Genomic DNA, 57671 nt, shown 5'->3' on the forward strand with positions numbered 1-57671 from the left:
CCTCCCACGTAGGCCGTCCGCGCAAATGGCCGCTGCGACGGATCGTTGAGGCGATCCTATATCTGCTGCGTGGGGGGCTGCCGTGGCGAATGCTGCCACCCTGCTTTCCGCCGGTCTCGACGGTTCGGCGCTGGTTTTACCTGTGGCGCGATAACAAACTGTGGCTCTCGCTCAATCATACCCTGCTATTGATGGCGCGTGAAGCGACGGGCCGAGAGGCTTCGCCCAGTGCTGGCGTGATCGATAGTCAGAGCGTGAAAACAACGGAAAGTGGCGGCCCGCGCGGCTTTGACGCAGGCAAGAAAATCAAGGGGCGCAAGCGCCACATCCTCACCGACACCGAGGGTCATTTGGTTCATGCGGTGATCCATACCGCCGACATTCAGGACCGCGACGGCGCGCCGCTGGTCCTGCGTGAAATCATCCACCGCTTTCCATGGCTGCGCCATGTCTTTGCCGATGGCGGCTACGCTGGCGACAAGCTCAGGCAAGCGCTCCGGCGTATCGGCAAATGGACTGTCGAGATCGTCAAGCGATCCGATGGTGCAAAAGGCTTTGTGGTTCTTCCGCGCCGCTGGGTCGTCGAGCGAACACTGGCTTGGCTGAACCGCAACCGTCGGCTCGCAAAGGACTTTGAACGGACCATCGCATCGGCAAATGCGTGGCTGTTCATAGCCTCCATACAGCTATTCGCGCGCCGCATCGCAAGGCTATGAAATTTCATCGGATAATTATGAATCAGGCTCTAAGTGACTAAGCTCGACTTTGTACGTTTTTCGTCAGGTCCAGATCCAGAAGATGCTGTTGCTGGCGATGTAGTCGAGGGCCTGATCGAGGGGCAAGATGCATCCCCCCATTTCGTCGATATCTTCCCATTTTCGGCGGTGTGACCAGTATAGGCCTGATTCGGCGCCTTTTCGTTCCAGCCCCGGCGCTTGAGATAGTCTGGGCTGGTCGGGCCATGCGGGCCACCAACCCCGGCGAGGCGTTCCTTGCCGCCATCGCGCCGGTCTTGGAGGCCGTTGGCTCCCTCCCCCATGCCCGTCTCGACACGGACGGAGAGTCGACCGCGCCCAAGAAGCAGAAAGCCCGGACGACGTGCGGTTATACCATCAGGACCGCGCGCAAATGGCTTGAGCAGGCCGGCGCGCCGATTTGCCCGATCGAGGATCACGGCCAGATGAGCCATGAGCCGCTGGACGACGACGACAGCGAGGATGAGGGCGAAGAAGGCGGATAAGCGCCACGATCAAATGTATATCGCTTGGCATTACAAACGATGCTATAGCGCAACCATATTGCCAGCGGAGCGAGAGCAGAATGATATTGGCAGTCGGAAACACCAAGGGCGGCGTCGGCAAGACGACGCTCGCCGTCAACCTCGCGGTGGCGCGCGCGCTTGCGGGCCGCGACCTCTTGCTGGTGGACGGCGACGAGCAGGGGACCGCCCTCACCTTCACCGAGCTGCGCGCCGATCGGCTTGGCGAGGCCGGCTATACCGCCGTTGCACTCACCGGCGCGGCGCTTCGCAGCCAGGTCCGCCAGCTTGCGGCCAAATATGACGATATCATCATTGACGTAGGCGGGCGCGACAACGGCTCGCTGCGCGCCGCGCTCACCGTCGCCGACACGCTGCTGGTGCCGGTGCAGCCGCGCAGCTTCGACGTGTGGGCGCTCGACCAGGTGGCGGCGCTGGTGGCCGAGGCGCGCGAGATCAACGAGAGCTTGCGCGCCGTCGCCGTGCTGAACGGCGCGGACGCGCAGGGGGCCGACAATGAGGCCGCCTTGGACATGATCGGCGATATCGAGGGGATCGAGGTGCTGCCCACGTCGATCGTGCGGCGCAAGGCGTTCCCGAACGCGGCGGCCGAAGGCAGGGCGGTAGTGGAGCAATCCCCGCGTGACGCCAAGGCAATCGACGAACTGTCCGCATTGGTCAGCGCGGTATTTGTATAGCATAATGATAGCGGAGTGAATTGCGATGGCTATCGCTCGTAAACCGAACAGCAAGCCCAAGCCGCCGATGGATGAGGCGGCGGCCGATGCCTTCATTGCCGGCGCGGCAAAGCCGGAGGCCGCGCCGATCGCGGCCGACGAGGCGGGGCAGGGGGCCGAGCCGCGTAAGTCGCCTGTCATGCTCCGTTTCGATCGTGCGTTGCTGGCGAAGGTCGATGCGGCCGCCAAGCGGCGCGGGATCAGTCGCAGCGCGTGGATTCAGTTCACGGTGAGCCGCGCGCTCGATGCTGGCGAGGGGTAGGGCCGGCTAGGGCTAGGCGACCCTAGCGCGCGAACGGTGAGTTTTGGGGTATGGCCTCACCGTTGGGCGGCGGGCAGGGTGAAATCCACCAGCACCGGCATTTCCGGTATGTCCCCGCGCAGCTTCGCGCGGCGGACGATGCTATGTTGGTCGATCAGGTTTTGCGCGTCGCGACGGCCGCTCATGGTTTTCGGGAGCCACATCATAGAAACCCGCTCGACCTTGCGGCCCTTCTTGATCGGCGTGAACTCGATCCAGAAAGGGCAGAGCTTGTTGATTTCATCCTGGGCGATCTTGAGGCAGTATTTGTTGAAATCTGCGAAGCGTTTCAACTTACCTTCCGGCACGTTGAGCAAGCCGCGCAGCTCCGCAATCGTGAACTCTTCGCTTTGCTTATATTCGAGGCCGATCCGGCGTTCGATCATTTCATAGAGGCACAGCGAATATTTCGATTCGAAACAATACATCACTTGCGTCTTGAGCCGCGCATAGACTTCGCTGTTACGCAAAATCTCAATCAGTTCTTCGGGGATGCGGTAATGCAGGAAGCCGTCTTTTTCGAGGCTTTCGTCGCTGGGGCCAAGAAGCTGGACGCGGCGCTTGTAGCTCTTGCCACCCTTGCGGATGGTGACGATCGCGATGGTGCCCATCAGGCGCAGCAGCGAGCTTTCTATGCGCTCATTGCCCTGGTGCGTGCCCTTGAGCGCGGTTTTGGCGATCCGGTGAATGACCGGCTCGCCGATCCGCTCCCAGGCATTCGCGATCAGCAGATTGTAGATTCGGCGATCGGCGAGGGTGAGGGGGGACAGCTCGACAATATCGACCAGCTCGCCGGGTTTTACGATTTCCCCGTAATTGGCGGGATCGAACGGGTTTCCGCGCCCCTTTTGCGCGAGGGTGAGGGCGGTATTGTCGCCCAGGGCAACCTTTGCCTTTCCGTTGTTTACAGGTGAGCTTGCACGATTCATGCCCTCACTTTAGCAGCAACGGTGAGCTAGGCAATTCCTAAAGCTCGCCGATCGGGATCGGGATATACCCCAAAACTCACCGTTGATTTGGCTGCTACCCCAAAGCTCACCGGACTCGACCCCAACACTCACTTTTACCGACCCTAACACTCACCGAAGGCCACCCCAAAACTCACGCGACTCGACCCCAACACTCACTTTTCGAGGCAATTTTTCTCGGTTTTCTGCGGGTTTGAGCCACCCTGAATCTTGAATCTAAGAAGAATCTTTGAATCAGAACGCGAACGGTGAGTTTTGGGGTAGCCCTGCCTGTGGATAACTCTGTGCCTGCCGAACCGTCAGGCCCGAAGAAAAAGAAAAGCACCGCCTCTTGGGGCTTCGCCCCGCCGGCTCGCGCCCTACGGGCGCCCCGGATGGCTAAAGCCATCCTCCCACCCGGCATCCCCATGAGATGAGCCGGCTACGCCAGCACGCTTTTGTTCAATTGGCACCCAGCTCCACCATTTCACCCAACCATCCAACCCACCACCAAGCCCAACCGTCCAATTGGCTTTCCAGAAAAGCCATGCGGATAGCGCAGCGATCCAGTCGAGAGGGCAGGGAAGGCGGAAACGTCCCCGCAAGCGCGATTTCCGGCCCGCCCAGCCCCTTTTCAGGCGTCAGGCAGGATGGGAGAGGTCGAACGTCCACGGCGCTCTACGGGCTTCTCAGGTAGCCATTTTTTGGAACCTAGATCGTCGTGGTTTCGTCCACCCACTCAATCGGCCGGGGCTGGCGTCGATTGCCAACACGGTGAGGATCTACCCCAAAACTCACCTTTCGCACGCCAAAGGCCGATTTCCCGCGCTGTTCCTTCCTCTCGGCTCCGTCATGCTGGCGGTCCCGCCCGCGATCCTCGACATGCTGCATTTGCGGGCCGGCGCGACGGTCGGCGTAGCGGTCGATGGCGGCCGTCTGGTGGTCGAGCCGAATCCGCGCCCGCGCTACACGCTGGACGAGTTGTTGGCGCAATGCGACGAGACGGCCGAGCTGAGAGTGCTTTTGCCGGAGCCAGGCCCGCCGGTAATGATATGGAAATCGGGCCAGTCAACCATTGCCCGCGCCTTCCGCTTCTGCATCGAACGCGCGTTTACCGCGCCACTTCCAGAGCGCCAGCACATCGCCGGCATTTTCATCGCGCGCTTTCGCCGCCAGTTCTAGCATCGCGCCGTAAAGGGTGGCGCGATCGTCGTCGGCGAGATCGACCAGGCCGGCTTTCTGGACGAGGCCGCCCAGCTCGATCAGGTGGCGGGTGCGTGTCCGTCGGGCCACGACCCAATCCCTCGTATCGGTGCGACGCGCAGCGGCTTCAACGCGGTGCCTCGCCTGCGCCAGTTTCGTTTCCGTCTTTGCCGTCATAGCGAGGGCGGAGCGTAGCTTTGCGGCCCTTGCGTTGAAAGAAGGCCGCGCCTTTCGAGCGCCATGCCTCCCTTTCTTCCGCGCTGGCGGATGCGACGGCGGCGAGCAGCGTGCCCGCCAGCACATCGAGATCGAGCGCGTCGGCCCCGGTGGAGGTGACGAGTTCGCCGAGCTGCTGGACCTTGCGCGCCTTGAGCGCCTTGGCCTTGTCGTTCAGGGCTTTCAGTTCCGCGTCATAGTCCCGAACCTTACGCATAGCCTCTCCTGAAAAGCCGATCATGTTGGCCCCGATAGTAGCACAGCGCGCGCGCGAGGAAACCGGAACCGGCAAAAATGCGGCGGAGTCAATCATGCGAACGGCAGAGAGTATGAGTGCGCGCTTATACGTCGTTGCCGACGTGCGCTCAGAAGTGCAATAAGCAGGGTGTCATGGCGATCTACCATTTCTCGGCCAAGGTTGTGAGTCGCGCCAACGGATCGAGCGCGGTTGCAAGCGCGGCCTATCGTGCAGCGGAACGGCTGCACGATGATCGACTCGGGCGCGACCATGATTTCTCGAATAAGGCAGGCGTCGTCCATTCGGAAATCATACTGCCCGAAGGCGCACCGGAGCGTTTAAACGACCGCGCTTGCCTGTGGAATGAAGTCGAGGCCGGCGAGAAGCGCAAGGACGCGCAGTTGGCGCGCGAAGTCGAGTTCGCGATCCCGCGCGAGATGAACACGGCTCAGGGCGTGAGCCTCGCCCGCGATTTCGTCGAAAAGCAGTTTGTCGATCGGGGCATGGTCGCGGACCTCAATGTGCATTGGGACAGGGCAAGGACGGCGAGCCCAAGCCGCACGCGCATGTCATGCTGTCGATGCGCGAGGTTGGCCCCGAGGGCTTCGGGCAGAAGGTGCGCGAGTGGAACAGCAATGCGCTCCTGAAGGAGTGGCGCGAGGCGTGGGCCGATCATGTCAACGAGCGGTTGGCCCAGCTGGATATTGATGCCCGCATAGATCATCGCACGTTGGAGGCGCAGGGCATTGACCTTGAGCCGCAACACAAGATCGGACCGGCTGCGTCGCGGATGCCCGAACAAGGGCTTGAGGCCGAGCGGGCCGAGGACCATGCCCGGATCGCGCGCGAGAATGGCGAGAAGATCATTGCGCGGCCCGAGATCGCGCTGGACGCGATCACCCGGCAGCAGGCGACGTTCACGCGGCGCGACCTGGCGCAGTTCGCGTTCCGGCACAGCGACGGCAAGGATCAGTTCGACCAGGTGATGAGCGCGGTGCGGACCTCGCCCGAGCTGGTGGGGCTGGGCAAGGACGGGCGCGGCGAGGACCGCTTTACCTCCCGCGATATGATCGACACCGAGCAGCGGTTGGAACACGCCGCCGATCGTCTTGCCGACAAGGCGAGGCATGGTCTCCCGGCAGCGTCGCTGCAAAGGGGGCTGGACGCCGCCGGGAGTGAGGGCCTGGTGCTCGGGGGAGAGCAGCAAGCTGCGCTGGCGCATATAACCGGCGAGAAGGATATTGCCATCGTGGTCGGCTACGCCGGCACCGGCAAATCCGCCATGCTGGGGGTCGCGCGCGACGAATGGGAGCGCGCTGGCTACCAGGTGCGCGGCGCGGCGCTGTCGGGGATCGCGGCGGAGAGCCTGGAAGGCGGATCGGGCATCGCCTCGCGCACGATCGCCAGTCTCGAATATCAGTGGGACCAGGGCCGGGAGCTGCTAGGTCCGCGCGACGTGCTGGTGATCGACGAGGCCGGCATGATCGGCACGCGCCAGATGGAGCGGGTGCTGTCGGCGGCCGAGCGGGCGGGCGCGAAGGTGGTGCTGGTCGGCGATCCTGAGCAGTTGCAGGCGATCGAGGCGGGCGCGGCGTTTCGCGCGCTGGCCGAGCGGCATGGGGCGGCCGAGATCAGCGAGGTTCGCCGGCAGCATGAGGACTGGCAGAAAGACGCCACGCGGGCGCTGGCGACGGGCAGGACCGGCAAGGCCGTCCATGCCTATGAGGCGCATGGCATGGTGCAGGCGGCGGACACGCGCGAGCAGGCCCGGGCCGAGCTGGTCGACCGATGGGACGCGCAGCGCAGCGCCGATCCGGACAAGACCCGGATCATCCTCACCCATACCAATGCGGAGGTGCGTGACCTGAACCTGGCCGCGCGCGATCGGCTGCGCGCGTCGGGCGAATTGGGCGACGACGTGCGCGTGTCGGCCGAGCGCGGCGCGCGGGAGTTCGCCAGCGGCGACCGCATCATGTTCCTCAAGAACGAGCGCGGGCTTGGCGTGAAGAACGGTTTGCTGGGCAAGGTCGAGCGGGTGTCGCCCGACAGCATGGCGGTGCGGCTCGACGATGGCCGATCGGTGGCGTTCGACCTCAAGGACTATGCCCATGTCGATCATGGCTATGCTGCCACCATCCACAAATCGCAGGGGGTGACTGTCGATCAGGCGCATGTGCTGGCGACGCCGGGGATGGACCGCCATTCGGCCTATGTGGCGCTGTCGCGGCATCGCGAGGGCGTGCAGCTCCATTATGGCCGCGACGACTTCGCCGACACCGGCAAGCTTGTCCGCACGCTGGGCCGCGAGCGGGCGAAGGATATGGCGTCCGACTATCCGATGTTCCGCGACCGCGACGCCGAGGCGCAATCGTTCGCCGATCGGCGCGGGCTGTCGGGTGAGATCCGCGTTGCGGATGCGCCCGAGCGGAAGGGCGTGGAGATCCTCGCGCCGAGCGCGGGAACTTCACGCCAGATGGGCGACGACCGCGGCGCTGGCGAGGCGAAGGCCGCGGGCGAGGGGCGGCCGCGGCGGGGTATGTTCGACAATTTCCGGCCCGCACCCGAGCGGCCAGCGCCGGCGACCAATCGCGGCCAGGGCGAGAGGCCCAAGCGCGGCATGTTCGACGGGTTGAAGCTGTCGGCCGAGCCGGCGAAGGGCGCGGAGCGCACGCCGGCGTTGCCGGATCGCGGCCAGGATCGGACATTCGCGCGCGCGGTCGAGCGGACCTCGCGTTCGGCCGAGGCGATGTTGCAGGCCCGCGCATCGGGCGGGCCGGTGTTGGAACATCAGAAAGTCGCGCTCGAGCGCGCGACCGAGGCGCTTGACCAGATCAGGCCAGGAGCTTCGCGCGACCTCGCATCGGCGATGCAGCGCGATCCGGCCTTGCTGCGCGACGCGGCGGCGGGACGCAGCGGCCCGATGATCGAAGCGATGGCGCAGGAAGCTCGCGTGCGCACCGATCCGAACTTGCGCGCCGATCGGTTTGTGGAACGCTGGCAACAGCTCTCCCAGGACCGAGACCGCCTCTATCGCGCCGGCGACATGACGGGCCGCGAGAAGGCGGGCAAGGAAATGGCGGGCATGGCGAAAAGCCTTGAGCGCGATCCACAGGTGGAATCGATCCTGCGTAATCGCACCCGCGAGCTGGGGCTTGAGATCGGCATGGAGCGCAGCCCGCAGATGGGCGGCGGCGAGCTGGGCCGCCAGTTGACGCATGAGCTGGGAATCGGCCGCGACCGTGGACTTAGCCGGTAGGGAGAGAAACAAACATGGACGAGGACGAGTATCGCGAACCCCATGCCGGCGACGATCCAGTGGCCGCGTTCGAGCGGTTGCGCGGCGAGGTGTCGTTGCTGCGTCATGCGGTCGAAGGGCTGACCGCCGCGCGCGAGTCCATCGACATTCCCGATTATCAGCCGACGCTTGAGCGTACCGAAAAGGTGCTGGGGGTTCTGGCCCAGCAGATCGCCGCGATGCGGAAAAGCCCTGCCCTGTCGATGGACCCGGCGCATATGGCGGGCGAGATCGCGACGGCGGCGATCGGCGCGCGCCGCGAGGACCAGCGTCTTATCACCGAGGCGCGCACGGCGCTGGACCAGGCCGCGCGTGAGATCGGGAGCCGGCTTGCTTCCGCGCGGCGCGGCGACGAGCAGAATCGCTGGCTATATCTGTTCGGCGGTGGCGGCCTGGTGCTGGGGCTGTTGTTCTATGCCGCGTTGGCGGGGCCGATCGCGCGTCTGACGCCCGATAGCTGGCTATGGCCTGAAGGCGTGGCGACGCGCGTTTTGGACGCGCCGACGCAATGGGAGGGGGGGCAGCGGTTGATGCGGGCCGCTGCGCCGGAGCGCTGGGAGGCGATCGTCGCGACCGACAAGCTGTTGCGCGACAATCGCGAGACGATCGAGACGTGCCGCAAGTCGGCGACGAAGGCAAAGAAGCCGGTGCGCTGCACGATCGAGGTCAAGCCGGCGACAGAATAAGGGTGGATCCCGAGCATGATCGGGGTTGCGCGGGGCGGTAATGTCACGGTACAGGGCCGACCCCGCAGCGCAGGCACTTCGATGCCGCTCATAGGTGCACTCCCGGCAGCCGGGCCGACGAGGGAAAAAGCGCCGTCAGGCGCCAGCGTAGGGGCATCAGCGTGGCAAAGGTGAGCCCCCATACCCAAGCTGCCAGCGCGAGCGGCAAGGGTGTCGTGCGCGATTGTCCTTTGATTTAGCGAGAGAAGGCGCGCTGCACAATTAAAATGCCCCGTATGTAGTGAGTCCCATCTCGTCAACTGCCAATGATTAGACCTCTGGTCGCGCATCGTCTGGCAGGCTTGGACGAATCCTATAAGGATCGGCGCACGGCTTTACGATGAAGCAATCATTTCTAAGCGTCGTTAACCATCCTCTAACGCATGCGATGCGATTATACAGCTATGCTAGAGGTCGCACCGGGGTGAACATGAGCAGCATCTTCAACGACGTCATGGCCGTGCGAAGCGCCATCCTCGACAGGAATGCGGCGCTTCGAAATGTAGCAAGCAGCGCGGGTTCTGTTGGTAGCCCCGGGGGTGCGGGAGCAAAATTCGAAGCAGCGATGGATACCGTGCTTGGAAAGGCGGACGGTGCAGACTCGCTTGCAGGGCCTGGCTCAAACCAAAGGATTTTGGGGACTGAACGTACGGAACCAGGCGGCTTTACCTCTACACTGCAAACACAGATTCAAAAGATTAATGAAATCAACGCTCGCGCCGGCCAGTTGACAGTCGCCTATGAGCGCGGCGAAGAGGTCGATATTGCAAAGGTCATGCTCGCGCGGCAGGAGTCGTCGATCGCGTTCGAGGCGACGCTGCAAGTTCGCAATAAGTTGCTTTCCGCGTATAAGGACATCATGAGCATGCCGGTCTAGCGCAATCTTGTCCACCGTATCATTGTGAGCAAGTCAAATAAGCACCGTATCAGCTATGATGGGTTCAGTTCGGCATCGAAGGGTATGTTATGAGAAGATCGAGGGCGATTATCGCGGCCATGTTTCTGTTACCCCTAGCCGTAACGGCTTGTGGCAGCAGCGAGAAAACGTCGGACATCTCCGAGGATCAGATGAACCATTATGCCGGCATAGCGGAGCACGATCACCCGACGAATTCGACCAGCGCGACACCGCAGTCGGCTACGTCGAATCCAGCGAAGAAGCAGTAGCGGCCATAGACCGATCAGGAGCCTTTCGGCTTGCGACCGCTATTGTGCATGCTGACGATTTTCCAGCTATTTCCCTCGCGCGTTAAGACGCTGGTCGCGACGCCAATACGCTCGGCTACGGCTCCGTTCTTGGGTTCGATTCGATAGCGGTAGGTCTCGGTAGCGAGTGCAACCGGTCCCTCAAAGCGAACGCTGACCTTGTAGTCGGAAAATGTGAACGACTTGAACGCCGCCAGCTCTGGCCCAAGATGATGGGCGAGGTATGTAGTGTAGGTTCCCTCGGAGCCACCCGTTTCGAATATCTGCGAGTCGGCCGCGAAGAATCGCTCTGTCCCCTTCGCATCGAGCTTCTCGATCGCGGCCTTGTACTGCGACAGCACCGTCTCCACGGCCCTTGTATCCGCGACGCGCGCAGGCTGCGCGGTGACTGCGATCGGCGTCGCCAGCGATGTGGCTACTGCCACCCTCAATGCCAAAATCATGTTTTCCCCTTGAGAACGCCAGATGGTTGAGGCCGCCATGTAGGCCCAGTCGGCCCCAAGCTGCGATTTTGGCCAAGTCGGAGAACGTTTTGGGAACGTGGCATTCGGTATTGACGATGGAAATCATAGAAGAGGACAGTTCGCTCCATCATAGGGAGTGGGTTGATGGATCGGAGTATTCCGGGCGGGGATTTGATCGGACGATGGAGCCTGAGCTTTGCCGATATTGATTTTGTAAATTCGAAGCCGGCCCTGACGCGCCTTGGCCTCGCCGCGCAGCTGAAATTCTTCGCTTCCCTGGGGTTTTTCGCGATCGATCCCGGCTCAATCCCTACCGATGGCCTCTCGTATCTGGCCGAGCAACTCGGTGTCGAGGCTGGCGAGATAGCCGGTTATGACTTTTCCAGTCGGACAGCACGACGGCATTGTGCGGAGATCCTGATCCATCTTGGATATCACCGCATGAAGCGGGTGGATCGCGCGCAATTGACGGAATGGATTGCTGGCGAGCTGTGCCCGGGCGGCCAGTCGATCAATGCCATGCTTGAGCATGTTTTCCTGTGGTGCCGGGACCGGCGTATTTATGGGCCGTCGCGCAAGGAGCTTGAACGTGTCGTTCGCTCACAACGGCAAGATTATCTGGACACCTGGCTGATCGGAGCCAGTGATCGGCTTTCGTCAGATGCGGTGGCGTTATTGGAAGCCTCGCTTGCCGATCCGGACAGCTCGACCGGATTCAACAGGATGAAGGGTGACGCCGGACAGGCAACGCTCGACAACATTCTCGACGTGACCGAGAAACTCGCCTTTATCCAGAGACTTGATCTTCCCCATGATCTCCTGACGGCTACGGGCAAGCCATGGGTCGATCAGATTGTTCGCCGCGTTGCCGGTGAAAAGGCCTCGGAGATGCGCCGGCATGCGCCGGCGCGACAGCTCGGCCTTTATGCGATTTATCTAATGTCGCGGGAGGCGCAACTCACTGACGCGATGATCGACCTGCTGATCGAAACCGTTCACAAGATCGGAACGCGCTCGAAACGCAAGGTGGTGGGCGATATCGCGAAAGACATCGAGCGGGTCTATGGAAAGGAGCGCCTGCTGGTCGAGATCGCCAGCGCCTCGATCAATGAACCATCGGGGCGCATCTGCGATGTCATTTTCCCGATCGCCGGTAAGGCCAAGCTGGCGGCGATCGTCAAGGAGAGCCATGCGAAGGGCGCTCTGGACCGGCGCATCTACAAGGTGATGCGTGGTTCCTGGGCCAATCATTACCGGCGCATGCTGCCAAGCCTGCTTTCCGTACTTGAGTTCCGGTCGAACAACGCGGTGTGGCGGCCGGTCCTGGCGGCCCTCGACTGGATCAGGAGCAAGGTGGATGGCGGATGCCGCTTCGTGCCATTGCAGGATGTTCCGATCGATGAGGTGATTCCAGCGCGATGGCGCAGTTCCGTCATTGATGACGATGGGCGGGTAAACCGGATCAGCTATGAGCTTTGCGTCCTGACGCAACTGCGCGACCGCATCCGCTCCAAAGAAATCTGGGTGGTCGGGGCGGATCGCTATCGCAATCCCGATGACGATCTTCCCAAGGACTTCGAGATCAGGCGAGATGCGTACTATTCCGGCCTCAGCCTGACGCCAGATGCGCAGGCGTTTTGCGCCTCGATCCGGGAGGAGCTTGAACGGGAACTGTTGCTCCTCAATGCCAATATTCCACAAAACGACAAGGTCCGGCTCCTGTGGCGCGGCGACAACCGGATATCGATTACACCGTTCAAGCCCTTGCCCGAACCGAAGGGTCTCGCTTCGATCAAAAGCGAGATCGGTCAGCGCTGGCCGATGACCGGACTGCTGGACGTGTTGAAAGAGGCTGCTCTGGACACGGGATTGATGGATGCTTTCGAAACGTCGGCCTCGCGGGTTACCCTGTCGAAAGCAGCCTTGGCTCAGCGTCTTTTGCTGTGTCTCTATGGCTTGGGCACGAACGCCGGGCTCAAGCGGGTCGCTGGCGCAACACCCGATGTCAGTTACGAGGAATTGCTGCATGTCCATCGCCGTTTCATCCACGCGCCAGCGCTGAGGGAGGCGTGCGCGCGGGTAGCAAACGCGACACTGGCAATCCGCAATGCCGCAGTATGGGGAGATGCGGGCACGGCATGCGCGTCCGATTCAACGAAGTTCGGCGCGTGGGACCGCAACCTGATGACGGAATGGCACGCCCGCTATGGCGGCCGTGGCGTCATGATCTACTGGCATGTGGAGAAGCGCGCGACCTGCGTTTATTCCCAGCTCAAGCGGTGCTCTTCCTCGGAGGTCGCCTCCATGATCGAAGGCGTGCTACGCCATTGCACCGACATGGAAATCCAGCGCCAGTACGTCGATAGCCACGGCCAGAGCGCAGTCGGCTTTGCGTTCTGCCGACTCCTTGGATTTGAGCTTGCCCCGCGGCTGAAAGCAGTGGCACGCCAGAAACTGGCCCTTCCCCAAGCCGGCATGCGCACGCGGCTTTCCAATTTACTGCCGATCCTCTCCAGCCCGATCGACTGGGACGAGATCGAGCAACAATATGACGAAATGGTCAAATATGCCGCTGCCATGCAATCGCGCACCGCCGATCCGGAAGCGATCCTGCTCCGGTTTGCCAGAGCCGAAGTGATGCACCCGACCTACAAGGCGCTGAGTGAACTCGGCCGCGCGGTCAAAACAATCTTCCTATGCCGGTATTTGCGTCAGGAGGCATTCCGCCGCGAGATCCACGAAGGGCTGAATGTGGTTGAGAACTGGAACGGCGCTAATGGTTTCGTGTTCTTCGGCAAGGGCGGCGAGATCGCCACCAACCGCATCCATGAGCAGGAAATCTCCGTTCTGGCGCTACACCTCCTGCAAGCGTCGCTGGTGTATGTGAACACCCGCATGCTTCAGACCGTACTGGTTGAGCCGAAGTGGGCGGGGCGGATGACGCCGGAAGATTATCGTGGTCTCACGCCGTTGATCTACAGTCATGTGAACCCTTATGGCCGCTTCGACCTCGACCTGAACGACCGGATTGATTTTGGACGGCTTGCAGCGTGAGGCGGCTGATCGGCCTATAACATTTGGGTACACCCCAGAGTGATAGGGCCGAGTGACACCATTCGTCTGTCACAAAAGGGTGGGTTTGCGCTCAATGTGACGATACACTGCAAGAGCCACCCTAATGTGACGGATTTTGCACTTGGCTCGTATCGGATATGCCCGCGTCAGCACCACGGACCAGGATCTGGATATCCAGATTGGCCGCCTCAAGAATGCAGGTTGCGAAATTATCCGTTCCGAGACCGGATCGGGGGCCTCGCGGAGCGGGCGCACGGAACTGGAAACGATCATGCAGTTTATGCACACCGGCGACGAGCTGGTCGTGCTGCGGCTCGACCGGCTCGGCCGCTCCACGCGCGATGTCCTGAACCTGGTGCATGAGCTTGATGAAAAGGGAGCTTCGCTGCGCATCCTTGAGCCAGAGGTGACGACGGCGGGCGACACGGGGCGAATGGTCATCACCATACTCGGCATGGTCGCCGATATGGAGCTGAAGTTCATCAAGGATCGTCAGCGCGCCGGGATCGAAGCGGCGCGCGCCGAAGGCGTTTACAAAGGCCGGAAGAAGAACGTCGATGACGATGAAATCCGCCGTCGCCTTGCCGCCGGCGCCAGCAAGGCCCGCGTTGCCCGCGACCTGAAGGTCTCACGAATGACCGTCTATCGGGCGCTCGACATTATTCCGTCACAGACCAAACTGCCGGAAAAGCCGCCCACTGCCAGCATCGCCCTGCATCTGATTATCGAGAACTTCAACAAGCGTGGAAGAGGTAGAAAACCCGCTCGGGAGCGGATTGAGGCGATGCTGGAACGCGACTACGCCATGGTAAAAAACGGCAATTGTGATTACAAACTGACCGTCGCCTATGACCCCGATCCGGATGGCATTTCCCTTGATGAGGAAATCCAAAGCCTCCTCTCCGAGATGTTCAACATCGCAGAGAGCTACAATTGCTCCATGGAAGCCGATATCTACGAGGTCGGTGGTCAGCAACGGTCCTGGTAGAATCAATCAAGCGTTCAGTGTTCGTTCTTCAACCTGGCCAAAATCGCAGCTTCGGGCCGACTGGGCCATTATGGACCTGCATCGATGTCAGTGAGCCGATGCCTTGCCAACTGGCCGCGACGGTTCCAGGCGAAGCCGGTTCCGATAGCCACTGCCATCAGGAGCTGCGCCAGCACGGATTGCCATGTAGGGAACAGGCCAAGCATTGAGAGCCTGGGCACATCGCGAAGCGGCGCTATGGCGATGATGCCCGCCTCTTGGAGAGCGGAAACCCCCTTGCCCGCGAGCACGACCGTCAGGATGGCCATCAGCCATGAGCTGTAGCGGAAGAACTGCGTAATCGGCAGCGTACGGCTGTAGCGGAGCATGGCCCAGGCGATCACCGAAAGCAGGAGAACGGCGGTCGCAGCACCCGCCAGCAGCACGGGGCCATTCCCCTGAGACCAGAGCGCGGCATAGAACAGGATCGTCTCAAAAACCTCCCGGTAGACCACGATAAACGCGAGCCCGAACAGGAACCAGCCCGACCCACCCGTAAGCGCCCGCGACATCTTCTCCCGGATATAGCGTTGCCACTGATCGGCTTGCGCCTTGCCATGCATCCATATTCCGACCGAGAGCAGCACGACCGCGGCGAATAGCGACCCAAACCCTTCCGTCAGCTCACGGCTCGCGCCGCTGACCCCGATGGCATAGGTGGCGACCGCCCAGGTGATCCCGCCAGCGACGAGCGCGCTGATCCACCCGGCATGAACATAGCGCAGCGCCTCTCCACGGCCCCTGTGCATTGTAGGGACACAGATTCACGGTAGCGGTTTGATGAGCAGCGGCATGAGGCCATTGGCATCGAGATCGAGGCGATCGGACCAGACGTAATCGCCGGTGAGATTGATGCGATCCCATCCCAACGGTGAGAGCCGGGACAGCATAGCCGGATCGATCTGGCTTCCTCGCTGGCGCATTTCGTCAATGGCGCGCCCGAGATAGCGGCAGTTGAACAGGATGATCGCAGCGGTGACGAGGTTGAGCGCGGCTGCTCGGGTCTGCTGGTTCTCCAGGCCACGGTCGCGAAAACGGCCGAGCCGATGGAAGGCGACTGCTCGGGCAAGGCTGTTGCGGGCCTCGCCCTTGTTCAACTCGGCAGTGACAGTACGGCGCAGAGCCGGATCCTCGAACCAGCGCAACGTGAACAGCGTGCGCTCGATCCGCCCGATCTCGCGCAGCGCCGCGGCGAGGCTGTTCTGCTGGCGGTAGGCGGATAGCTTCTTGAGGATCAGCGAGGGCGTAACGGTGCGGTTACGCATCGCGCCAATGACACGTTCGATATCCGGCCAGTGGCTGACGATCAGGTCGCGGTCGAGCCTGTGACCGAACAGTGGCGCAAGCCTGCCATAACGCTTCGAGGGTTCGAACGCGTAGAGGCGGCGGTCGGACAGGCGGGGAATGCGCGGCTCGAAATCGAGCCCGAGGAGATGCATGGTCGCGAACACGATGTCGGAAACGCCGCCTCCATCGACGTGCAGCGCGGTCAGATCGGCGTTGCTGTCATGGCCGAGAATGCCGTCGAGCGCATGGATGGCTTCTCCTGCCGTGCCGGCGATCACGGTCTGGTGCAGCGGCGCATAGCGGTCGGTGATGGTGGTGTAGATCTTGACCACCGGGTCGCGACCATAGTGGGCATTGACCGCTCCGCCGGCTTCGCCCGGCCCGCCCAGGTAGAAGGCCTGGCCATCTGCGGAAGCCCGGTGTCCTTGCCCAAACCAGGCCGCGATCGGCTCAGCGTGGATGGCGTCGGTCAGACAGGCGAGCGCCGCCCGAAAGGTTTCCTCGCGCATGTGCCATGTTTGCATGCGCAGCAGCGCGCGGCGTGACCCTGCGCCGCATACCTCGGCCATGCGCGACAACCCAAGATTGGTCGCTTCGGCAATCAGGGTAGCAAGAAAGGCCCGCTCGTCCGTAGGCGGCAGCCCGCTCGAGACATGCCCGAAGTGCCGGGTGAAGCCGGTCCAGCGTTCGACCTGCGAAAGTACGTCGGTGATACGCGTCGCAGGCAGCATGCCGTAGCAGGCAAGCGTCAGGTGCCGTCCTTCGTCGTGCCCGGCATCATCGTCCTTCAGTTCCTTGGGAAAGCGCAATCGCCCGCCAGCGAACAGGGCAGCATTACGTCCGGCTAGATTTTGGGCGACGTCGCGCAAGGTGTTGTCGAGTTGCGTGGCGCGCTGATCGAGCCATGCGTGTGGATCACCGAGCGAGAACGCCGGTTGCAACGCTGCACCGCTTGATGGCTCGAGCAGCACGTCCAGGGACCTGTGCAGCCGTGACCTTGGCACCCAGATATCACCGGATGCCAATGCATTGGCGAGCGCCCCGTAGGTGGCCATCTCCCAATGCGTCCGGTCAATCTTGCCGGCGACCATGACATGGCGGTGCCAGCGCCGCTCGACATGACCGAGCGGAACGTCGGCAGGGAGCGGCTTGCGCCAGTTGCCATCAAGATCCGACAGGACCGTCATCGCGTTGCGCAATGCCGCGGTGCCGGCTCGACCGTGGAAATCGAGCGTTTGCAGGAATAGAGGTCCTGCTCGCTTGAAGGTCCGGTACTCGGCTGCGATCTCGCTTAGCACATCGTCCCTGTGAGGTGCCGCGGTACGCCGGATGATCGCGGCATCGGCATCGAGCATGTCGAGAGGCACGATATCCCTGAGGGCCGCGCCGATATCTTCACCGGCACGTGCTGCCCGGCTAACTGTTTCCAGCACAGTGGCGATGCGCATCAGCCGGTCGCGGCCTTCGCGTCCCGAGATCGCGATCCCCTGTTCCAGGCGTTTGCGGGCACGAAGATGAGCGCGTCCCATCAAGGAGCCGAACATGGCGATCGCCGCGTCGGTAAGCGTGGCCTCCAGCTCGCGCAGCGTAGCAAGCAGGATGACCCGCCTGCGGGAGGCGCGCATCTGTTGGAAAGCTTGGGCGGTATAGCGCACGCCTTCGCGGGCGAACTGCGTCAGGCGTGGCTCGTGCAGGGGATCGACCGGAACACAGGCAATACCGGTCCTGTGAATCAGCGCGACCTTTTCGAGGATTTCAGCGAGCGAGGCTGACGCTACGCGGGGCTCCGGTTCGCGCAACCACGACAAGCGGCTCTGTCGGTGATGCACCTTCTCGTCGACCAGCGTATCGAGACGCTGACGCATATCCGCATCGAGTTTATCGTCGACTGCGGCGACCAGATCGGTTTCCGCCCGCAGCATCGCCTCGGCCGCCATCCGCTCGACTACGCTGATGCCGGGGATGACGATGCGCCGCGTGCGCAGCTCGTCGAGCAGTCGATCGAGCAGAATACGCCCGTCCACGATGGCCATGGCTTCGGTTTCCAGCCAGGTCATCATGATGCCGCGCGCTGGCCGGCTGAGATCGGTGAAGCCGAAGCGCGCCTTGATGGCGGCAAGCTGATCGTAGCGGGTCGGCGCTCGCCGCGCGAAGTCGGAGATGGCGCCTGCATCCACCCCGACCTGCTCGGCGATATGCTCGAGCATGATCGCAGGCAACAGCTCGCCTGCACGCAAATGCCGCCCCGGATAGCGCAGGCAGCAGAGTTGCAGGGCGTAGCTCAACCGGGTCGCCGGAGTGCGTGCGGTGCCAATCGCAGCAAGGTCCTCGGCATCGAGGCCATGGTGTCGCACCACCGCCGCCTCGCTGTCGGGCAAAGCAAGCAACGCGGCGCGCTGCCGCTCGGTCATCGGAATACGTGCGGGCATGTTTCATCCTCCAAAAACCTCTTGCCTTTTGTCCGCTTAATGAAAGAGGATTGTGAAAGGTGGAAGGCCGCAGAAATCCGCGCATGCTGTTTCCGCCTCCGGATACGGTCGTTTGTGAAAGATACTGGATGACGCGCGAACCCTATCTGATCGGCTATGCCCGCGTGTCGAAGGGCGACGAGCAGTCGAACGCCGCGCAGCGGCGCGCGCTCGATGCCGCCGGCTGCAAGCGCGTTTTCGAGGAGACCGCCAGCGGGGGGCGATGGGACCGACCCAAGCTCCTGGAGATGATCGGCCAGTTGCGCGAGGGAGATGTCGTCGTCGTCTGGAAGCTCGACCGGCTGTCGCGCAGCCTGAAGGACATGCTGCACATCATGGAGCGAATTGAGTTGGCGGGAGCGGGCTTCCGCTCGCTGACCGAGGCGATCGACACCACCACCGCGGCAGGGCGGATGATGATGCAAATGGTGGGAAGCTTCGCCGAGTTCGAGCGGGCCATGATCCGCGAACGCACCAGTGCCGGCCTTGCTCAGGCCCGCGCAGAAGGACGGATCGGCGGGCGCCGGCGCAAGCTCGGCGACAAGCAGCGCCGTGAAATCGCCGAGTCCGTCACGTCCGGCCGCAAGTCCGGTGCCGAGATGGCGCGGCTCTATGGCGTCAGCGAGCCCACCGTCTCGCGCATCGTCGCCGCGCACCGCCAGCAATTCAGCCAGCAGCAGAGGGAACAGGCATGAAGCGTGGTCACGATCTGTCCGGCGTCATGAAGTTCGCCACCTCGCCGGCCTGGGCCGATCATCTTCGCGATGCGCTCGGCGATCATCTCGGGCTGGCGATGGAGGAGTTCGACTTCGAAGCGGACGAGCTGGCGGACATCGTCGGCGATCATTGGGCCGGCGTGTTGTGGGGATGCGCGTTCGAGGATCTGCTCACGCGCACCATCGAACCCGAGGACCGGAACATTGTTGATGACTATATTCGACGCCGGGGCTGGAACGAGAGCGGCTCGACCAAAATCTACCTGCGTGCCCTTCGATCGTCGGTGATGAGCCTCCACGAGGTGAGCGAGGTCGAGCCCGGAAGCGGCTTCCTTGTGCGTGACCTGATCCAGGGCGGCGAGCCGCTTCGAGTATCCGAGCGCAGCGCCTCGCAGACGCTGAAGCAATGGGACAGGATCGGTGCTCGCGTCGTGCAGGTCGGAGGCAAGCACCTCCTGTCGGGCGGCGTGCTTTCGTTCACGATGGAGGCGGCCGAGGCGCTCGTCGCCGATCTGCGGCGCTCGAAAGGCAAGCGCAGCCCGAGCACCGCGTTAAACCTAGACGCCGACGATCTGGCCGCACTTCCGGCCCTCATCAGCACGGCATGGCTGTGCGATGTCGTTCCCAAGACCATGGGACCGGCGTCCATCCCCACGCTGCACAACAGTGATGGCGAGGAGGTGGTGTTCCACCGCGTGCGCTTTCCCTTCGCACGCGGCGTGACCCAGGCGCTGGTCGGCGAGCGGCTCGATAGTGTCTCTGCGTTTCAGCGGGAAACCACGCACTTTTGGAACTGGCTGGGCGAGAAACCGGACGGAAAAGCGAGAAGCACTGGGCGCATGGCGTGGGGTGTGACAATGGCGGACGGCACCCCGGTGCTCGGCAATGTCGAATTGAAAGGCCGCGCCCTGATTCTCGCCGTCACCTCGGCCGAGCGGGCGAAACGCGGCACGGCGCTCATGACCGATGCGCTCGCCGGGTTGGTCGGCTCGCCGCTGACCACGATCGAGACGGTCGAACAGGCCATGGCGGCGCGGGCCGAGGGACTGACAACGTCCGAACCGGCACCCGCCATTGCGCCAGAGGTGGCAACCCCGCTCATCCATGCCATGCTCGACCGTCAGTACCGCGCGACGCTCGATGAACCCGTCGGCATGCTTGGCGACATCACCCCGCGCGCGGCCGTTCGAACCGCTGCGGGCCGTGGCCGAGTGGCCGGATGGCTCAAGTATCTTGAAAACTGCAGCAGCAGCAGTCAGCTCGACCGGAACGACCCGATGGTCACCTACGACTTCACCTGGATGTGGAGCGAACTTGGCATCGAGAACCTGCGCAAATAGCTTGCTACCGCCGACGCCTACCGTGAATCCGTGTCCTGATAATGCACAGGGGCCTCCACGCTCCGCCTTGCGAAGGAACGCGATCATAGCGACGACGATGAGCAAGGCTTCGAGCCCCTCGCGCAGCAAGATCGTGAATGCGCCCAGGAAGGTGGAGGCCTCCGTGGCGGCATCAGGCGCCAGCGCGGCTTCAGCATCGTCGAACAGTCCGTCGAGCACTGACACCTTTTCCGCGAGCTCGTCGGGCGAGGTGCCGCGGTCGATCGCGGCTCGGAACTCGCCCATCGCGCCTTCGATCCGGCCCATCAGGGTCGCGTCGCGCGCGGTGAGCGTTGGTTCGACCGGCTCGAACCCGTCGAGATAAGCCGACAAGGCCAGCTCCCTCGCCCCGCGCGCATCGCCGCGCCGCGCTGCCGCTAGGCTTTGGGCGAGCTTGCCGCGCGCAACCGCAAGCGAGCCGGGCGCGTGTTGCATCACCTGATCGGGATGGCGGCGGAGATAGGCCATGACCGCACCGGCCTTCGCTTCGCCAATCGAGGAGGCGAGCGCGGCCGGGGTGAGCGCGACGAGGGTTTTCAGGTCTGGTATGCGCTGGTGAATCGCCGGGTCCGATTTCCACAACTGCTCGCCTTCACGCGCCTGCTCGTCGGTGAAGGCGAAACTGCCGGCGCGGAACGCTAACGCCCAGCGTCGATCATTGGACAGATCGGCGAAGCTCTGCATCGCGGTCCCGTCGATCCCTTGCGTCACCACCTGATACAGCGCGAACACGCTCCGCTGGCGGGCGCGCTCGGCATCAGTAAATGCGATCGGGGGCGGGTCGAGCTTGGCTGCGTCCGGGCCGCGACCGTCGCCCGTCAAGCCATGGCAGGATGCACAGGATTGTCGGAACACCCCATCGGCCGAGGCGAGGTCCGGAGCCTTGTTGGGCGCGAGCGGCACTGGATAGACGCGCAGCAGATCAGCTGCCAGCCCATGCGCGGTGGTCGCCACCTGTGCAGCCGGTGCTTTGCGCGCGATCATCCCTTGCAGGTTGTCGGCTCCCTGAACGAGCGCCTGCCGTTCCGGCTTCGCCGGCAGATCGCGCAGCCGCGTCGCAACGGACGCGGCGAACTCGTTCATCTCGGCATATTCAGCCGCGCTCTTGATCCGGCCATCCGCGACCGCTCCGCCATAATCGACGGCCATATAGTCGAGCAGCCGCCATGCGGTTTGTACGTCGCCGGGTGCGGCCATAGCCGCAGCCGGGACAAGTAGCGCGGCGAGCGTGATGGCAAGCTCCAGGAGGGCAAGTTTGGAACACTTCACTTCATATTATCTTTGTCTCGATGCGATGGAGCTTAGCCCGCAGGCCATCAACGATCCTGCGAAGGAATCGCATTAGCATACTGGGCCGTACCGAACAGTGGCGATGCCGCTCAAAGTTGTAGCCGCGGCCCACGGCTCCCCCCGTCACCCCAAAAAACTGCCTTGATGACGCTCGAATAAGCTTCGGTAGCTCGCATACACCATGCCGAGCCCTCCTCTCTGGAGGCAAGTAAGGCCTCAAATTACGTATTTGTCCCAGCTTGCATAATGCTCGGGGCTGCGCTTGCCGCGCGGCAGGCTGAGCCCGATGAGCGCGATTCCCACGACCACCGACACGATCGCCCCAAGGGGGCCGGCCCCTGTCAGCAGGAACGGGGCAGCGACGAGCCATGCCCCGAACGCGACATTGATGAAGCGGAGAGCGCGGGCCACCTCTGCGGTAGCGATGATCGCGACGGTGATGACCAGGGCGCCTACCACATGGTCGCTGTTCGCCATGGGGCCTTCATTGCCCAGTGTCACCCGGGTGAGCATCAGGAATGCGCCGAGCGCGATACTGACCGCCAGCGTCCACGGCAGCGTCAGCCCGCGCTTCGTGTCGGCCCAAAAGGCGGCAGGCGACGACATCACATCGGAGGCGTCCTCACTGCCGGCCTCGATCGCATCGCCCTTGAAGAAGGTGCGGATCAGCGGCTTGCCGCGGCACTTCGCCCAGACGAGGAACTGGCCCATGGCAATGACCTCATCGAGCGCGAACGGGATCATGATCAGCATGGCAAGGGCGGCGATCAGCGCCAGCGTGCTCCACGTGCCGATGACGATGGGCTGGCTGATGATGAAGTAGATGCTGACGACGCCGAGCGGGATGACCAGGATACCGAAGAAGGTCACCATCCACGGCATCGTCCGCCAGCGGTCGCGGGTTCCCATCACCGCCATCAGGATCTCGAGCACGTAGCTCACCGTGCCAAGCCCGCCGTCGGGAATCGGCCAGGCCTTGGACATGCCCGACGTGATAATCTCCTCCGTCCCGTTGCGGGGGTCGGTCAGCGATCCGACAAAGAAGGGCTCCCAGACGCTATCGATGTGCCCCAGCTGGTAGGCGGTCAGGATGCGCGAGGTGAGAAGGCCGATCAGGCCCATGGCGACGATCGGCAGCCGCTGAGCATCGGTGGACGGAGAATAGGTCCATCCAGGCGGGATGTTCTTGGAGTCCATCATGCCGGCCATGCTCATGCCCGGCATCATCGGCACGAGCACCGACAGCGCGATGACTGCGGACCCGACGAGCAGGTTGTTGTTGTACTGCGCGGCGCTCGGACTCCAGAAGATCAGCGGCGCGAAGAACAGCCAGATGCCGATGAACGCGACAGCCCACTGCGCCCATGTCTTGGTGCGCGGGACGAGCGAAAGTGCGCCGAACAGCGCGATAGCAAGCCCGCTGACGAGATCGCTTACGGCCAGCGCGCTCGCACGCCACTCGATCGACGGCAGTCCGCGATCGACCGTTACGAACCGCGCCGCTTCACCGACGCTCTGCGTGGTCATGGAGTCGTAGATGAGCGGGCTTGAGGCGAGCCACAGACCGAGGCCGATGTTGGCGTAAAGCGCCCAGCGCGCGCGGCGCTCGTCGCGGTCCATTATAGCCATGTGATCGCCATGTGCACCGTGGCTGGGCATCGCCATGTCCCCAGCCCCGGCCCCGTGCCCCATAGCGGCATCGTCCATGTTGCCATGGTCCTGAGCTCCGTGCTCCATGCCGGGCATCGCGGCAGCTGCCACTTCAGGCGGGTGACGGTCCAACTCGGCCGGCTTGGGATCGGACTTTTCGTTCCAGGCGACCAGGTTTTCGTTGAGCTTGTTGTTTCGGTACCAGGCGCGCGGGTGGCGCTTCAACGCCGCAACGATCGTCGGAAGTGTTTCGCGAAGACTGTGCTTCGGCTCCCATCCAAGCAGCGACCGTGCGCGCGAGATATCGAGAATATAGTGGTCGTTACTGCTGTCGATCATCCAGGGCTGGATGAAATCGTCGTCGCCGAGTGCCTCGTTCTGAAGAACGATACCGGCCTTCGCGAGCGGCTGCGGGATGCGGATTGTCTTCCAGCCCTCGCCGTGGAGCGCCTCGCCGACGATATCCTGGATTTCGGCGTAGCCGGGGGCATCGGGTTCGCCGATGAGCAGGGGCAGTTCAGACGGAAGATCGTGCCGCCGATCGACCAGGCGCACCACGGCTTCCGCCAGGTCATCGCGGTGCACCGATGATTGCGCCGCGCACAGCATGCCAGGATAGAAATGCGAGATCAGGCGGTGCTCGTAGATCTGCGATATCTGCTGCGCGAGAAACGCCGAGCGCCCGTCGTCGTCGTAAACTCCTGCGGCGCGGAGGAAGACGACGGGGATGTTCCCGTGGCGCTCATGCAGCAATGCCTCGGTGTCGACCTTGGACTGCGGATACGCCCAGGACGCACCGATTGGCGACTCCTCGCTGATGCGCTCCTCCGGAGTGGCGGTCGGCTTATGGACCAGCATCGTGCTGGCGAAGACGAATTGCTCGACCTCGAACGATTGCAGCCCGTCAATCAGCCGGCGGGTGCCCTGGACTGTCACCTTGTCATAGAGCGGGTTAGGCTTGCCGGTTATGTCGTAATAAGCGGCTAGGTGGATAACCGACGCGATGCGGGCGCCGTATCGTGCGCGCACCTCCTCGAGCGCGGCGCGGACCGCCTCGTCGGACCCGAGATCGATGGCGACCGCGGCCGCAGGAGGCGGCGGGTCCGGAGGACCGGCACGATCGAGTCCGACGACCGTGTAGCGTTCGCCGAGCCGGGCAATGAGCGCGGCGGCTATGAAACCGCTCGCACCCGTGATCAGAACGACGCCGCCGTCACCTTGGCCGCTGCCGGCATCACTGCGTTTGACATCGGCCATGATTTGCTACCCTCGTTCGTTCATCTCTCAATACATCAACAGACCCAGCAGAGGTAACCTCACCTACATGCCCGATGCGGGCGGTGCGAGGGTGCCAAGCCATGCCACAAGTGCCAGGATACCGATTACGCAGGCTGTCTCGACCGCCAGGCTGACTCGCAGCGCCATAAGCGCTCCGTCATGATCGTTCATGGCAATCGATCGTTCGAAGGCCGGCGTGAGGCGGAAGCGATTGAGCGAAGCGAGCCCCAGCATCGCTGCGAACAAGACCAGCTTGGCAAGCAGCAGCAAGCCGTAGAGCGTCGTGCCCAAGGACGTGAAATTGGCTGGGCCTATGAGCAGCCAACTATTGATCAAGCCGGTGATCACTAAAATGGCAACCACGAGCGTGCCCACCGCCCCGAAGCCGTGCAGCGCCCGATGGGTGAGCTGAAGGTGCGCGGTATCGATCGCCTCGGCGCGGCGCGTCATCAGGAGAAGCAATCCGAACAGTGCGCCAACCCATATACCGCCTGCGAGGAGATGGAGAATATCCGCGCCCAGGTGAAGCCATCCGGTGCTTCCCTCGTCCATGGCGCCGTGCCCGTTCCAAGCGAGTGTCGCCAACGCCGTAGCGGCGGCAATCATGGCGGTCGCCAGCCATGATGCTCTGCCTCGCGCCAGCAGGGTCGCGCCCCCGGCAATGACCAGCGCCATCATTCGCACCTTCCAGGCGGAGCCAACCGGTGGCCCTCCGAGCAGCGCAGCCACCGCGGCCTCGTCGACCGGCCAGAATGGGGATCCGGCCATCGACGAGGCCATGAGGGTTAGGCCAGCGGCTGAAAGCAGCAACCCGAGCACAGCACTTCCGGAAAGCCAAGGCCGCAGAGCGATTGCATCCTCGCGCTCGCCGAGCCTAAGGCCATAGAGGCTGAACGCCGACAGGCCGAACAGCACCGTCAGGACCAGGTACAACGCCAAGCGGATGGCGACGGTCGGCCAGTCGAGCATTCGCTCACTTCACCGTGAAGGTGTAGCTGCCGGTGATTTTGTGCGTGTCGCCGGAAACGACTTGCCAGTCGACGTTGTAACGCCCGCGCGGAAGACGCTGCTTGGGGATGATGGTTAGCGTACGCCCGTCGGAGCCGACCGCGGCGCTGCTGGGCATCTTCATGGCCGCCATGCCAGGCATCGCGGCCATGATCAGTTCGGCCTTGGAGAAAGCAGGTACGAGTTTCTCGCTGAACTGGAGGCTGATCTTCTCCGGGGTCGCGACGGCCGCGTTGGCGGCGGGGCTGGCGGACACCAGCTTCGGGTGCGCGTTTGCCACGCCGCCTGCGAAGAACAAGGCGGCGGCGGCAGTCGTGATGAACAAGCGACGCATGCGGGTAATCTCCATTTCCGTTGAGTTCACCTGTATTACGCAGCAGGACGGGTCATCCCTCACGATCTTTTTTCGTGCCGCCGCACCCTCTTGATGAGGGGGAAGCGGCATCGGCGCGTATTCACAAGGGAGTACAGAGCGCTTTCTACCTGCGCCTACCGTCCGAATGAGTAGGGCCGCGGGCCCGCCGGGCGCATGCGCGGGGTAATGATGAGGTTGCGGTTGACCAATCAAGGCTGGACTGGCGATCCCGAGGAGGTCATCGACTGTCTGATTGTGGGCGGCGGTCCCGCTGGCCTCACGACCGCGATCTATCTTTCCCGCTTTCTCAGGAGCTGCGTCGTTTACGACGCGGCGGCGGGGCGCGCCGCCTCCATCCCGCGCTCGCACAACCTCCCAGGATTTCCCGGCGGCATTTCCGGCGTCACGTTTCTTGCGCGCCTGCAGGCTCAGCTGCATGAATATGGCGGTACGGTCCAGAGCGGTGAGATCGACGCGATCGTCGCATCAGGCGATCACTTCTCGGCAAGTTGCGGACCGAACGTCCTGTACGCGCGGACCGTCGTGCTCGCGACGGGTGTCGTCAATCGACGTCCCGAGATGCCCGATGCGATGCATGACATCGGCGTCGCGCGTGGTCTTCTCCGCTACTGCCCGATTTGCGATGGTTATGAGGCTCGGCGGATGAGCGTGGCGGTGCTCGGCTGCGACGACCATGGCGCTGAAGAAGCCGAATTCCTGCGCGCTTATGGTGCCAAGGTCACGCTTCTCGCCGAACGGTCGCTCGACCTCGCACCGACCGAATTTGCCAAGCTGAACCAGCAGGGCGTCGATGTCGCCCCCTCGCCTGTCGAGCAGCTGCGTCTTGGCGATTGTGTCGAGGTTCGATTGGCCAATGGTCTGGAGCTACAATTCGACACGCTTTACCCTGCGCTCGGCTCGTCGCCTCGAACGCGGCTTGCCACTTTGCTGGGCGCGAAGCTCAGCGAATCAGGTTGTGTGCTGACCAACGCCCACCAACAATCCTCTGTTGCCGGCCTCTACGCGGTTGGCGACGTTGTGGAAGGGCTCGATCAGATCAGCGTCGCGACCGGACAAGCAGCGGTCGCTGCGACCGCAATCCATAACCTATTGCGCGACCGCGACAGCGGATTGGCATCCGCCATGGCCGGGCTGTGGCCGGCTCAGGGCCTACCGCCGACCTAGGGTGAGCCATTGGCAGTGCAACGAGTGAAAGCCCTAAACCGGAGCGCTGATTCGTACCACACGGCGATCGGCGACACGACCGTTCTCGGTTCGATGATCCCGCACCAAGATGGTGCGCGCGCAGGTGGCGTGGCCGTCGAAACTGTGCGCTACCCCCGGCGCCGGGGGTTAATCGATACGCCAAAGCGGCCGAACGGTCCGACGCAAAGGCCGGAACATTTCAGGTTCGTTACCTCTTACTTGGACAGGGGGTGAGCGCTACCTGAACAGGAGAGAACCATGCACCACATGCAAGAGATGATCGCCACGCATCCGGACGTGAAAGGAAACACGAACGACGCACTGATCCGCTGTATCGAGGAGTGCTACTCATGTGCTCAGATCTGCACGTCGTGCGCTGATGCCTGTCTGGCGGAAGAGATGGTCGCACAGCTTCGCCAGTGCATTCGTCTGAACCTCGACTGCGCCGACATCTGCCTGGCGGCAGGTTCGCTTGGCACCCGCCGCACCGGCAGCAATGAGCAAGCGCTGGTCGCGGCTCTTCAAGCCTGCGCCATCGCCTGCGGGTTGTGCGCGGAAGAATGCGAGAAGCATGCGAGCACGCACGAGCATTGCCGCATCTGCGCTGAACACTGCCGTCGCTGCGAGCAGGCTTGCAGCGAAGCAGTTCAGTCGATCCGCTGATCAGCCAAAGGGCGCGTCCTCGGTGAAGACGCGCCCTCGGCCGTCCCTGTTCAGGAAACGACCGCTTTATGCGCACAGCCGGACCTGTTCAGAATGCCAAGTGGTTTATTCCGCCGTGCATGAAGGTTCCGCCAAGGAACCCCTGGATGGAGATCGCGAGCGTCATCAGGCCAAGCACCACCCAGTACAACGTCCGCGACCGCTCGGGAACCTTACGGTGGCGCGCTGCCATCCAAGCCAGCGCGACGCCGAAGACCGCGATCAACGTCCCGAGCCAGCGATGCGTCATCAGGATCGGGTTGCGGTCGGTCAGGTAGAACCCGCCCGCGAACCAGCCCAGGAACGCCGCCGCGATCGCTCCCAGCGCGCCGACGACCAGCATTATATGTGCGACATGCTGATAGTCGCGGTTGCGGCGCCACAACCCGAACAGCTCCACCCCGAACGCACCGATGAACAGTGCGATGGGAAAATGAATGACCATGGTGTGCAGCCGGCCCAGCCAGCTCACAAGCCGTTCACCGAAACTCTTGTTCTTGTTGGCGGTCTCCTCGTGCATGCCGCCCATGTCCATGTCGTCGCCGGCGATGTCGCGGCCGCCCATGTTCATGTCCACGGTCGACATAGAGCCCATGTCCATGTGGCCGTCGCCGGCGTCCGCTCCATCCTTTTTCTGAGTCTCGACTGCGCTGTTAGCGGTGGGCCCGGGACCGGCCCCAAGCGCATCATGATCTTCATGCGCGGATGCCGACGTGCTTACTGACATTGCAACCGCAAGGAGCAGAGCGAAGGCCCCGGCTCGTTTACCGCTCATCACCCAACTCCTTGATTCGTGGTCATCGATTCCCGTGTACGCACGCCGCCTTCTCTCCTCACCGGCCCGGATCCCTTTGTGAACTCTTCGCCTGCTCTTCCAGACGAACTGGACCGTGGAGCCTACGCCGGCTGCGGCAGCGGAGGCCTGCGCCTAGCCTGAAAAAAACCGCCGATCAGCTGCCGTGGCGCGCGAACAGGCGGCGCCCGCCTGGACCGAAGGCGACCACGTCATAGGCCTGCGCCTTGACGCCCGGCACTTCCATTCCCGGCGAGCCGAGCGGCATACCGCCGACCGCGAGGCCCCGCATGCCCTTGGGCCGGGTCGCGAGAGCCCGCTTCATGTCGGCAATCGGCACGTGGCCCTCGAAAGCCATGCCATCGGCGATTGCTGTGTGGCAGGACGAGACGTCCGCTGGGACTCCCGCGCGCTTCTGCAGCGCGGGGCGGCTCGGATCATCGACGACGCGCACCTGGCGGCCGAGCTGCCGCTGCACCTGCGTCGCCCACTTGGCGCAACAGCCGCATCCGGGGTCGCGGTGCATAACGATCGGGGTGGCCGCGCTGACGGCAACCGGAACCAAAAAGGCTGCGGCAGTAAGCGCGGATCGCAAAGCTGTCTTCATGGAAAAACTCCTTGATCATTCCTCCCGCCCCCTGATTGAGGGCGGAAGGAACAAAGGTTATTACTGCGGAGGCTTGCCCATCGCCCGGAGCATCGCCTGAAGTTCACCGATGCTCTTGTTTTGCTCGGCAATAGACTTTTGAGCGATTTGCCGGGTCTTCGCATCGGCCCCCTGGCGAAGAACGATCTGCGACATGGCAATCGCACCGCGGTGATGCTCAATCATCTTGCGAGCCCAAGTCTCGCTTGCATTGGCGCCCTTGGCCGCCATCATCTTTTTCTGCATCTCCATCTCGGCGGGCATGAAGGGCGTGTTCATGCCAGGCATGTTGTCGTGGTTCATGCCCTCCATTTTCGAGTGGTCCATGCCTTGCATCTGCTGCTGAGCCAAAGCTGGGCTCGTTGTCATCGCTGCCAGAGCCAGAACTGTAATCGTCTTAAACATTGGACTTCTCCTTCTTGGACTCAGCCAACGCAACAAGACCTAGCCGGCCTCAAAACCATGTGCGAATGCCCAGAACGAGACTGGTCGACGCCGCTCCCTCGCCTTCGGCGCGCGCCAGGCGGGCGGTGTCCCCGAACCTGCGATCGTACGAGATACCCACATAGGGCGCGAACTCGCGCCTGATCTCGTAGCGGAGCCGCAAACCGAGTTCGGCCGTGGACAGGCCGGAACCGACGCCGATTTCCGGCACGTCCTGGGCGGCGAAGTTGAACTCGGCGCGTGGCTGAAGGATCAGCCGCTGTGTGATCCGCTGATCGTAATAGCCTTCCAGACGCCCGAGCAGGTCGCCCTTATTGGACAGGAACAGCGCGCCCTCGACATCGAAGAAGCCGGGTGCAAGGCTTTCAAAGCCGACCGCCGCATAGACACGCGAAGGATTGGGCTTGAAGTCGTAACGGACGCCAAGCTGTATGTCTGTGTATGGGCCTACGGCGCGCGAATAAAGCGCCTGCACCTCCGCCGCTTCCAGGCTTTGCCCGATATTCCCCTCGCCCTCGGTCTTGAGCACCAGTCGGTTGATATCGCCCCCATACCAGGCGCTACCGTCCCACCGGTAACTATCGCGTCCATCCCGGATCTGGACTTCAGCCAGATTGAATATGACCTGTGAGAAATTCTGTCCCCCGTGCATCTGCAGATGCTGCTGCGAATGCGCCATAGCGGCGGCAGAGTAGACTTGGTCCGCGGCCCGATCCGTCGGGATCGGCGGCGGCGGAGCGTTGCCGGCCGGCAGGTTGGTCCCGACCATCGTCGTCCCCGTGGTCGGAGGAGACATGCTTCCCATATCGTGACCCGCCATGCCTTGCATGGCCCCCGAACCCTGATCCATTCCCGGCATCGAACCATGGTCCATGCCCGGCATGGCACTTGGCTGGCCGGGGGCGGCACCGCCGGAGGTATCTGGCATCGCCGACATGTCGTGCCCGGCGTCAGGATTCGGGTTGGCTTCAGGCGTACTCATGCCCGGCATCGCCGTCATGTCATGACCGGCGTGAGGATCTACCACGACCGTTCCCGGTGCCGGAGGCCTGGCGGACCGATCTGCGGCGGACCTGGCCCCCGATCCCGCCTTCGCGCGCGGTATCGACCTGGCAGCGGGCTTCACGGACTTCTTGCGCGCGGCGGGCTTGGCCGCTGCTGGCTTCTTAGTGGCAGGCTTTTTCACCGTTGTCGTCTTTGGCGGTGGCATCTTCATGCCCGGCATATTGGAATGGTCCATCTGCGCGGCCGCAGATGTTGCCAGGCCAAGCGCCGCGCCGCCCGCGATCAGGAGGAGCTTAAACTGCATCGCGGTTCTCCTCGCCCATCGGGCGAACGGTCACGACACGCATCATCCCTGCGGTCATGTGATAAAGATTGTGGCAATGGAACGCCCAGTCGCCCACCGCATCGGTCGTCACGTCGAACGTCATTTTGCCGCCAGGCGCTACATTCACCGTGTGCTTACGTGGCGCGAAGTCGCCATGCCCGGTCACCAGTTCGAAGAAGTGCCCGTGCAAGTGGATTGGATGCGGCATCATGGTGTCATTGATCAGGGTGACGCGCGCCCGCTCGTCCTTACGGAACGGGATTGGGTCAGCGGGATCGCTGAGCTTCTGGCCGTCAAAGCCCCACATATAGCGCTCCATATTGCCGGTCAGATGGAGTTCGAACTGGCGCGCCGGGGCACGAACGTCCGGGTTGCGATCCAGCGCGACAAGGTCGCGATAAGTGAGCACGCGATGATCGACGCCTTCCAGCCCCTGCGGCGGCTCGCCCGTGCGGTCCTTCGGCATCGGCGAGATGGTCTGCACCCCAGGCCCCATCTTGACGCCGGGCGCGTTCTTGGGGTTGCGCATGTTCATGTCCATGCTCATGCCGCCGGAGCCGTGATCCATTCCAGCCATGCCGCCCGCGCCCATGCTGCCATGGTCCATCCCGGCCATGCTTCCGCTTCCCGTCTGGGGCGGGGTTGTGCCCGACGCGCCGGCACCCATCTGGCTGTGGTCCATTCCCGCCATCGCGCCGGAGTTCATTTTGCCATGATCCATGCCGGCCATGCCCGCCATCCCGGACCCAACCGCGACCGCTCCGTGGTCAGTCGGTCCCTTCCAGCCGGTTAGCTTCCATAGGTTGCGTGATGCGTTCTGCTGCACAGTGGGGTCCAGGCCGCGCTTCGCCACCGGGTTCTCGTCGGACATCCCCGACATTCCCTCCATCCCCTTCATGCCTCCCATATCCATGCCCATGTCGGTCATGGTCAGGAGCGTGCGCGGGCGAAGCGGCGGGACTGGGGCGATCATGCCCTCGCGCGGTGCCAGGGTGGCGCGCCCCATGCCGGAACGGTCGATCGCTTCGGACACGAAGCTGTAGGCGCGGTCGCCGGGCGTCACGATCACGTCGAACGTCTCCGCGACCCCGATCTGGAACTCGTCCACTTCGACGGGCCGGACGTTCTGGCCGTCGGCCTGCACCACTGTCATTGGCAGGTCAGGGATGCGGACGTTGAAGTTGGTCTGCGCCGCGGCGTTGACGATGCGTAGCCGGACGCGCTCCCCCGGCCGGAAGAGACCCGTCCAATTGTCGTAAGGCCCAAAGCCATTGACCAGGAAGGTGTAGGTCGAACCCGTGACGTCCGCGATGTCCGCCGGGTCCATCCGCATCTGCCCCCACTTCAGGCGATCCTTGAGGGGCATTTCCCGTCCGGCGAGCAGTCCACTCAGCGTCGGGCGCTGATAGTTGAAATAGGCACCGCCCATCTGCTTGAGCTTGCGGAAGATCTCCTCACCGGTCATCTGGCTGTGATCGGAGAGCACGATCACATGCTCGCGGTCGAATGCGATCGGGTCGGGTCCCGCGGGATCGATGACGATGGGGCCGTAGAGCCCGCCCTGCTCCTGCTCGCCCGAGTGGCTGTGGTACCAGTAGGTGCCTGACTGCACGACTGGAAATTCGTACACGAAAGTCGAACGTGCCTTGATGCCGGGGAAACTGATGCCCGGCACGCCGTCCATTTGGAACGGCAGAATGAGGCCGTGCCAGTGGATCGAGCTATCCTCGTCAAGATTGTTGGTCACCGCGAGCCGGACCTTCTGGCCCTCCTTGAGGCGGACGAGTGGCGCCGGGACCGTGCCGTTCACCCCGATCGCGGGCGTTGTAATTCCGTCCATGACCAGCTTCATCCGGTCGATCGTCAGCGCGATTTCCGTGCCTGATACGGTCGGCAGCGGCTTGGCGATGCCGCGCGACACAGGTTGCGCCCAGGCTGGCAGATAGGCCGACATGGCCAGCGTGCCGCCGAGCATGGCGGTTCCGCGCATCACGTCGCGCCGGTTCAGATTGCGGCTCATGCTGTTCCTTCACTCCAATTCAATGCTTGCAGCCGGGGGACGCCGCCGCTGACATTACCCCTTATTACGCATGAACCAGCCCGCCCCCTCATGCGCAATTAAGAATATTCGACAATTTTATTCGCGCGCGCCGGAGCCGCGTCTCCACGGCCTTGCCGCTGATCCCCAGCGCGGCGGCAGTTTCCCCTTGGGACAAGCCTTCCACGGTCCGCAGCAAGAGCGTCTCCTTGAGCGTGGCCGGCAGCTGGGACACCGCGCGCGAAAGCCGGACTAGTTCTGCGCGATCGAAGGTTACCGCGTCGGCGCCTGGCGCCTCGTCTCGCTCACCCTCGATCGTCTCAGGGGGCGTTTGCGGGAGGGGGCGGAATCCTACGCCAAGCTCGCCCAGATAGCCGGCGCGAGATCTTACTTGTTGCTGCCTTCTACGGTCGCGCCAGAAAGGCGACGGCTCAGTTCTATCCGGCGATGGCTACGCATTTTGAAGGTGTCTGGCCCAACGCGCCGATACTCAATGAAGCCGAGAGAACGCCAAAATCGCTCTGCCGCTTCATTCGCTTCCAGCACGGCCAACCGAATCTCTGTGGCACCTCTCGCAGCGGCCCAGCTTTCGACCGTCGAGTAAATTGAGCGTCCGACGCCACGACCACGCTGTGCGGCATCTACGATCATGAAGCCGAGATACCATGTGCCATCACGCGGATAATCGCGGAGGATGGCCGCGATTGCATATAGGCCGCCAGGCCCCTTCCATCCCAGGACAGCTTGATTGTGGGCGCTCTTTTCGGGCGGCACATCGGAGAAAAGCTCGCGAGCATCGTCCAGCGTGGGCGCGGCCCCGTCCTGCAACAGGAAATAGTCGCTGCAACGGTTGTACAGGTCTGCAACGTCTGCGGCGTCCGCTTGGGTAAGTTTGATCGGGGCTCCCGTCATCATCATCGCGTTTTGGCAGCAAGCACGCGCTGACCGTAATCCCGGAGTTCCCCGTTGGGACCGACATAGCGGTAGAGAGTGACGCGCTCGATCCCGAGTTCCTTGCAGAGGTCGGAAACGGACGTGTCGCGTTGGGCCATAGCAGCCTGAGCGAGCCGCACCTGGGCCTTGGAGAGGGCGAACTTGCGGCCACCCTTGCGTCCCCGCGCGCGGGCAGCGGCCAGGCCAGCCATGGTGCGCTCGCGGATCATATCCCGCTCAAACTCCGCCAGTGTGGCAAAAATGCCGAACACCATCCGGCCCGATGGCGTCGTGGTGTCGATCTGCGCGCCCTTGCCGGTGAGCACCCGCAGACCGATACCGCGATCCGACAGATTCTGCACCGTGCTGACCAGGTGGGTGAGCGTTCGGCCGAGCCGGTCGAGCTTCCAAACGATGAGGACATCGCCGTCGCGCAACGATTTCAGGCAGGCGGCAAGACCGGGGCGATCATCACGGCTACCGGATGCACGATCATCATAGATATTGCCTGGCTCGACACCGGCAGCGCGAAGGGCATCGTGCTGCAGGTCGAGCGACTGCGAGCCGTCGGCTTTGGACACGCGGGCGTAGCCGATCAGCATGGATCACAAACGAAGGTTTGAGGCGGTGACGAACATGAGCACATAAGATTGGGCTATTGTGTATCTCAACCAGCATCTCAATCAAGCTATCTCAAACCGTAGCTCGGAAAGAATAAGGAGCATGTATGCCGCGTCGCGTGACCCTGACCGATCGACAGCGCGAGGCGCTGCTTCACTTGCCGGTCGATCAAGGTGAGCTGCTGCGGCACTATACCCTCAGCGATGAGGATCTCGGGCATATCCGCCAGCGCCGGCGCGCCCACAATCGTTTTGGCTTCGCGCTGCAACTGTGCGTCCTGCGCTACCCGGGCCGGGTGCTCGCTCCTGGCGAGTTGATCCCGGCGCAGGTATCGGATTTCATCGCGGCCCAGCTCGGCCTGACCAGCGACGATCTACTCCTCTATGCCGCGCGCGAGGAGACCCGGCACGAGCATCTGGCGGACCTTCGCCGAATCTACGGCTATCGCTCCTTTTCGGGGCGGGGCGCACGGGATTTGCGCGAATGGATCGCTCGGGAAGCCGAGGCGGCGACATCGAATGAGGATCTTGCCCGTCGCTTCGTTGCGGAGTGTCGCCGCACCCGCACGATCCTTCCCGGCTCCTCGACGATCGAGCGCCTTTGCGCCGATGCGCTGGTTGAGGCCGAGCGCCGGATCGAGGATCTTATCGCCCATCGCATCACGCCAACCCTGAGCGAGAATTTGGCTCACCTGTTGGAGGATACGGTGGATGGTCGCGTCACGCGCTTCGTATGGCTGCGACAGTTCGAGGTTGGCGCAAATTCAGCAGCCGCTAACCGGCTGATGGATCGACTGGAATATCTTCAAAGGTTCGATCTTCCGGCGGATTTGCTGGACGGCGTGCCGGCGCATCGTGTGACCCGGCTTCGCCGGCAGGGCGAGCGCTATTACGCCGACGGCATGCGTGATCTGCCCGAAGACAGGCGGCTTGCGATCCTCGCTGTCTGCACCCTGGAATGGCGGTCATCGCTGGCCGATGTCATCGTGGAGACCCACGATCGCATCGTAGGCCGTCTCTATCGGGCCTCCGAACGCCTTTGCAACACCAGGATCGCCGACGAAAAGGCGGCCGTTCGGGACACGCTGAAGTCCTTTGCCGAAATCGGTGGTGCTTTGCTTGGAGCGCAGGACGATGGCACGGCCCTGGACGGGATAATCGCCACCGGGCCTGGCTGGGAACGGTTCAGAACCCTTGTCGCCACGGCCTCCGCGCTGACCAACGTGCTCGCGGCCGACCCGCTCAGCCGTGTGCTGGACGGCTATCACCGTTTCCGCCTCTACGCGCCCAGGATGCTGCGCCTGCTCGACATGCAGGCGGCGCCGATCGCCACGCCTCTTCTGGCGGCCGTTGCGATGCTGCGTAACGGGATCAAGGTCGATCCGCCGGTGGATTTTCTACGTCCCAACTCGAAATGGCATCGTCATCTTCGCGCTGAGCCCAGCGGCGACCACCGGCTTTGGGAAATCGCGGTGCTGTTCCACATCCGCGACGCCTTCCGGTCCGGTGACATATGGTTGGCGGGATCGCGCCGCTATGGCGACCTCAAGCAGCTTCTGGTCCCGCCACAGGCGATAGAGCAGACCGCGCGGCTCGCCGTGCCGCTGCGACCCGGCGAATGGCTGGCCGAGCGCAGGGCTCGACTGGATACACGGCTGAAGGAGTTTGGCCGCGCGGCGCGAACCGGCACGATCCCAGGCGGCATCATCGAGAACGGCAAGCTGCACATCGACAAGCTGAGGGCCGACACGCCCGAAGGGGCCGAGGATCTCGTGCTCGATCTCTATCAACAGCTCCCGCCCGCGAGGATCACCGATCTGTTGCTGGAAGTCGATGAGCGAACCGGATTTTCCGAGGCGTTCACGCATCTGCGCACCGGCGCGCCCTGCAGCGACCGGATCGGCCTGATGAACGTGTTGCTGGCGGAAGGCGTCAATCTCGGTTTGCGCAAGATGGCGGCGGCGACCAACACGCACAGCTTCTGGGAATTGCTGCGGATCGCGCGCTGGCATGTCGAAGGCAGCGCCTATGATCGGGCGCTCGCCATGATCGTGGAGGCCCACGCCGCCCTGCCCATGGCCGCCTTCTGGGGACAAGGGCAATCGGCATCCAGCGACGGGCAGTTCTTCCTTGCTACCGAGCAGGGCGAGGCGATGAATCTGATCAACGCGAAATATGGCAACGTCCCGGGCCTCAAGGGATACAGCCATGTGTCCGATCAATATGCGCCGTTCGCAACCCAGGTGATCCCGGCAACGGTCAGCGAGGCTCCCTATATCCTGGACGGGCTGCTCATGAATGACGCGGGCCGCCGCGTTCGCCAGCATTTTGCCGACACGGGCGGCTTCACCGATCATGTGTTCGCCGCCTGCGCCTTGCTCGGCTACAGGTTCGCCCCCCGTATCCGCGATCTCCCTCAGAAAAGACTCTATGCCTTCACGCCCAACGCGACGCCGGCCAATGTGCGAGCGCTGGTCGGAGGTAAGATCAATGAACCGCTCATCGAGCGCAACTGGCCCGACATCCTGCGCATCATGGCGACGATCGCAGCGGGGATCGTCGCCCCCAGCCAGATTCTTCGCAAGCTCGCCTCTTACCCGCGCCAGAATGAGCTGGCCCTCGCATTGCGAGAGGTGGGCCGCATCGAGCGAACCCTGTTCATGATCGACTGGATTCTTGATGCCGGCCTCCAGCGCCAGGCTCAGATCGGCCTCAACAAGGGTGAGGCCCACCACGCCCTAAAGCGCGCCATCAGCTTCCACCGCCGAGGTGAAATCCGGGATCGATCCGGCGAAGGCCAGCACTATCGCATCGCCGGAATGAACCTGCTCGCCGCCATCATCATATTCTGGAACACCATGAAGCTCGGCGAGGTCGTCAATACCCGGGCCGCCAGCGGTGCCCATATCGCGCCTGATCTACTCGCCCACGTCTCGCCGTTGGGATGGGAACACATCAATCTAACCGGGGAATATCGCTGGCCCAAATCCTTAGCGTAGGATTCCGCCCCCTCCCGCAAACGCCCCCGTCTCAGGCGGCAGCGAAGAGGCGAACGATAGTATCTGGCGTATGCGTCGCCGCCGAAGCCAATCGCGGCTCTTGTTGATTGCCACGCGGGCCAGCCACGCAGCGAGCGGCCGATCTCCGTCATACTTTCGCAAGTTCTGAAAGGCGGCCGCGAAGCATTCCTGAGTGAGGTCAAGCGCCTCTTCGGCATCGCCGATATGTGCACGGATCAGGCGGTAAACCGGCCCCTTGTGCCGGCGCATGATCTCGGCGAAGGCGGCCTGACGTCCAGCGAGCGTCAAGGCGGCGAGTTCGCCGTCCGTGCAGGCCGAAAGTTCAAGACTCACCGCGCGTCTGCGGTCAGCGCCTTAACCACCGCGCGGTCGAACGTCCTCGCCTGGTCGGGCCGCAGGATCTGCCGCATCGCGAACATATGGTTCAACGTCTCCTTTTGGAGCTCGCCCATCGCGCCGTGCGAACGATCGACGGCCGCCGCGACCTGCGGCCCATTGCCATGCTCGACCTCGATGGCGTCGGCGAGCCGCGCGTTGTCGGCCCTGAGTTCCAGCTCCAAGGCACGCCTTCGAACGGCGAAGCGGGACTCCAGCGTCTCGAGCTTGGTCCGTTGAGCCTCGTCCAACCCGAGCCCGTCGTGGAGCAAGCTATGAAGTTCCACGCCCGGGCTCGGTGGGGAAGGGAACAACTCGCGCCCAGCCCACACGCCTGCGATCGCTGCCAAGAACACGACGGCCGCGATCAGCATCGTTCTCCGGGCGCTGCTCGTCACTGGAACGCCAGCAAGGTCGAAGGCGCTAGCGGCGTGGCGGGCCCGAAAGGCGTCAGCGTCGGCATCTGCGCAGTCGCCGCTGCGGACGACAATCCGCCGCCCAGCACTCCCAAGACGACTGCGCCTACCGCTGCCAGCATGCCAGCCCGCAGTGTCACTCCGCTGCCGGCGCGCTGCTCCGCTGCGATTAACCGCATGACATCGCCTTCCAGTTCAGCGAGCCGGGGATGAAGCGGCTGCTCGGCAAGGCGGCGCAAGGCGCTGTCTAAATCCATATCCATGTTCATTCCTCCGTCGTGCTAACATCCATTACGCACGGCCGGCGAACACCCCTCGAATCCGACGTGAACGAATGTCACTAAGCGGGAACGCCCCCGGGCGCGGCGGCGCACTTTTCCATTGCGTCCAATCGTTCACAGCTCGCACGCAGGCCGGCGATCCACGCGTCCCGCTGTTTTCAAGTTCCTGATTCACCTTCTATTGGCAGGCCGAGCGCAGCTAGGGCGGCAACCATGGTGTTCGTCAGGTCAAGCGAGGGGGCGACAATGTGTGCGTGGCGGCTGTGGGCAACGGCATGGCCGTGCATATGTCGACGTTTGTCGCGACCAGATAGCGCGATTGGCAACAAGCCGCCGATATTGCTCGTGAGCCGGGCAGCGGCACATGACCATTCCGCTGTCCGCAGGAGTTGGGTGACGGCAAGCGGAATGGTCCAAGAACGGGCAGCGGCGATAGATCGACACTATCGTCTTCTGGAGGAAATGGAGGGGCCATGTCTGTGTCTGCCCCCCCGCCGAGGAGGCGGTTTAGTGCGTGCTGAACAACTACGGTGAAAGCATCCAGCACCAAAGGAAAAGCCTTTGTCTAAAAGCTCATTCTAACCGTCGCTCGCGCGGTTGTCGGCGCACCGGGCATGATGTTGTTATCGTTGTAGGCGGACGAGAAATAATTGCTGTCGAGGAGGTTCTCGACGTTGATTTGCGCCTCAATCTGGGGGGTGAGCTTGAAGAACGCGGCGGCATCGACGCGGGTGAACGCAGGCAGGACGGCGGCATTGCTGACGGAGGTGAAGCTTTTTGTCTGGTGGTAGACGCCGACCCCGGCTCCCAAGCGAGGGGTGAAGTCGTAGCGGGTCCAGAGCGAAGCCTGCTGCTTGGGCACAAGCGGGACCTCGCGGCCGGCAGGAGCCGCACTCGTTGTCTTGCGGATTTTTGCGTCCTGCAGCGTGTAGCCGGCGCTGATTTGCCATTGGGGTGTGATCGCGCCGTTGAGGCCGATCTCAAGCCCTTTGCTGCGCTGCGCGCCCGTTAGCACCGTCCGCGTGGCGTCGTTGGGGTCGGTCGCGCGGGTGTTGGTGCGATCGAGCCGGTAGACGGCAGCGGTCAGGTTAAGCGTTGGGGAAACATCCCATTTGAGGCCGACTTCGTAATTGTCGAACTTCTCTGGTTCCAGCGCGGCGGTTGTTATGTCGAGCGATGAAAACTGATCGCCCGATTGCGGCAGGAAGGACCGGCTATAGCTGGCGTAGATCGAGACGGGTTGCACCGGCTTCAGCACTACCCCAAGGCGGGGAGACCAGAGGGTGTCGGTCCGGCTATAGCTCCGCCCGGCGACGAGATCATCGATGCTGAGCTTGAAGCGGTCGCGGCGAACGCCGCCGATGACATCGACATGTTCGCCGATCGAGATCTGGTCCTGCACATAGAAGGCCGTGGCGTCGGCATTTGTCCGGATAGACCGGTAGCCGGTGTTGGCGGTGGTGCGCAGCGTGACTGGCGGCACCGTGATTCGGTCAGCCAACGCGACAAAGACGCGCCGCCCTCCATTGACGATATCACCACTTCCGAAAAAGCCATTGATCCGCTGGTTGCGCGTGCGCTGATCGCCATATCCGCGACAGAATGGACTGGCCCTCGCGCTGCGCGAGCTCGGCCGCCTCGAACGCTCGATCTTCATGCTCGACTGGCTGCGCGACATCGATCTACGCCGACGCACCCAAGCGGGCCTCAACAAGGGCGAGGCCCGCAATGCGCTCGCCCGCGCGCTCTTCTTCAACCAGCTTGGCGAACTGCGTGATCGGCGATTCGAAAACCAGACCTATCGCGCATCCGGCCTCAACCTGCTCGTCGCCGCCATCATCCTGTGGAACACCCGCTATCTCGAAATGGCGTTGGCTGACATCGGCACGCCGGACGAGATCGCACGCCACATCGCGCCATTGGGCTGGGAGCATATCTCGCTGACCGGCGACTATAGCTGGAATGTCGAAGACCGGCCCGATCCGGATGCCCTGCGGCCGCTACGCGCCGTCAGTTCCCTGCTCGCCGCGTGACGTTCGCCCTCCGTTCTCCCTTAGACCCAATGACTGCCTGAGCCATGAGGGCTTTGATCTGCGATGCTTCACCTGCGGAGGGTCAGCAACGGAGATGATCGATGGCAAAGAGATTGAAGTACATCGGGCTGGACGTGCACAAGGAGACGATCGCGGTGGCCGTGGCGGAGGGCGAACGCGGCGGCGAGGTTCGCTTTCATGGCACGATCCCGAATGAAGACGATGCCGTACGCGGTATGGTCAAGCGTCTGGCTGGACCTGGCATCACCCGCTATCTCGAACAGGCACTGACCGCCATGGGAACGCCGGACGAAGTTGCCCGCCATATCGCGCCGCTGGGATGGGAGCATATCGCGCTCACCGGCGACTATAGCTGGGAACGGGAAGACCGGCCGGCACCGGATCAGCTAAGGCCGCTTCGCACATCGCCGTCACTGCTCGCTGCGTGATATAATCCGGGGGCAGGAATCACCACTTTTTGCCGTTCGCCATCCGTTCGCGCCTAGCGTACGTAAAACTCACTTTCGTGTAGTGACCCCAACTAGATCAGGTGGTTGCGATCCGACCGCTTTACTCGGCCAACGCGCCCCAGGCGTCGGTGGAGATCAAAGGGGGCGCGCAGCCCTACGAGGGTCTCGATATATTCGTCGGGGACAACGACGCGGTGCGCCGCGTCGGTGATGCCCTGGAGTTCATGCGCCAGTCCTGTGATCCATCGGCGAAGACTGGTTTCTAAACCGGCCAGCGGCGTCTCACCGACTTTTGCGAGGGCGGCTTGATCCGCACCCGACCAAGTTGGCCAACACCGTTATAATCTCATTCTAACCGTTGCGCGCACCGTCGTCGGCGCGCCGGGCATGATGTTGTTGTCGTTGTAGGCGGACGAGAAATAATCGCTGTTAAGCAGATTCTCGACGTTGATTTGCGCCTCGATCTGGGGGGTGAGCTTGAAGAATGCGGCGGCATCGACGCGGGTGAAGGCGGGCAGGATGGCGGTGTTGCTGATGGACGTGAAGCTTTTCGACTGGTGGTAGACACCGGCGCCGGCCCCCAAGCGTGGGGTGAGGTCGTAACGCGTCCAGAGCGAAGCCTGTTGTTTTGGAACCAGCGGAACCTCGCGCCCGGCCGGGGCGGCACTCGTCGTTTTGCGAATTGTCGCGTCCTGCAGCGCATAGCCCGCGCTGATCTGCCACTGGGGTGTGATCGCGCCGCTAAGGCCGAGTTCGAGCCCTTTGCTGCGCTGCGCGCCCGTGAGCACCGTCCGTGCGGGGTCATTGGGGTCGGCCGCGCGGGTGTTGGTGCGGTCAAGCTGGTAGATGGCGGCGGTCAGGTTCAGCGTCGGGCGGATATCCCATTTGAGGCCAAGCTCGTAATTGTCGAACCTCTCCGGCTCCAGCGCGGCGCTGGTGACATCGAGCGATGAGAATTGATCCCCCGACTGCGGCAGGAAGGACCGGCTATAGCTGGCGTATATCGAGACAGGTTGCACCGGCTTGAGCACCACGCCCACTCGGGGAGACCAAAGCGTGTCGGTCCGGCGATAGCTCTGCCCGGCAACCAGGTCGTCGACGTTAAGCGTGAAGCGGTCGCGGCGAACGCCGCCGATCAGATCGACATGGTCGCCGATCGAGATCTGGTCCTGCACATAGAAGGCGGCGGCGTCGGCGTTCGTGCGGATTGACCGGTAGCCGGTATTGGGAGTGGTGCGCAGCGTGACCGGCGGCACCGTGATCGGGTCGGCCAACCCGACAAAGACGCGCCGCCCCCCGTTGACGATATCACCACCCCCGAAAAAGCCGTTGATCCGCTGGTTGCGCGTGCGCTGGTCGCTAATTTCGAAGCCAGCGAGCAGCACGTGGCGGACGGGTCCAGTGGTGACCCTCCAAACAAGGTCGTTCTGGTTGAGCAGGTTCTTGCGTGTCGTGGGATCGCTATACGCTTCGAGGCCGACGCTCTGGACGCCGCCGCGCGACGTGACCGGGGTGACCGGAAAGGCGTTCCGATAGAGCTTGTCGTAATCACCATACAGGACCCGACTGGTCAGGGTCAGATTGTCGCTGAAGCGGTGCTCGACGCGCCCATTCAGGACCTTGGCCTCGAAATCGCTGACGTTGAATCCCGGCACACCGAAGAAGGTGTCGCGGGCGCCGGTGAGCGGGCGTGACGGGCTCGTCAGCGAGCCCTGAACGGCCGAGGGGACGCCTCGGTCGATCGTTCGCTTGTCGCTGTTATATTCGAAGCCCAGATCGATCCGAGTCGCACCGCCGAGCGAGAGCGCGACGGTCGGGTTGATCGCAACCCGGCGCCCGTCATAGAAGTCGCGATTGTTTCGGAACTCCTCGTAAACGGCGTTCATCCGGGTGGAGACGGACTCGCTGAGTGGCTGACTGATGTCGGCGTCGACATACCATGCGCCATATGTGTCCGCCGAACCGCTGCCGCTGATGAAGGCGTTGGCGACAGGGCGCTTGGTGACGCGGTTGATTACGCCCCCGCCGCCGCCGCGCCCGAAGATCATCGCGTTGGGACCTTTCAGAACCTCGATCCTCTCTGCATTGTAGAGGCCGCGATAATATTGCACGTCGTCCCGCAAGCCATCGACGAAGAAGTCTGCGGTGCTGCTGTTCCCGCGCAGGATGATCTGATCGCGGTGTCCCTCACCTTGGGAGATTACGGCGCCGGGGACATAGCGTAGTACATCGGCAATAGAGCGCATCGCCTGGTCGTCGATCTGCGTTTCCGTGATGATCGAGACCGCTTGGGGGACATCGTTGAGCTCGGTCGGTGTGCGCGTGGCGGTGCTGGTCGCATCGATCTGATAGCCGTCGCGGACGCCGGTCACGATGATCGTTTGCGAGGTGCTGCCGGGTCCCGGCAGGAACTGGTCTTGAGCCATTGCCGGGACGGTGAGCAGCCCGAAGCCGAGTGCAGTTCCAATACCAAGATTTCTCACCGTTGACCCTTTTGCGAATCTCTCTCACCAACGCAATAGGTGATTTGAGAGTGCGTCGCAATAGCCCTTCGGGGTGGTCGCTGTCGGGCCCGTTGACTTGCTCTCTAAAATATGAGTGTTGAGTTGCACTGAGAAGTGACCCGGAAGGGTTATAAGTTTTCACTGAGAATTGACCCATGTTTTCCTAGCCCCTGGCTGACAGTCAGGAGGCATCGGAGTGATCGACATGGACTTACTCAGTGTGATCCGCCGCTGGCATTTTCGGCAAGGCATCCCCATTCGCGAGATCAGGCGGCGGACTGGATTATCGCGCAACACGATCCGCAAATATCTGCGCGATGACGCGGTGGAGCCGACGTTCAAGGTTCCCAAACGGCCGAGCAAGCTTGATCAGTTTGCAGAAAAATTGACGACGTGGCTGCGGGTGGAATCCGGCAAGTCGCGCAAGCAGAAGCGAACAGCCAAGCAGCTATATGCTGATCTGGTTATGCTGGGCTACGAGGGGTCATATGGCCGTGTTGCCGCCTTCGCCCGAGCGTGGAAGACCGAACGCCAATATGAAAAGCAAACCAGCGGGCGCGGTACATTCGTACCGCTGATCTTCCAGCCCGGTGAGGCCTTCCAGTTCGATTGGAGTGAGGATTATGCCCTTCTGAATGGCCGACCTGTCAAGCTGCAGGTGGCCCATACCAAGCTCTCCCACAGTCGGGCGTTCATTACGCGAGCCTACCTGCTTCAAACCCACGAGATGTTGTTCGATGCGCTGACGCATGCATTCCGGGTGCTGGGCGGCGTGCCGCAGCGTGGTATATTCGACAATATGAAGACGGCTGTAGACCGGATCGGCAAGGGTAAAATCCGGCAGGTCAATGCGCGGTTCGCTGCCATGGCCAGTCACTACCTGTTCGAGACGGATTTTTGCAATCCGGCCTCAGGCTGGGAGAAAGGCCAGGTCGAGAAAAACGTTCAGGATGCGCGTCGGCGGTTATGGCAGCCAATGCCCAGCTTCCCGGATCTTGATGCCCTCAATGCCTGGTTGGAAGAGCGGTGCATCGCACAATGGGGAGAAATCCAGCATGGCGTCCTGCCCGGCACAGTTGCCGATGTGCACGCCGCTGAGATTATCAGCCTGATGCCGATGGGAAGGGCCTTCGATGGCTTTGTCGAGCATACCAAGCGCGTGTCGCCCACCTGCCTGATCGCGTTCGAGCGCAATCGCTATAGCGTGCCTGCTTCCTTTGCGAACCGGCCAGTGAGCCTGCGGGTCTATCCCGATCGGTTGGTTATCGCGGCCGAGGGGCAAATCTTGTGCGAGCACAACCGAATTATCGACCGCTCTCACCAGAAGCCGGGGCAGACGATCTATGACTGGCGGCACTATCTGGCAGTTGTTCAGCGCAAGCCTGGCGCTTTGCGCAATGGAGCGCCATTCCTGGAAATGCCCGAAGCCTTCCGGCAACTGCAGGGGCATCTGCTCAAACGGCTTGGTGGTGACAGGGAGATGGTCGAAATCCTCGCCCTCGTTCTACAGCATAATGAGCAGGCTGTACTCAGCGCAGTCGAACTGGCCCTTGAAGCCGGGGTGCCGACCAAAACCCACATCCTCAATGTTCTGCACCGCCTGATCGATGGCAAGGCTCCACCGGCATCCCCAATCGATGCCCCGCAAGCCCTGCGCCTCGCCCAGGAGCCTGTGGCCGATGTCGAACGCTACGACACGCTGAGGACGTTACGCCATGCGTCATGATCCCGCCAGCGCCGCTGTGGTTGTCATGCTACGCGGCCTCAAAATGTATGGCATGGCGCAAGCCGCCGGCGATCTGATCGAGCAGGGCGCGCCAGCCTTTGACGCTGCCGTTCCGATCCTCTCCCAGCTTCTCAAAGCGGAAATGGCCGAGCGCGAGGTCAGGTCCATTGCTTACCAGATCAAGGCAGCCCGGTTCCCGGCCTACAAGGATCTGGCAGGCTTCGACTTTGCCGTCAGTGAGGTCAACGAGGCGCTCGTGCGTCAACTTCATCGTGGTGACTTTATGGATAGCGCCGACAACGTCGTACTGATCGGCGGACCAGGCACCGGCAAAAGCCACATCGCGACGGCTTTGGGCGTCCAGGCGGTTGAGCATCACCGCAAAAAGATCCGCTTCTTCTCTACCGTCGATCTGGTCAATGCGTTGGAGCAGGAAAAGGCCGCAAACAGGGCGGGCCAGTTGGCCGAGCGTCTGTTGCGCCTCGACCTCGTCATCCTTGATGAGCTGGGATATCTACCCTTCAGCCCTTCAGGCGGGGCCATGCTGTTCCATCTGCTCAGCAAACTCTATGAGCGGACCAGCGTTGTTATCACCACCAACCTGAGCTTCAGCGAGTGGTCCAGTATCTTTGGCGATGCGAAAATGACCACCGCCCTGCTGGATCGCCTCACGCATCATTGCCACATCCTTGAAACCGGCAATGACAGCTTCCGCTTTAGGGCCAGTTCCGCCGCCCCAAAACCCAGAAAGGACAAATCACCCGCTTGACCCTGCTCGTCGCAGGCAGCACATCAACCTCGCCCACCCGGGTCACTTCTCAATGAAAATCCCGGGTCACTTCTCAGTGCAACTCAACAGCTCAGGAGCGTGTCCTTTCGATCGACGTCCCCGCTGGTACGCTTGAGACGATGCTCGCCGCGCTCGCCACTCAGACGAAGACATCGTTCGCGCTCGATGCTCCGCTTCCACAGCGCCGGGCGATCGCGTTGCGAGGCCGGATGACGATCGATGCCGCTTACGCGCGACTCTTGGCAGGCACCGGCCTCTCGGCCCACCGCGTCGGACCGGCGACCTTTCGGATATCGGCTGCCCCCGCCGCCCCGAACGCCGGCCCGACAGCCGCCAGCGCAGATCCAACCGTTTCATCGGACATCATCGTCACCGCCAGGAAGATGCGCGAGTTGCTTTCGCAAGTGCCGGGACCGGTCACGGTCCATGTACTGGATGGAAGCGCCGCCGCGGGCTCGGACGCTGGCACGTCGGCGGTGGCGACCCAGGTTCAGGGATTGATTGCTACGAATGGCGGGCCAGGTGCGAGCCGATTGTTCTTGCGGGGCATAGCCGACAGTCCGTTTATTGGCTTCGGACAATCCCCGGTGAGCGTGTACCTGAACGAGGCCCGGATCACTTACGACGCGCCCGATCCCGACTTCCGAATGGTTGATGTGGATCGGGTCGAGGTACTGAAGGGACCGCAGGGGCCGCTTTACGGCACGGGAGCACTGGGCGGCGTCTACCGCGTGATGACCATTGCGCCCGATTTGGGCCAATTTGCCGGTCGCTCCCGTCAGCGTCTCGCCGGCCTCCCGGGTCACGGTGTCGGCGCGTCGGTCGAGGGCGTCGTCAACTTACCCGTGCGCCAGGATCAGGCCGCCTTGCGGTTGGTGGGCTACGTCGATGTCGCGCCAGGCTGGATCAACAACGCTGGAGGTCGCTCGGACGTCAACCGAACGGTCGTGCGCGGCACCAGAGCGTCGCTTCGCGTTGTCCCAAGCGAGGGGTGGACTTTTGACCTCATTGGCGCCGGTCAGAACATCCGCGCGCTCGACAGCCAATATGTGGATCGCGACAAGGAAGAGCTGACACGCGCAGACCGGACGCCGGAGCCACGGTCGAATAATGTCTGGCTCACCTCGGGCGTCCTGCAAGGTGAGCTTGGGCCTTATGCCCTGACCGTCTCTACAAGCCTAGCAACGCAGAGGACGCTGAAGGTTGACGACGCGAGCAGCGCGGCCTCGTCCCTCGGTCTGACCGCGCCGCTGCGGTATGCCGAAACCCGCACATATCAGGTATTCGACCAGGAAATCCGCCTTGCGAACAAAAGCGGCCGAACGCCTTGGGCTTTGGGCGTTTCCTATCTCTCATCCCGTAGCGGCGCTCGCGGCCGAGCATCGGAAATCAGCCCGATGATCGCAGATTTGCTGGACGCGTCAAGAAGCGTCACCGAAACAGCCATGTTTGCCGAGGGTAGCCGACCCCTTATCGATGGTCTTCGTCTCGGCCTTGGCATCCGCGTTTTCCGCTCGACCGTCAAGGAGGACCGCGACGACGATGTCGGAACCGAAGTTCGGTCCAAGTCTTTATGGGGCGTATCGCCCAGCGCGACGCTGTCATGGTTGCCCTCCTCCGCCTCGTTGGCCTACTTTCGCGTTGCGTCCGCATTCCGGCCCGGGGGCCTTGATCCGACCAACGTGGAAACCGGCCGCTACGATGCCGATCAGTTGGTCGCATTCGAAGCTGGATTTCGACGCACTTCGGACGGCGGCAGGCTTCAGGTTGAAGTTGGCGCGTTCAGCTCCATCTGGTCGGACGTTCAGTCGGACTATCTTCTTAATTCCGGCCTTGTGGCGACGCGTAACGCTGGCGACGCGAATATCCTGGGCGGCGAACTGACCGTTCGGTGGCGGCCGACATCGGCATGGTCCTTTGTTGCGGGCGCCTCCGGCCAGCGCGCCCGGCTGGTTCGCGGCATTGATGGTGCAGAGTTGGAGCGTGACCCGCGCCTTCCTGTTGTACCTGACGTATCCGGCCACTTCGAGATGCGACATTCGATCGATGCAGGGTCCTGGCGAGTGTCGCCCGCGGTGACCGGTCGCTACCTAGGACGGTCTAGGCTGAGCCTGGACCCTGGGCTCGACCGGCGGATGGGCGGGTTCGCCGAGTTTGGGGCGGGGCTTGAGGCTCGCAGGGGAGCGTTCGTGGTGGACCTGTCGGCGACGAACCTCTTCAATGCGCGGGGCGACACGCTTGCCTTTGGCAATCCCTTTTCGGTGCGCACGGAACGCCAGTACACACCCGCCCGCCCACGCGCCTTCTCGATCTCGGTATCTCGCGATTTTTGAAGGCCGTGCAGGTCCGCTCGTTTTTTGCAAACGGACTGCGGATGTGTTCGGCCGCGGCGTCTTCAGACAATAGACATTATTTCAGAGCGGCCGGGAAAATTGATGATGGGAGCAAGGACGCCTCCCAGCGCACCAAATCATGCGTTGGTAATGTGTCAGTCTGAGCTGGGGGTTGCCGATCGCATCGGAGCAGTGGCGGCGATGATGGTCGTGACTCTATCCGACAAGCCATGCGACCCCTAGCGGAACGCTATTTGCGCGCAATGCCACCCCCGTGTCGGCGTTCGAACCACACGAATTGTCCGCGGCCTGTGACAATGGGCTACGATTTTCGGGACTTAACGAACATGAATATCGGGCCTTTGGGCTTGCGCATCAAACCGAGTACGCTGCCAGCCACGCTCAGGACGCTTCAGGGCGTTGTCCGGCCCGGCTTCACCCGTTGGGGTAGCCTTGCGTTCTCGCTAGGGATTCTTGCCGCCGTTGCATTTCAGCTGCGCTCCATCGATTTCATAACTCTCACCACCTTAGTACCGACGAGCGCTCTGTTCTGGTTGGCGTTTGCGGCTTCCTACCTAGCTACACCGGTGTCCGAGTGGGCGATCTTCCGGGGGCTATGGCGCTTGCCCGTCGTTGGTCTGCTTCCGTTGCTTCACAAGCAGGTGACCAATAATCTTGTCCTGGGCTACATGGGAGAGACGCAGTTCTATCTTTGGGCAAAACGCCGGGCTGAGATGGTCGCGTCGCCATTTGGTGCCGTAAAGGATGTCGCGATTCTGTCCGCGCTTGCTGGCAATGTGGCGACGATCGCCGTACTCGCTCTCGCCTATCCCATGTTCCTTGAGTTGAGGACCGGAAGCGTCGGAACCGCGATTGTCGGGTCTGTGTTTTTCGTGATGGCCGTGTCGATCGGTATCACCGCATTCGGACATCGAATGTTCACGCTTCGTCGTCCTGTGCTGATCCGCATCTTCGTCGTCCATCTCCTGCGCATTGCGGCGACGGTGACGCTCTCCGCGCTTATGTGGCATCTCGTTGTTCCCGACGTCGCAGCAGGATGGTGGATATTGCTGGCGAGCGTCCGCCTGATGATGTCGCGCCTTCCGCTAGTCCCCAACAAGGACGTCGCGCTCGTGGGCGTTGCTGCCCTTTTCGTTGGCCAAAATCTGGAGATCGTTGCTGCGATCGTACTCGTCACAGGTATCACGGTCGCGGCCCATGTCCTCGTGGGTATCGTACTTGGATTCGTCGCACTCGCGCCCGAGACCTACCACTATAAGCGTCGTATTCGCGCTCACGCGCAGGCATGTCGCGAGCCGGGTCCTGTTTACGATGCCAAGCGGTCGCCGCCGATGCTTAAGGACCAACTCATCTAATAAAAATCTCACAATAATGAGAATATCTATGAAATATAGATTGAGGTGGATACCCGGACTTGCAACAGGTGCTATCGCGGTCGCGATAGGAACATTTGTTCATGGTTGGTATACCGGTCACTGGAGTGGATTGGTAGGAGAGTTACCGATCCGGGCCGCTATCATGATGCCTTTCTTTGTGTTAATTTACCCGTGGATTTCATCAAGTGAAAAATTCTGCGCGAAGAAGTGAGATCTGCGGAGGCTCAAGAAGGCCTTGCAAGTCATTGCGCTTATCGGGAACCTGAAGCTGGGGCGTACGACATGAACTCAGTGAATATGTCAGTTTTGTAAGTCGGTGTCGGCAGAAGCGGGGCATTTCCGCCATTGCCGTTTCCCGGAGTGCCACAGTCGGTTTCGCAGCCATCGAAGTGAGTGGCAGCAGCCGGCATTTCGATCGAAGTCGGCGTCGGCGGATGGTCCATAAACCGTGCAGAGAAGTGGCAAGCGGCTCTTATACACAAAGAGTCATCTGGTTTCGTCGTGCAGCATGGCCGGTTCTCAGCCAGCGGCCTGTTGTGGGGCCCAGATCAAATGCACCTCCCCTTGAACCGCCTTTGAAACGCGGCTACTCGGCCTCGAATCGCGTAACAGTATAACACCGCGCGGACGCAATATTCTTCAGGCAAGGCGATGGGAATGAGAACCAGGGCGGTGCTTTTAATCGGGATTTCTCTTGTTGCGATCAGCGGCAACGCGGTCGCGCAGAGCGCGTCTACCGCAATGCCGAGCAGCAAAACCGATGCCGCGAACGCGCCGACCGCTCAGGCGACTGCGCCTAGGCCATCCCGCCCGGAGATACCCGCTTCGGACCGCGACATCATCGTCACCGCCCCACTCCAGCAAAGCGAAACCGACGTCCTTCAGGGCACATCGGTGCTGAAGGGTGAGGCGTTGACCCGAGACTTGCGCCCGTCACTTGGCGAGACGCTCTCGCGTCTGCCGGGCGTGTCGGCGACCTCCTTCGGCCCTTCGGCGTCCCGGCCCATCCTGCGCGGTTTCCAGGGCGAGCGCATCCGCGTGCTGACGGACGGTATTGGCGCGATCGACCTGTCCAATACCTCCGTCGATCATGCGGTGGTCATCGACCCGCTCCTGGCCGAGCGCATTGAGGTGCTGCGCGGGCCATCGGCGCTGCTGTTCGGCTCGTCTGCGGTGGGCGGGGTGGTGAACGTCATCGACACGCGCATTCCGCGGACCCGGCCCGAGAACGGCTATCGGCTGAATGGCATCGCCACCTACGGCTCGGCCGCGAACGAGCGTTCGATCGCCGGCGCTGCTGACGTGGCGGTCGGTCCCTATCTCGTGCTCCACGCCGACGGCTCGTATCTCAAAGCCGACGACCTCAGGATCGGCGGCTACGCGCTATCGCCAGCGGCACGCGCTGCTGCGCTCTCGCAAGTCGGCTTGCCGCAAGACGTGGCACCAGGCGAGGACCCGATCGACTTCGCGGCCTCCGCTGCTATCCGAGGCAAGCTCCCCAACACCGCCGCCGAGACCTGGACGGCGGGCGTCGGCGCGTCGATCATCACCGACACGGGCCAACTTGGCGTAAGCTACAGTCGTTACGACAGCCTCTACGGCGTGCCGATCCGCTATGCGACCGAGGTGGGCCAGGCGCAGGAGTCGCCCCGGCTCGATGTCAAGCAGGACCGGGTCGACTTACGCGGCGAAGTCGAGACCGGGGGCGGGTTCCTCGACCGCATCCGCATCCGCGCCGGCCATGCCAGCTACCGCCATTTTGAGCTGGAACCGTCCGGCGAGATCGGCACGGCGTTCTACAGCAAAGGCACCGAGGGGCGACTGGAACTCCTTCAGGCAGATCGCGGTGGATGGCAGGGCGCGAGCGGTGTCCAATATTTCAACCGTTCGTTCAACATCGAGGGTGTCGAAGCCTTCCTGCCCCGCAATGAAACCAATCAGACCGGCATCTTCACGCTTCAGCAGTATAATGCGGGGCCGTTTCATGCTGCGGCCGGCGCTCGTTACGAGTGGAGCAACCAGACCGCCAAGACCGTGGGCAGTGACCCGAGATTCTTTGGCGGGAAGCGCAACTATGGCGCGTTCTCCGGCTCACTGGGGGTCGGTTACGGCGTCACCGACGCGATCCGCATCGGCCTGAACGGTTCATATACCGAGCGCGCGCCGTCAGCCGAGGAGCTGTTCGCAAACGGGCCTCATGCCGGCACACAAGCTTATGAGCTGGGCAACCCGGACTTCCGGCTGGAACGGAGCTATGGGATCGAGGCGACGCTTCACGTTCACGGTGAGCGCCTGAGCTTCGACGCATCCGCCTATTACAACCGCTTCAACAACTATATTTCGGAGCAGCAGGTCGACCAGGCTGTATGCGAGGCTGCGGCCGCACCGTCAGGCCGCGAAGTCGACCTGCCCTGCTTTCAGTACCAGCAAGCCGGCGCGAGCTATTGGGGCATCGAAGGCGATCTTTCGGCCAAGCTGTTCGAGGTGGGCGGCACGCGCATCAACGCCGACCTGCTCGGCGATTATGTCCGGGCCACCATCATCGACCGCGGCCCCGTGCCGCGCATCCCGCCGCTTCGTCTACTCGGCGGTCTGGAGGCGCAGGGCGACAAGTTCACCGCGCGTACCGAGGTGGAGCGCGTGTTCAAGCAGGACCGTATCGCCGACTTCGAGACCACTACGCCCGGCTACACCTTGGTCAACGCCAGTGTGAGCCTCAAACCCTTTGCCAACAGCAGCAGGACTTCGCTCTTGCTCAGCGCCAACAATATCTTCGACGTGGTTGCACGCCGTCATTCTAGCTTTCTCAAGGACTTCGCGCCGCTCTCCGGTCGCGACATCCGGGTCTCGCTAAGGTTCGGCCTCTGACAAAGATGTCGCGGGCAGCAGGCCTCCCCCACCTGGGATGCCATTTCAAAAGGTTACAGGGAGACGGGGTAGGGCCTGCCCCACCCCCATAATGGAGAGGTTTGTGGCAGGGACGTTGAGAAACTCGCATCGGGGGCTGATCGAACACACGGCTTTGGGTGCTTCGTTGCTGTGCCTCATTCACTGTCTCGCGCTGCCCCTCCTCTTTGCCGCCCTTCCCGCGCTCAGCAGCGTCATTCCGGTCAGCCGGACCTTTCACCTGGTGATGCTGGCGATTGCCGTGCCGACGAGCAGCTTGGCCCTTCTCTCCGGCAGGACACGACATGGCGCTTGGTGGCCCGTAATGCTTGGCGCGGCTGGGCTTATAGTGCTCGCCATCGGTGTGCTGTCGTTCGGTGACACGCCGCTGGAAACGCCGCTGACGGTTGCCGGCGCTATCGTCCTCGCCATCGCGCATGTCGGCAATCTGAAGCTGGGGCGCGCGACATGAACCAAGTGCTTGAGAGAGGGGTGGCCTTGCCCGCCACCCCCGTCGAGCCATATTCTTGCATCATGCGTCACAAGCACGAGCAGCCGGAAGGAGAAGCGCTTGCAGAGGCCGCACGCTCCGCCTTTGAGCGCGTCGGTGAGCAGTGGACCGATATGCGGGCTCAGCTATTCAATGTCATCGTCGGTCTCGACCGACCCGCGTCGGCTTACGACATCGCCGATCGCTTTTCGGAACAGCGCGGCCGGCGCGTAGCCGCAAACTCGGTCTACCGCATTCTCGACCTGTTCGTGGCAGCCAACATCGTCACTCGCGTGGAGGTTGCAAACCGTTACCTACCCAATGTCCACCCCGGCTGCGTTCACGACTGCATCCTGCTTTTCTGCGAGCAGTGCGGCAGGATCACGCATTTGGACGACGACAGCATTGCGACAAGTATCCGGGGTGCCGCAACCAATGCGGGGTTTCGGCCAACAAAGCCGGTGATCGAAGTTTGCGGCCTATGTGAGGCGTGCAGCAGATAGACCCCACAGATCGACCAATGTCTGTCAAACGGTCGATTGCGGGAGGCGCGCGCCGATCGCGGCCGAGGTCGCCGAAACAGCCTGTTCAGCTTCTCAAAACCGTCCCTTGTTTCCTTCTCCGAAATCCGGCTAGGTTATGTCGAGTTTTCGGAGAAGGCCCTTGCTCGTCGGCTACGCGCGCGTGTCCACCAGGGATCAGTCCCCTGCCCTACAGCTTGAAGCACTTCGCGAAGCCGGGTGCGAGAAGGTGTTCAACGAGAAGGCGTCGGGCGCGCAGCGCGATCGACCGGAGTTGAGGGCCGCGCTCGACTATCTCCGCGCTGGCGACACGCTGGCGGTGTGGAAGCTCGATCGGCTGGCGCGCTCCGTCCGGCAGCTCGTGGAGACGGCCGAAGATCTCGCAAAGCGCGAGATCGGCCTTAGCCTCAGGACTCACTGATCACAGCCAGAAGAGCACGGTGGCGGCCAGTGCGAGTGCGGAGAAGTAGACGGTTGGGCAGCGGTCATATCGCGTTGCCACGCGGCGCCAGTCCTTCAGGCGGCCGAACATGATCTCGATGCGGTTACGCCGTTTGTACCGCCGCTTGTCGTATTTGACGGGCAGAGAGCGGGATTTGCGGCCCGGAATGCACGGTTTGATGCCCTTTTGCTCCAGCGCATCTCTGAACCAGTCAGCGTCATAGCCGCGGTCGGCGAGCATCCACTTGGCCTTGGGCAAATCGTCGAGCAAGGCCGCTGCACCGGTGTAATCGCTGACCTGGCCAGCCGTGATGAAGAAGCTCAAAGGGCGGCCGTTTGCATCAGTCACGGCGTGCAACTTGGTGTTCATGCCGCCCTTGGTCCGTCCGATCAGGCGCCCAAGATCCCCTTTTTTACCCCAAGGCTGGAAGCCGTGCGGTGGGCCTTGAGATAGGTTGCGTCGATCATGACGGTCTGCGGCTCGGCTTTCTGGGCAGACAGGCCTTCCATCATCCGAGTGAACACGCCCATTTCGCCCCACCGTTTCCAGCGGTTATACAATGTCTTGTGCGGCCCGTATTCTCTGGGCGCATCCCGCCAGCGCAGGCCGTTCCGGTTGACGAAGATGATCCCGCTCAGGACCCGCCGGTCGTCAACCCGGGGCTTGCCGTGGCTCTTGGGAAAATATGGCGAAAGGCGCGCCATCTGCTCGTCCGTTAGCCAATACAGGTCGCTCATGCTCAGTCTCCTCGCGGAGCCTGAATCACATCGCCCTCAGCCAATCAATGGGTCCTGAGCCTAAGCCTCAATTCAGCCGCAAGGCGCGGTCGTGATCCTGGCCGGGGCCGATGATGCGATGCACGAAGGCGCGATCGGACTGCACCGAATAGAGGATGCCATAACCGTTGTAGGACCGGCGACGGATGCCATGCCGTTCATAGCGTGGGATCAGCGGAAAGGCATGGGGCATCGTCCCGATCCGGGCCGCCGCATCGCGCAATTCTTCGATGAACGTCACAGCTCGCGCCGGATTGTTGGGCGCGATCCATTCCTTGATTCCTTGCAAATCGCGACGGGCTTGCGTCGATAGCCGCACCTGCATCAGTGCTGCTTGCGATCGGCGGTCGCCTCAATATCGGCAATGATTTCGGCGCAAACGTCATGGAGATCATGACCGCCTCCGGCTTCCATCTCTTTCAGGCTTGCCTCAATGGAGGCGTCGAGGTCTTTCAACCAGCGTTCCTCGTCCACGACAACGCTCTGATCGCGCCGGATCAGATCGCGCACATAGTCGCTGACGCTGGCATATTGGCCGCTGTCGATACGCTGCTGCACGTAATCGCGCAGAGGATCGGGCAGGGATACATTCATGGTCGCCATCGGTGTAACTCCAATGCCATTACGGCAAAATTGTCATAGCGGGCCTGTCAGACAGGCAGATCGTCCGCATGGAGGTCTGCCATCAGCGCCTCAACGTTGTCGAACCTGACGCCCTTTCCTGCCGCTATTTCCGCCATCGCCTCGCGGGACGCGGCGTTTCGGTGCCTTGGGCAGCTCATTGCCTATTAGTGACATAGGCGCGGGCAGCTCGTTTGCCGTTCTCCAGCTCTCTAGCCATTTATCGACTTCCTCCATCGTCGCGTGCAGGCCGGTCGCCTGATATTCTTCCCATGCGCGCACGGCATCCCGTTTGAACGCCTCGCGCCTTTCCTGCATGGTCGCCATCGCACTATCTTCAAACCCATATGGCAAATATTGCCAACATGTTCAAGGCGACTCTGATAGCCTCTCCCTTTCCCGTAGATTCAGGGGTTTCATTGACGCAGCCGGATCGAGACTATGGCGGCTATCGTCTTTCAGTTGCGCTTGAGAGAGGCAGGAACGGCCGGCCAGTGGCGCGATAATATCTATCATTTGTATAGCACATCGCTATCATTATTAAGTCGTTACGATATAATAATAGAATGTCTGGCGCGTCCTGCGGGCGCGGCTCTATCCCCGCGTTACCGCTCCGACAAGCCCGCAAGCGGTCTTGCGCGTGATCGCGCCGTTTGGACGCTTCGGCGAAGCGGGATTGAGATTATAGGCGTCAGGCAGTGACGGCCGCCGCACATTCCCAGCGGTCCACCGCCCTATGAAACCCCACCCGCTCCGCATTGCTGATCCGCGGGCGGCTCGCCTTTGCGCCAGAAGGCGCGCATCTTGCCCCGATCGTTCAGAGGGGCGTCGGCGACGATCGCGCGCGCGGCCTGGATGAACTGCCCATGCCGAACACATAGACCAGCGATGCAGGCGGTATGGCGGCGAAGCGCGCCAGCGCTGCGTCGCAGCGCCGGAGCAAGGCGCGGAAACTCTCTGCCCCCTCCCCGTCGCAATAATCAGGATCGGCCGCGCTCCAATAGCGTTCGAGGTGCGGCATCCGTTCGGCGCTGTGCGTGCCGTTCAGCGCGCCGGTTGCAGATAGGTGAACTCCTCTATCGGCCACGTCTTCACCAGCGCGTCGGGAAAGCGGGCGATGGTCGGTGCGGCGGTTTGCCGGGTGCGGGTATAGGGCGAGGTGACGATGAGCGCAGGTGCTTCGACCCAGTTCGCCGTGATCGCGCGCGCCTGTTCGTGGTCGCGCTCCGTCAGCGCGATCGTCGCCAAGTCGTGACAGGGAACACCGGCGTTGCCAGTGCTTTCCCCAGGTCGGATGAATATCGCCCTCATGGCTATTTCAGCAGTTGCGCAGCGATTCCCTGCCCGTCCAGCAGTTTGACCGCCGTTTTGTCGAAGGACACGAACGTCTCCCCGCCGAGCCATTGGCCGTCAAAGGCGATCACCCCATCCGCGAAATCGCCGCCGGCATCGAGGACGGCTAGGCCGGCATCGACCGCAGGGCGATTGACGACGACGTTCTCCGCTTCGATCACGCCCCGAATCGCGGTGGCAATTTCGGACCGAGCTTTCTTGTAGAGTCGTTCCAAAACCCAAGCGAGTTCGCACAGCGAATGCACGCTGATGGCAACAAGGCTTGCGTTTTCCATCGCTTCGACGGCGGCGAGGCCCTGTGCTTCGTCATCTGCCAGAACTAGGCGCAGCAAGACGTTCGTGTCGGCCGTGATCTTCATTTATCGTCCAGACCGGCCATACCGGCAGCAGCGCCCGCGTCTG

The 57671-nt window shown here is 62.5% G+C and carries 47 protein-coding genes and 9 pseudogenes (1 of these 56 running past the window's edge); 26 read left to right on the forward strand and 30 right to left on the reverse strand.

Annotated features, from left to right (window positions below; translation table 11 throughout):
• The 5 genes and pseudogenes from OVY48_RS07095 to OVY48_RS07115 form a co-directional block, all read left to right on the forward strand.
• Positions 1–716: IS5 family transposase (locus OVY48_RS07095; RefSeq protein WP_313922304.1), on the forward strand; the 716-nt coding region annotated here is incomplete at its 5' end.
• A 33-nt stretch (positions 717–749) separates the two neighbouring features.
• Positions 750–890 carry a hypothetical protein gene (locus OVY48_RS07100; protein WP_313922305.1) on the forward strand — a complete coding sequence of 47 codons (141 nt, stop codon included), beginning with the start codon at positions 750–752 and terminating at the stop codon, positions 888–890.
• A gap of 71 nt (positions 891–961) precedes the next feature.
• A pseudogene (locus OVY48_RS07105) lies at positions 962–1240 on the forward strand (transcription elongation protein SprT); the annotation flags it as partial.
• 80 nt (positions 1241–1320) lie between these two features.
• Positions 1321–1956, forward strand: coding sequence for an AAA family ATPase (locus OVY48_RS07110; protein ID WP_145076198.1), 636 nt, complete (start codon positions 1321–1323; stop codon positions 1954–1956).
• Between the two features lie 25 nt (positions 1957–1981).
• On the forward strand, positions 1982–2257 hold the full coding sequence (locus OVY48_RS07115; protein ID WP_145076195.1) for a hypothetical protein: 276 nt from the start codon (positions 1982–1984) through the stop codon (positions 2255–2257).
• A 56-nt stretch (positions 2258–2313) separates the two neighbouring features.
• Here OVY48_RS07115 and OVY48_RS07120 read toward each other — a convergent pair whose 3' ends face one another.
• From OVY48_RS07120 to OVY48_RS07130, 3 genes are all read right to left on the reverse strand, one after another.
• Positions 2314–3225: a replication initiation protein gene (locus OVY48_RS07120; RefSeq protein WP_313922308.1), complete on the reverse strand. Its 912-nt coding sequence runs from the start codon at positions 3223–3225 to the stop codon at positions 2314–2316.
• 1086 nt (positions 3226–4311) lie between these two features.
• Positions 4312–4536 (reverse strand): conjugal transfer protein TraD, encoded by a 225-nt coding sequence (locus OVY48_RS07125; RefSeq protein ID WP_313922310.1) that lies wholly within the window; start codon positions 4534–4536, stop codon positions 4312–4314.
• A 37-nt stretch (positions 4537–4573) separates the two neighbouring features.
• A complete protein-coding gene (locus OVY48_RS07130; protein ID WP_313922312.1) occupies positions 4574–4879 on the reverse strand; it encodes a conjugal transfer protein TraD in 306 nt (101 codons plus the stop codon).
• A gap of 173 nt (positions 4880–5052) precedes the next feature.
• On the opposite strand from OVY48_RS07130, the pseudogene traA reads away from it, so the two are divergent.
• From traA to OVY48_RS07145, 3 genes and pseudogenes are all read left to right on the forward strand, one after another.
• Positions 5053–8156, forward strand: a pseudogene (gene traA / locus OVY48_RS07135) (Ti-type conjugative transfer relaxase TraA).
• A gap of 14 nt (positions 8157–8170) precedes the next feature.
• On the forward strand, positions 8171–8881 hold the full coding sequence (locus OVY48_RS07140; protein WP_066268885.1) for a DUF6118 family protein: 711 nt from the start codon (positions 8171–8173) through the stop codon (positions 8879–8881).
• Between the two features lie 469 nt (positions 8882–9350).
• Positions 9351–9797 (forward strand): flagellar hook-basal body complex protein FliE, encoded by a 447-nt coding sequence (locus OVY48_RS07145; protein WP_197421634.1) that lies wholly within the window; start codon positions 9351–9353, stop codon positions 9795–9797.
• A 304-nt stretch (positions 9798–10101) separates the two neighbouring features.
• On the opposite strand, the gene OVY48_RS07150 is transcribed toward OVY48_RS07145, so the two are convergent.
• On the reverse strand, positions 10102–10569 hold the full coding sequence (locus OVY48_RS07150) for a YybH family protein (protein WP_066769725.1): 468 nt from the start codon (positions 10567–10569) through the stop codon (positions 10102–10104).
• A gap of 165 nt (positions 10570–10734) precedes the next feature.
• Between OVY48_RS07150 and OVY48_RS07155 the strand changes: the two genes are divergently transcribed.
• On the forward strand, positions 10735–13644 hold the full coding sequence (locus OVY48_RS07155; RefSeq protein ID WP_021224283.1) for a Tn3 family transposase: 2910 nt from the start codon (positions 10735–10737) through the stop codon (positions 13642–13644).
• Positions 13645–13786: 142 nt separating this feature from the next.
• Entirely contained in the window at positions 13787–14653 is an 867-nt protein-coding gene (locus tag OVY48_RS07160) for a recombinase family protein (RefSeq protein WP_086485392.1), read from the forward strand.
• A gap of 68 nt (positions 14654–14721) precedes the next feature.
• Here OVY48_RS07160 and OVY48_RS07165 read toward each other — a convergent pair.
• Together OVY48_RS07165 and OVY48_RS07170 are read right to left on the reverse strand one after the other, a co-directional pair.
• Positions 14722–15429, reverse strand: a pseudogene (locus OVY48_RS07165) (FTR1 family protein); the annotation flags it as partial.
• A gap of 27 nt (positions 15430–15456) precedes the next feature.
• Positions 15457–18390 carry a Tn3 family transposase gene (locus OVY48_RS07170; RefSeq protein WP_049285547.1) on the reverse strand — a complete coding sequence of 978 codons (2934 nt, stop codon included), beginning with the start codon at positions 18388–18390 and terminating at the stop codon, positions 15457–15459.
• Positions 18391–18536: 146 nt separating this feature from the next.
• On the opposite strand from OVY48_RS07170, the gene OVY48_RS07175 reads away from it, so the two are divergent.
• Both OVY48_RS07175 and OVY48_RS07180 read left to right on the forward strand, forming a co-directional pair.
• Positions 18537–19142, forward strand: coding sequence for a recombinase family protein (locus OVY48_RS07175; RefSeq protein ID WP_011950671.1), 606 nt, complete (start codon positions 18537–18539; stop codon positions 19140–19142).
• The gene (locus OVY48_RS07180) at positions 19139–20503 is read left to right on the forward strand and encodes a hypothetical protein (protein ID WP_049285548.1); all 1365 of its coding nucleotides are present in this window, start codon (positions 19139–19141) and stop codon (positions 20501–20503) included. The genes OVY48_RS07175 and OVY48_RS07180 overlap by 4 nt, the downstream gene beginning before the upstream one ends.
• A 54-nt stretch (positions 20504–20557) precedes the next feature.
• On the opposite strand, the pseudogene OVY48_RS07185 reads toward OVY48_RS07180, so the two are convergent.
• From OVY48_RS07185 to copC, 4 genes and pseudogenes are all read right to left on the reverse strand, one after another.
• A pseudogene (locus tag OVY48_RS07185) lies at positions 20558–21811 on the reverse strand (c-type cytochrome); the annotation flags it as partial.
• Between the two features lie 237 nt (positions 21812–22048).
• Positions 22049–24739, reverse strand: coding sequence for a vitamin K epoxide reductase family protein (locus OVY48_RS07190; RefSeq protein WP_313922320.1), 2691 nt, complete (start codon positions 24737–24739; stop codon positions 22049–22051).
• Positions 24740–24802: 63 nt separating this feature from the next.
• Positions 24803–25729: a copper homeostasis membrane protein CopD gene (copD, locus tag OVY48_RS07195; RefSeq protein WP_313922321.1), complete on the reverse strand. Its 927-nt coding sequence runs from the start codon at positions 25727–25729 to the stop codon at positions 24803–24805.
• Positions 25730–25733: 4 nt separating this feature from the next.
• Positions 25734–26102 carry a copper homeostasis periplasmic binding protein CopC gene (gene copC, locus OVY48_RS07200; protein WP_037475981.1) on the reverse strand — a complete coding sequence of 123 codons (369 nt, stop codon included), beginning with the start codon at positions 26100–26102 and terminating at the stop codon, positions 25734–25736.
• Positions 26103–26324: 222 nt separating this feature from the next.
• Between copC and OVY48_RS07205 the strand changes: the two genes are divergently transcribed.
• Positions 26325–27308 (forward strand): NAD(P)/FAD-dependent oxidoreductase, encoded by a 984-nt coding sequence (locus tag OVY48_RS07205; RefSeq protein ID WP_313922322.1) that lies wholly within the window; start codon positions 26325–26327, stop codon positions 27306–27308.
• Positions 27309–27587: 279 nt separating this feature from the next.
• On the forward strand, positions 27588–27992 hold the full coding sequence (locus tag OVY48_RS07210) for a four-helix bundle copper-binding protein (RefSeq protein ID WP_313922324.1): 405 nt from the start codon (positions 27588–27590) through the stop codon (positions 27990–27992).
• An 88-nt stretch (positions 27993–28080) separates the two neighbouring features.
• Here the strand turns inward: OVY48_RS07210 and OVY48_RS07215 are convergent, their stop codons facing one another.
• From OVY48_RS07215 to OVY48_RS07250, 8 genes are all read right to left on the reverse strand, one after another.
• Entirely contained in the window at positions 28081–28806 is a 726-nt protein-coding gene (locus OVY48_RS07215) for a DUF2231 domain-containing protein (protein ID WP_313922325.1), read from the reverse strand.
• A 175-nt stretch (positions 28807–28981) separates the two neighbouring features.
• Positions 28982–29431, reverse strand: coding sequence for a DUF411 domain-containing protein (locus OVY48_RS07220; protein WP_313922327.1), 450 nt, complete (start codon positions 29429–29431; stop codon positions 28982–28984).
• Between the two features lie 60 nt (positions 29432–29491).
• A complete protein-coding gene (locus OVY48_RS07225; protein ID WP_313922329.1) occupies positions 29492–29875 on the reverse strand; it encodes a DUF305 domain-containing protein in 384 nt (127 codons plus the stop codon).
• A gap of 49 nt (positions 29876–29924) precedes the next feature.
• A complete protein-coding gene (locus tag OVY48_RS07230; protein WP_313922330.1) occupies positions 29925–31223 on the reverse strand; it encodes a copper resistance protein B in 1299 nt (432 codons plus the stop codon).
• A complete protein-coding gene (locus OVY48_RS07235; protein ID WP_313922331.1) occupies positions 31213–33264 on the reverse strand; it encodes a copper resistance system multicopper oxidase in 2052 nt (683 codons plus the stop codon). The genes OVY48_RS07230 and OVY48_RS07235 overlap by 11 nt, the downstream gene beginning before the upstream one ends.
• Before the next feature lie 88 nt (positions 33265–33352).
• On the reverse strand, positions 33353–33652 hold the full coding sequence (locus OVY48_RS07240) for an RNA polymerase sigma factor (protein ID WP_409593030.1): 300 nt from the start codon (positions 33650–33652) through the stop codon (positions 33353–33355).
• A gap of 17 nt (positions 33653–33669) precedes the next feature.
• Entirely contained in the window at positions 33670–34200 is a 531-nt protein-coding gene (locus OVY48_RS07245) for a GNAT family N-acetyltransferase (protein WP_007686150.1), read from the reverse strand.
• Positions 34197–34817, reverse strand: coding sequence for a recombinase family protein (locus OVY48_RS07250; protein ID WP_008832583.1), 621 nt, complete (start codon positions 34815–34817; stop codon positions 34197–34199). Before OVY48_RS07250 ends, OVY48_RS07245 begins: the two co-directional genes overlap by 4 nt.
• A 125-nt stretch (positions 34818–34942) precedes the next feature.
• Between OVY48_RS07250 and OVY48_RS07255 the strand changes: the two genes are divergently transcribed.
• Complete coding sequence (locus OVY48_RS07255; RefSeq protein ID WP_313921735.1) at positions 34943–37834, forward strand: Tn3 family transposase; 2892 nt, start codon at positions 34943–34945, stop codon at positions 37832–37834.
• Here the strand turns inward: OVY48_RS07255 and OVY48_RS07260 are convergent.
• The 4 genes from OVY48_RS07260 to OVY48_RS07275 all read right to left on the reverse strand — a co-directional run bounded on the left by OVY48_RS07260 (position 37826) and on the right by OVY48_RS07275 (position 40605).
• A complete protein-coding gene (locus tag OVY48_RS07260; protein WP_313922332.1) occupies positions 37826–38188 on the reverse strand; it encodes an RNA polymerase sigma factor in 363 nt (120 codons plus the stop codon). The two genes, OVY48_RS07255 and OVY48_RS07260, sit on opposite strands and share 9 nt — an antisense overlap.
• Positions 38185–38604, reverse strand: a complete 420-nt coding sequence (locus OVY48_RS07265; protein ID WP_313922333.1) for a periplasmic heavy metal sensor — start codon at positions 38602–38604, stop codon at positions 38185–38187. The genes OVY48_RS07260 and OVY48_RS07265 overlap by 4 nt, the downstream gene beginning before the upstream one ends.
• 20 nt (positions 38605–38624) lie before the next feature.
• Positions 38625–38909 (reverse strand): hypothetical protein, encoded by a 285-nt coding sequence (locus OVY48_RS07270; RefSeq protein WP_313922334.1) that lies wholly within the window; start codon positions 38907–38909, stop codon positions 38625–38627.
• Between the two features lie 583 nt (positions 38910–39492).
• Entirely contained in the window at positions 39493–40605 is a 1113-nt protein-coding gene (locus tag OVY48_RS07275; protein ID WP_409593024.1) for a TonB-dependent receptor, read from the reverse strand.
• Here OVY48_RS07275 and OVY48_RS07280 point away from each other — a divergent pair.
• The 3 pseudogenes from OVY48_RS07280 to OVY48_RS07290 all read left to right on the forward strand — a co-directional run.
• Positions 40517–40960, forward strand: a pseudogene (locus OVY48_RS07280) (Tn3 family transposase); the annotation flags it as partial. The gene OVY48_RS07275 and the pseudogene OVY48_RS07280 sit on opposite strands and share 89 nt — an antisense overlap.
• A gap of 101 nt (positions 40961–41061) precedes the next feature.
• A pseudogene (locus OVY48_RS07285) lies at positions 41062–41217 on the forward strand (IS110 family transposase); the annotation flags it as partial.
• Positions 41218–41226: 9 nt separating this feature from the next.
• Positions 41227–41409: pseudogene (locus OVY48_RS07290) on the forward strand (hypothetical protein); the annotation flags it as partial.
• Positions 41410–41768: 359 nt separating this feature from the next.
• Here OVY48_RS07290 and OVY48_RS07295 read toward each other — a convergent pair.
• Positions 41769–43913 carry a TonB-dependent siderophore receptor gene (locus OVY48_RS07295; RefSeq protein WP_231738615.1) on the reverse strand — a complete coding sequence of 715 codons (2145 nt, stop codon included), beginning with the start codon at positions 43911–43913 and terminating at the stop codon, positions 41769–41771.
• Positions 43914–44139: 226 nt separating this feature from the next.
• Between OVY48_RS07295 and istA the strand changes: the two genes are divergently transcribed.
• The 8 genes and pseudogenes from istA to OVY48_RS07335 all read left to right on the forward strand — a co-directional run.
• Positions 44140–45660: an IS21 family transposase gene (istA, locus tag OVY48_RS07300; RefSeq protein ID WP_313922344.1), complete on the forward strand. Its 1521-nt coding sequence runs from the start codon at positions 44140–44142 to the stop codon at positions 45658–45660.
• A complete protein-coding gene (istB, locus tag OVY48_RS07305; RefSeq protein WP_313922336.1) occupies positions 45650–46429 on the forward strand; it encodes an IS21-like element ISRsp3 family helper ATPase IstB in 780 nt (259 codons plus the stop codon). Before istA ends, istB begins: the two co-directional genes overlap by 11 nt.
• 140 nt (positions 46430–46569) lie before the next feature.
• A complete protein-coding gene (locus tag OVY48_RS07310; RefSeq protein ID WP_313922337.1) occupies positions 46570–48783 on the forward strand; it encodes a TonB-dependent receptor in 2214 nt (737 codons plus the stop codon).
• Positions 48784–49100: 317 nt separating this feature from the next.
• The gene (locus tag OVY48_RS07315; protein WP_066486616.1) at positions 49101–50159 is read left to right on the forward strand and encodes a hypothetical protein; all 1059 of its coding nucleotides are present in this window, start codon (positions 49101–49103) and stop codon (positions 50157–50159) included.
• 678 nt (positions 50160–50837) lie between these two features.
• On the forward strand, positions 50838–53048 hold the full coding sequence (locus tag OVY48_RS07320; protein ID WP_313922338.1) for a TonB-dependent receptor: 2211 nt from the start codon (positions 50838–50840) through the stop codon (positions 53046–53048).
• A gap of 103 nt (positions 53049–53151) precedes the next feature.
• The gene (locus tag OVY48_RS07325; RefSeq protein WP_231733666.1) at positions 53152–53538 is read left to right on the forward strand and encodes a MerC domain-containing protein; all 387 of its coding nucleotides are present in this window, start codon (positions 53152–53154) and stop codon (positions 53536–53538) included.
• A gap of 62 nt (positions 53539–53600) precedes the next feature.
• Positions 53601–54059: a Fur family transcriptional regulator gene (locus OVY48_RS07330; protein WP_066657225.1), complete on the forward strand. Its 459-nt coding sequence runs from the start codon at positions 53601–53603 to the stop codon at positions 54057–54059.
• A gap of 136 nt (positions 54060–54195) precedes the next feature.
• Positions 54196–54477, forward strand: a pseudogene (locus OVY48_RS07335) (recombinase family protein); the annotation flags it as partial.
• Between the two features lie 21 nt (positions 54478–54498).
• Here OVY48_RS07335 and OVY48_RS07340 read toward each other — a convergent pair.
• The 7 genes and pseudogenes from OVY48_RS07340 to OVY48_RS07370 all read right to left on the reverse strand — a co-directional run.
• A protein-coding gene (locus OVY48_RS07340) for an IS5 family transposase (protein ID WP_313922339.1) occupies positions 54499–55256 on the reverse strand; the annotation gives its coding sequence in 2 pieces (ribosomal slippage) (positions 54499–54923 and positions 54923–55256; 759 coding nt in all).
• A 67-nt stretch (positions 55257–55323) separates the two neighbouring features.
• Complete coding sequence (locus OVY48_RS07345; protein ID WP_313922340.1) at positions 55324–55620, reverse strand: type II toxin-antitoxin system RelE/ParE family toxin; 297 nt, start codon at positions 55618–55620, stop codon at positions 55324–55326.
• A complete protein-coding gene (locus OVY48_RS07350) occupies positions 55620–55898 on the reverse strand; it encodes a type II toxin-antitoxin system ParD family antitoxin (RefSeq protein WP_082749270.1) in 279 nt (92 codons plus the stop codon). The genes OVY48_RS07345 and OVY48_RS07350 overlap by 1 nt, the downstream gene beginning before the upstream one ends.
• 90 nt (positions 55899–55988) lie before the next feature.
• Positions 55989–56243, reverse strand: a complete 255-nt coding sequence (locus tag OVY48_RS23875; protein ID WP_409593028.1) for a hypothetical protein — start codon at positions 56241–56243, stop codon at positions 55989–55991.
• Between the two features lie 364 nt (positions 56244–56607).
• A pseudogene (locus tag OVY48_RS07360) lies at positions 56608–57227 on the reverse strand (histidine phosphatase family protein).
• A gap of 2 nt (positions 57228–57229) precedes the next feature.
• Positions 57230–57628, reverse strand: a complete 399-nt coding sequence (locus tag OVY48_RS07365) for a type II toxin-antitoxin system VapC family toxin (protein WP_059153591.1) — start codon at positions 57626–57628, stop codon at positions 57230–57232.
• A protein-coding gene (locus OVY48_RS07370) for an AbrB/MazE/SpoVT family DNA-binding domain-containing protein (protein WP_313922343.1) crosses the window boundary here: on the reverse strand, positions 57625–57671 show its final stretch. The gene runs 229 nt beyond the window's last position; the window shows 47 of its 276 coding nt (coding positions 230–276); its start codon lies off the right edge, out of view; the stop codon is at positions 57625–57627. The genes OVY48_RS07365 and OVY48_RS07370 overlap by 4 nt, the downstream gene beginning before the upstream one ends.

It is taken from the genome of Sphingobium sp. SA2 (assembly GCF_032227065.1).
Classification (GTDB): Bacteria; Pseudomonadota; Alphaproteobacteria; order Sphingomonadales; family Sphingomonadaceae; genus Sphingobium.

Bases quoted from the DNA above. Each gene is read 5' to 3' on its own strand.
- OVY48_RS23875 (WP_409593028.1), bottom strand. From the start codon at position 56,243: ATGGCGACCATGCAGGAAAGGCGCGAGGCGTTCAAACGGGATGCCGTG.
- OVY48_RS07365 (WP_059153591.1), bottom strand. From the start codon at position 57,628: ATGAAGATCACGGCCGACACGAACGTCTTGCTGCGCCTAGTTCTGGCA.
- copC (WP_037475981.1), bottom strand. From the start codon at position 26,102: ATGCGTCGCTTGTTCATCACGACTGCCGCCGCCGCCTTGTTCTTCGCA.
- OVY48_RS07345 (WP_313922340.1), bottom strand. From the start codon at position 55,620: ATGCAGGTGCGGCTATCGACGCAAGCCCGTCGCGATTTGCAAGGAATC.
- istA (WP_313922344.1), top strand. From the start codon at position 44,140: ATGGACTTACTCAGTGTGATCCGCCGCTGGCATTTTCGGCAAGGCATC.
- OVY48_RS07175 (WP_011950671.1), top strand. From the start codon at position 18,537: ATGACGCGCGAACCCTATCTGATCGGCTATGCCCGCGTGTCGAAGGGC.
- OVY48_RS07180 (WP_049285548.1), top strand. From the start codon at position 19,139: ATGAAGCGTGGTCACGATCTGTCCGGCGTCATGAAGTTCGCCACCTCG.
- OVY48_RS07145 (WP_197421634.1), top strand. From the start codon at position 9,351: ATGAGCAGCATCTTCAACGACGTCATGGCCGTGCGAAGCGCCATCCTC.
- OVY48_RS07230 (WP_313922330.1), bottom strand. From the start codon at position 31,223: ATGCAGTTTAAGCTCCTCCTGATCGCGGGCGGCGCGGCGCTTGGCCTG.
- OVY48_RS07255 (WP_313921735.1), top strand. From the start codon at position 34,943: ATGCCGCGTCGCGTGACCCTGACCGATCGACAGCGCGAGGCGCTGCTT.
- istB (WP_313922336.1), top strand. From the start codon at position 45,650: ATGCGTCATGATCCCGCCAGCGCCGCTGTGGTTGTCATGCTACGCGGC.
- OVY48_RS07170 (WP_049285547.1), bottom strand. From the start codon at position 18,390: ATGACCGAGCGGCAGCGCGCCGCGTTGCTTGCTTTGCCCGACAGCGAG.
- OVY48_RS07220 (WP_313922327.1), bottom strand. From the start codon at position 29,431: ATGAAGACAGCTTTGCGATCCGCGCTTACTGCCGCAGCCTTTTTGGTT.
- OVY48_RS07155 (WP_021224283.1), top strand. From the start codon at position 10,735: ATGGATCGGAGTATTCCGGGCGGGGATTTGATCGGACGATGGAGCCTG.
- copD (WP_313922321.1), bottom strand. From the start codon at position 25,729: ATGCTCGACTGGCCGACCGTCGCCATCCGCTTGGCGTTGTACCTGGTC.
- OVY48_RS07130 (WP_313922312.1), bottom strand. From the start codon at position 4,879: ATGCGTAAGGTTCGGGACTATGACGCGGAACTGAAAGCCCTGAACGAC.
- OVY48_RS07190 (WP_313922320.1), bottom strand. From the start codon at position 24,739: ATGGCCGATGTCAAACGCAGTGATGCCGGCAGCGGCCAAGGTGACGGC.
- OVY48_RS07245 (WP_007686150.1), bottom strand. From the start codon at position 34,200: ATGATGATGACGGGAGCCCCGATCAAACTTACCCAAGCGGACGCCGCA.
- OVY48_RS07270 (WP_313922334.1), bottom strand. From the start codon at position 38,909: ATGGATATGGATTTAGACAGCGCCTTGCGCCGCCTTGCCGAGCAGCCG.
- OVY48_RS07250 (WP_008832583.1), bottom strand. From the start codon at position 34,817: ATGCTGATCGGCTACGCCCGCGTGTCCAAAGCCGACGGCTCGCAGTCG.
- OVY48_RS07215 (WP_313922325.1), bottom strand. From the start codon at position 28,806: ATGAGCGGTAAACGAGCCGGGGCCTTCGCTCTGCTCCTTGCGGTTGCA.
- OVY48_RS07235 (WP_313922331.1), bottom strand. From the start codon at position 33,264: ATGAGCCGCAATCTGAACCGGCGCGACGTGATGCGCGGAACCGCCATG.
- OVY48_RS07210 (WP_313922324.1), top strand. From the start codon at position 27,588: ATGCACCACATGCAAGAGATGATCGCCACGCATCCGGACGTGAAAGGA.
- OVY48_RS07150 (WP_066769725.1), bottom strand. From the start codon at position 10,569: ATGATTTTGGCATTGAGGGTGGCAGTAGCCACATCGCTGGCGACGCCG.
- OVY48_RS07110 (WP_145076198.1), top strand. From the start codon at position 1,321: ATGATATTGGCAGTCGGAAACACCAAGGGCGGCGTCGGCAAGACGACG.
- OVY48_RS07320 (WP_313922338.1), top strand. From the start codon at position 50,838: ATGAGAACCAGGGCGGTGCTTTTAATCGGGATTTCTCTTGTTGCGATC.
- OVY48_RS07350 (WP_082749270.1), bottom strand. From the start codon at position 55,898: ATGGCGACCATGAATGTATCCCTGCCCGATCCTCTGCGCGATTACGTG.
- OVY48_RS07310 (WP_313922337.1), top strand. From the start codon at position 46,570: ATGCTCGCCGCGCTCGCCACTCAGACGAAGACATCGTTCGCGCTCGAT.
- OVY48_RS07225 (WP_313922329.1), bottom strand. From the start codon at position 29,875: ATGTTTAAGACGATTACAGTTCTGGCTCTGGCAGCGATGACAACGAGC.
- OVY48_RS07275 (WP_409593024.1), bottom strand. From the start codon at position 40,605: ATGTCGCGCAGCCAGTCGAGCATGAAGATCGAGCGTTCGAGGCGGCCG.
- OVY48_RS07140 (WP_066268885.1), top strand. From the start codon at position 8,171: ATGGACGAGGACGAGTATCGCGAACCCCATGCCGGCGACGATCCAGTG.
- OVY48_RS07265 (WP_313922333.1), bottom strand. From the start codon at position 38,604: ATGCTGATCGCGGCCGTCGTGTTCTTGGCAGCGATCGCAGGCGTGTGG.
- OVY48_RS07115 (WP_145076195.1), top strand. From the start codon at position 1,982: ATGGCTATCGCTCGTAAACCGAACAGCAAGCCCAAGCCGCCGATGGAT.
- OVY48_RS07330 (WP_066657225.1), top strand. From the start codon at position 53,601: ATGCGTCACAAGCACGAGCAGCCGGAAGGAGAAGCGCTTGCAGAGGCC.
- OVY48_RS07315 (WP_066486616.1), top strand. From the start codon at position 49,101: ATGGGCTACGATTTTCGGGACTTAACGAACATGAATATCGGGCCTTTG.
- OVY48_RS07120 (WP_313922308.1), bottom strand. From the start codon at position 3,225: ATGAATCGTGCAAGCTCACCTGTAAACAACGGAAAGGCAAAGGTTGCC.